This window comes from Streptomyces sp. NPDC048434, from assembly GCF_043200375.1.
GTDB lineage: Bacteria > Actinomycetota > Actinomycetes > Streptomycetales > Streptomycetaceae > Streptomyces.
The window spans coordinates 113,260-170,930 of record NZ_JBICXQ010000022.1; the positions used below are offsets into that span (position 1 = coordinate 113,260).

Genomic DNA, 57,671 nt, shown 5'->3' on the forward strand with positions numbered 1-57,671 from the left:
GCTGCCCTGCGTGGTCGGCTGCGGCGAGGGCACGGTCGCCCGGCTGCGGGGACAGGTGGTCACCCTCGACGGCGGCACCGGCCGCATCTACGCCGGTGATGCCCTCGGGTCCGGACAGGACGAGAGCGAGGGCGATGGCTCCGGGCGGCCCGCTCCGGCCGAGCTCCTCGCCCGCTGGCGGGCCGAGGTCGCTCAGGGCAAGCACAACTGACACAAGGCAAGCGAGACAAGGGGGCACGGTGAATACTGCGCACGAGCTGGGCACGTCCGTACTGCACTGTTTGCGGATCAAGGGCAGGGCTCGGACGGCCGGGGTCGCGACCGCGCTGGGGGCCGAGGAGGCCGCCGTACAGCGCGCATTGGAGCAGGCGGCAACCGACGGACTGGCGACGCAGCGTTCGGGCAGACTGGCCGGCTGGCTGCTCACGCCGGAGGGCCGCAAGCAGTGGAGCGAGCACAGCGCGGCCGAGCAGGCCGAGATCGACATGGCGGGACCGACGGAACTGTATGACGCTCAATTCCTCGCGCTGAACAGCGCATTCAAGAAACTCTGCGCACGCTGGCAACTGGAACGGACATCGAGTACGAGTGCGGCGGTGGACGGGTCCATCACGACCGGGTTCGAGGAGATCCACCGTACGGCGGACGCTCTCCTCGGCCGGTTCGCCGCGTTGCTTCCCCGCTTCGCGCTCTATCAACCTCGGCTCGAAGCGGCAATCGGACGCTTCAGGTCCGGTGAATCCGCGGCGCTGCTCCAGCCGTTCACCGACTCGTACCACGACGTCTGGCTGGAACTGCACGAGGATCTGCTCCTGCTGCTCGGCAAGGAGCGGGAGGAGGACGACTAGCTGGGGCGGGTCCAAGCCCCGGCTCACGCAGCGCGGTCCCAGCACACGCAGCGGCTCCCCGAGCAGGTCGGGGAGCCGCTGTCTGCGGTGTCCGGACGAGGGAGGTCACTTCTCCAGGAAGGCCTTGGCGCCGGCGAGTTCCTTGGCCACGTCCTTGCGCAGCCAGCGGTCGAAGGGCGGGTCCAGGAGCCAGGCGAGCGCCTTGGCGAAGGTGAACTCCACCCGACGGGTGACCCAGGTGCCCCCGTCCCGCTCGTCGAAGGTGAAGAACGCCCCGAAATGCGCCAGACGGTCGGTCCAGGACGGCACGCCGCCGATCTTGATGCTCTTCTGGTCCTCCGCGAGCACCACCCGCTGCGTTGTCTTCGGTCCGGGCAGGCCGAGCAGACGTGGCTGGAAGGTGAACACCACCTCGTTGCCGGTTCGCTCCGTCCGGTAGATCTTCCCCAACTTCGCGTCCACTTGCTTGTAGGCGTTCAGATCGAGGATGAACTCAATGATGTCCTTGGCGGGACGATCGAAGAACAGCCGCGCCTCTCCCCTTGCCATCCGCGTTCTCCTCAGCAGTCGTTCGCTCGCCCTGTCCCGCCGCTGCGGCCGGGCCGCCGGCTTTATCCGGCCGACGCTTTCCGATCGTGCCAGCCGGCCTGCTCACGTTGGATGGTTTTGGCCACACGCTTGGCCAGCAGCCCGATTTCCCGCAGATGTCCGGTCAACGGCGAGGTGAAGCCGATGACGTGCAGTCCGATACCGGCCAATCGCTTGTTCTCCGGGCCGTACTGCGGCGGTACGCCACGCTCGTTGAGCACCCCCGGCTCATCGATCAGCGAGTCGAGGCCGGTGCGGTAGCCGGTCGCGGTGATCACCGTGTCCGCGTCCCGGGTCCGCCCGTCGCTGGTCGTCACTCCGGTCTCCTGCAGTCCGATCACGGACGGCAGCACTTCGATGCGGCCGTCGCGTACGCCGGCCAGGAACGCCCCGTCGTCGACGGAGGGGCTGACCCCGGTGCGCAGCAGCCTGGTGAACATGCCCTCCTCCGGTCGGCCCAGCGGGGTCTTGCCGAGATCACCTGCGGAGAGGCGCTGGATGATGCCACCGCCGATGTCCTGCAACCGGACCGGCAGATGCTTGTTGCTCACCGACAGGCCCTGCAGCGGCAGGCCCCACAGTTCACGCGGCAGGAAGCTCGGCGAGGTGCGTACCGCGATGGCCAGCGTCCCTTTCGTCCGCCGCAGCAGATCGCTCGCGATGTCCACACCGGACACGCCCGCGCCGACGATGACCACCCGCTCGTCCTCGAACGGGTCCGGCCGCAGATAGTCGGCCGCGTGCAGCAGCCGGCCGCCGAATCCGGCCCGGCCGGGCCAGTCCGGAGTGAACGGCCGGTGGTAGAGGCCGGTGGTGAGCACGACGTGGTGCGCGGTGATCAGGCCGCTGCCGGTGGTCAGCTGCCACCGGTGGTCGCGGCCGCGCGCGATGCCGGTCACCCGTACGCCGGTGCGCACCACATGCCGCACCGGTTCGGCGTAGTCGGTGATGTAGCTGACCAGGTCGTCCCTGGCGACCCAGCGGCCGTAGCGCTTGGGGATGGCCTGGCCCGGCATCTGGGAGAGCCAGCGCACCGAATTGAGGCGCAGGTTTTCATAGCGGTTGCGCCAGGTGTGGGCGATCTCGGTGTTCTCGTCGAAGGCGAGGACACCGACGCCGCGGTCCATCAGGCATCTGGTCACCGCGAGCCCAGCGACGCCGGCACCGACCACTGCGGTGTGCACATGCTCGGTGGGCCGGTCCGGTGCGGCATCCGCCGGCGCTGTGCCGGCGGGCTGCACCGCTCGTTCGGTGGTCAAGTGCCCACCTCCCGGTAGATGTTGACCCGGTCGTCGAGGCCGATACGGGTTGCGTCCAGCCGGCCGGTCGCCGCGAGCAGGAAGTCACGCGGATCGCCGGTGACTGGGTCCCCGCCACCCCGGATCCGCAGTTCCTCAATCCCGTCCAGCCGCAGCGTCGCGGGGCCCCAGCCCCACAGGCCGAGTGTCTCCGCCACATGCACCACGCCGGCCCGGAGGCCGGAGCCCCGGTCCGGCTCGCGGCCGGCCGCGGAGCGGATGTCGTCGCCGTGTACGTACAGCTCGTACCAGAGCACGAGTACGGCCCGGCGCAGCGGTCCGGGAAAGCCGCCCGGAGCGCGGGCCAGCCAGGCCTCGTCGGTGAAGCTGTCGAGCACGCTGCCGCACAGCCGGCCGGCCTTGCGCAGTTCCTTGGCCACCTCGGCCGGGGTCCGGTGCCTGCGCTCGGCGGCCTGCCGTGCGGTCACCTCGGGCAGGCCCTGGCCCGCCATCCGACCGACCGCGACATCGGTGAACAGGCCTGCCACATGTCCGGCCACATCCCGTACCTCCCAGCCTTCGCACCGGCTCGGCGCGCACCATTCCGCCGGTTCGAGGGACTGGAGCAGTTCCACGAAGTCCTTGCAGTAGTGCGCGATGCCGTCCATCACGTCCTGCCGCGGCAATACCAGCGGCGGCTCGGCGCGGCGGTTCTTCACCGGGTACCTCGCAGGGCCGGTCGGGTTGCGGCGAGGGAGGCGATGCAACTGTGCATGACGTCCAGCGCGGAGTCGCTGGTCGCCGCCTCGAGTTCGGCCAGGTCGAAGAGCGCGGGCAGCACGTCGTCTTCGTCGGCCGCGACCAGGGAGAGGCCGGCGGCGGCGCTGGGTGCCCGGCCCGAGGGGTGGTTGCGGTGTTCGGGATCGGTGTCATAGGCGATGATCAGGGCCTGCTTGGCCGCGCCCCGCCGCAGGTCGGCGGCGGCGACCGCGAGCACCTGCTCAAGGGCGTCCGGGCCGCCGACCAGATGTGCGTTGGGGCCGCGGAACCCCTCCGAAATGGATACCTGGCACAGCGCGTTGTTGGAGAGCATGCGCAGCCAGTTGACCGGGTTGGCCTCTTCCAGGATGTTCTGGCTGATCAGGGCGTCCGAATCGGCCGATCCGTCGGAGCGGAAGGGCTGATCGGGCATGTCCCCGTCCCAGCCGCCCACCGTGTAGAGCGCCACGTCCTTCGGCTCGGCGGCCGGATCGCTCCGGTAGAGGGCGGCGGTGACCACGAACGGCGCCATCGACGCGGCGTCCAGAAACCGCAGCACCTTGCGCGACGTCAGTTTCTTGGCGTGTTCCCGCAGGTCGCCGGGGCCGTCCTGGCTGCGGTAGGTGGCGTTGACCCGATAGTTCATGCGGCCCTCCCCAACACGAGGGAGGCGCTGTGCCCGCCGAATCCGAAGCTGTTGCTCAGGACGTGCTGCAGGGGTGCCTTCCGCGCCCCGCCCGGAAGATAGTCCAGGTCACAGGCCGGGTCCGGCTCCCGCAGATTGGAGGTGGGCGGCATGATGCCGTCGCGCAGCGACAGGATGCTCAGCACCGCCTCGATCGCGCCGCAGGCACCCATGGTGTGGCCCAGCTGGCTCTTGTTGGACGTGATCGGCACCGACTCCGCGTGCTTGTCGAAGACCTCACGGATGGCCAGGGTTTCCGAGGTGTCGTTGTCCTTGGTGCTGGTGCCGTGCGCGTTGATGTGGTCGATGTCGGCTGCGGCCAGCCCGGCGTCGCGCAGTGCCTCGCGCATCGCGTATTCGGGTCCGAGACCGTCCGGCGGCGGTGCGAAGACGTGGTACGCGTTCTGCCGTAGGCCGAAGCCCTCCAGATACGCCAGGGGGCGGGTGCCCCGCTCCTGCGCGTGCCGTTCGGATTCCAGCACCAAGAAGGCGGCGCCCTCGGCCAGCACAAAGCCGTCCCGTCGGCTGTCGAACGGGCAGGACGCCTGGGCCGGATCGCAGTCCCGCGTCGACATCACGTACAGGCTGGAGAAGGAGAAGAAGTCGAACGGTGTGACCAACGCATCGCTGCCGCCGGCGAGGATAACGTCCGCGCGGCCCGACTCGATCATCCGCTTGGCCATGCCGATGGCCTGGGCACTGCCGGCGCAGGCACCGTAGGGAGCGCTGCTCCGCCGCGCGTTGGCCACCTCGGCGATCCGCGCGGCGATCCCCCGTACCCCGATGACCCTGCCGCTGCCCTGCTCGGTCGGCAGCCGGCGTTCGCCGTGGTTCGCCACGACGGCGAGGTCCACGGTCGGCTCGGGTGGCGGGGCGCCCTCGGCCGCGCCGTCATCGGCGAGGGGAAGTCCGGCCATGGTCAGCGCTTCACGGGCCGCGTGGGTGCCGTATTCGATGGACAGTGAGTGGGCCGGCAGTACCCCCTCGCGGCCGGGCACCATCCCGGCCACCCGGCTGGAGGAGGGGAAGGTGTGGAACCGGTCGACCGCGCTGACGCACGACCTGCCCGCGACCACGCCGGCCCAGGTTTCCTCGGCCGACCAGCCGCCCGGCGTCACCGCACCCAGCCCGGTGACGACTACCCGCTCAGACACCGGCACCGACCCGGTCCGCGATGAACTCCACCACGTTCCCGACCGACAGCCGGCGGGACACCTCGGCCAGATCCTGATCCGACAGCTGCCCGTCGCTGCCCACACCATCGGGCAGGAAGCGGGCCAGCTCCGTCAGCAATTGCTTGACCTCGCCATCATTCACCGCAATACCAAACTCGCCCTTGAGCGCGAGAATCAGCTCGAGCAGATCGAGCGAATCGGCATCCAGGTCATCAACGAGACGAGAATCCAATTCGATCTCGTCCACGCCAATCTCCAAGTTCTTTGCCATCTGCACCCGCAGACGCTCAAAGATCTCACCACGATCGACAGACACCACAGCTCACTCCTTGCCAGAAACTGTCCGAAGAGCCGGAAAATCGCTATTACAGCGTTGAGTTGCGGTCATTGAACACAGCGGATCTCGAGCAATCAACTCCAGAGCCGCACTTGCCATCCACCGCAGCCAAAACCGCACATGAGATCTCGACCCGTATCGCGACCCGAATCTCGTCCCGACAAGAACAACCACATCCGCACTTGTCACTTCAACATTCGCCGGACAGCGATCTACCGTTGCCGCCGTGCGAATAGGATTGAACATCGACGGCGGACGGCACTTCACTGAGCTGATCGAAAAAGTCGAGCATGCGAGCCGGGCCGGATATGTCAGTGCCTGGCTGCCGCAGAGCCCCGGCTCTGGTCCGCGAAAACGGAGCAGTCGGCGAACTCGGCACGAACTGTTCGGATATGACAGCCTGACCGCGCTCGCGGTCGCCGCCCAGTCCGTCCCCGACATCGAGTTGGGCACCTGCGTCGTGCCCACCTTCCCCCGCCACCCCATGGTGCTCGCGGAACAGGCGCTGACGGTGCAGGCCGCGCATACCGGCCAGGTCACCCTCGGTATCGGCGTGTCCCACCGGCACGTCGTCGAGGACCAATGGGGCTACCCGTACGACCGGACCGCGCTGCGGATGCGGGAGTACGTGACCGTGCTCAACCAGCTGTGCGGGGAAGGCGCCGCGTCTTTCAGCGGTGAGACGGTCAGTGCCCATGGCGCGCTGTCGTTTCCGGTGGCACGACGGGTACCGGTGCTCGTCGCCGCGCTCGGGCCGCGCATGCTCGAGGTGGCCGGGGAGTGCTCGGACGGGGTGATCACCTGGATGACCGGACCGCGCACCCTGGAGGACCACATCGTGCCGCGGCTGACCAAGGCCGCGGAAGCGGCCGGCCGCTCGCAGCCCCGCGTCGTGGCCAGCCTGCCGGTCTGTGTCACCGCAGATCCCGACTCCGTCCGCGAGTTGGCCGCGCGGATGTTCCTGATCTACCGGTCGCTGCCCAACTACCGGGCGATGCTGGACCGGGAGAATGCCGAACACGGCGGGGACATCTCGCTGGTCGGCAGCGAAGAGGACGTCACCCGCGGCATCGAACGGCTTGCCCGGGCAGGGGTGAGTGACCTCAATGCGCTGGTCATCGGTTCCGAGCTGGAACAGGCCAGGACCCACGGCTTGCTGACCGCACTCACCGACCACGAAGGAGCAGGGTTGTGACCGACAGTTCAACCGCCGTGTTCTACGAGATCAAGTCCCATATCAGCGACAAGAGCGACGCGGAGATCCGCGCCTACGTCGACGGCCGGGAGGGTGGCGTCGAAGCCATTCTCGACCTGGTCTTCGCCCAGATGCCCGGTGCGTTCCTCCCGGAGAAGGCCGGCACCCAAGAGATCAGCTTCCAGTACGAGATCACCGGCGCGAACGGCCCGCGGTACTACTACGCGGACGTACGCGACGGCGGCTGCCACTGCGGCAGCGGCAAGCTGGAGAAGCCCAGGGTCACCATGACCATGGAAATCCCGATCTTTCTGCAGGTGCTGACCGGCACCATGGCGCCGGTGCGGGCGTTCCTCACCCGCAAAATCCGGGTTTCCGGGGACATGATGGCCGCCACCAAGTTCGAGAGCTGGTTCTCCCGTCCATGAGCGCACACCACCGCATCCCTCGGCTCCTCGGATACACCGTCATGGGCATCCGATACGGCGTCAGTATCGCGTTCGCGGCGGCCCCGGCGAAGACCATGACCCAGATGTTCGGATCGCCGGGGACGTCTCCGGCCGCCCGGCTCGCCGCCCGGCACTACGTGGTGCGCGACCTCGCGCTCGGCGCCGGCCTGCAGCGCGCACTGCACCAGCGTCGGCACGCGGCGAAGTGGATGCTCGCCGGAACCGTCGCGGACCTCATCGATCTCGGCGCGATCGTCGCCACCCATCCGGACCGGCGGATACGTAACCGGCTCGCGCTCGGCATGACGGCAGTCGTGGCCACCGACACGGTGATCGGCGTGCTGCTGCGCGACGATGCCCCGTCGCCCGCTGAGTGATCCAGTGGTCGATTCGCGATCGGCCCGGCCTAGGGCAGCGGCCTTCGGCCCGCTTGTCGGCGTCGCCGTCAGCGTGCTGGCAGCCGCCGCTCTGACGGCGCCACGGCCGGAGCTCGGCGCATCGCTGCCCGGTGCGCTGATCGACTACGGTCTGCCCCTCGCCCGTGCGCTGACCGACCTGGCCGCCGCGGCCATGCTCGGATTCGGGCTGCTCCCGGTGCTGTTGGTGAAGGACTCCCCCGCCATGGGCCGGGCGGCGCTGCGGGCGTCGGTCCCGGCGAACGTCCTGTTGGTGCTGACCGCGGTGCTCACCCTGGTCCTCGAGACGGCGAAGGGCGCGTCCGGTTCGCGGTTCGACTTCGGTCTGCTCGCCGAGGAGGTGCGCGCGCAGCGGACCGGAGTGGCGCTGTTGGCCCTCGCCGCCATCGGCCTGGTGTGCCTGGCCCTCAATCTGGGCTGTCACTCACGCCCCCAACGGGTGCCGCCCGAGCTTCGGTTGATCGCGGCCGGCGCCGCGCTGCTCCCGCTGCCGATGACCGGTCATGGGCAGCACTCCGCGTATCAAGGGCTGATCATGCTCACGCGGGGCGCGCATGTGATCGGCGCGGCGGCCTGGACCGGCGGGCTGTTCGCACTGGCGCTGCTGGTGGTCTCCCACCGGGTCGAACTCGCAGCCGCCCTGCCCCCGTTCTCGCGCCTGGCCACGGTCGCGCTGGTGCTGGTCGGCGGCACCGGAGTGGTGGACGCGGTGGTGCAGGTGTTGGCCACCCCCGGTGCGGGGCTCCCTGCCCTGTGGGGCACCGATTACGGCGCCCTCGCGCTGGCCAAGGTGGTATGCGTGCTGATGCTCGCTCTACTGGGCGGCCGGATCCGCTACCGGCTGATGCCGCGCATCGCGGCCGGGCGGCCCTCCGGGCTGATCGGCTGGGCGGGCTGCGAACTGGGTGTGATGGGCGCGGCCTACGGGCTGGCCGCCCTGCTGTCCCAGTCGGACGCGGTCCTATGAGGGCCGGCGGGGAGGCGTGGTGATCGAGGCGATCTTGCCCGGCAGCGTGTGCTCGGCCGAGTCGGTGGGAGAACTTCCCGCCGTACGAGGCCTCTCGGACTTTCCGGAGGAGGACGCCCTGCTGGGGCGCACGACCGGCCGCCGGCGTGCGGAGTTCGCGGCGGCCAGGGGCTGCGGGCGGCGGGCGCTGGCCGGGCTGGGCCTGCCGCCCGGCGCGATCCTGCGCGCGCCCGGCGGTTCACCGCGCTGGCCGGCCGGCGTGGTCGGCAGCATCACGCACTGCGACGGCTACCGGGCCGCGGCGGTCGGCCTCGGCACGCGGGTGCTCTCGGTGGGGATCGACGCCGAGCCGCACCGGCCGTTGACCGTCGGGCTGCTCGATGTGATCACCGTCGAGTGGGAGCGGGAACGGCTCGCGGAACTCCACCAGTCGGCCCCCTCCGTGTGCTGGGAACGTCTGCTGTTCAGTGCCAAGGAGAGCATCTACAAGGCGTGGTACCCGCTGACCGGACGATGGCTGGACTTCGGCGATGCACTGCTCGCCTTCCATCCGAGCACCGACGCCTTCACCGCGCGGCTGCGCGTGCCCGCCCCCGAGGCGGGCGGAGCCTCACTCGCCCGTATGACCGGCCGCTGGCGGGTCGCGAACGGGCTCGCCCTGACCGCAGTGACGGTCAGGGCGGGTCTCCCGGATCACGTCGGGTCGTCCTGATCACCAAGCCCCGTCCCAGTGACCTGAGTCGGAGAGTGCGTCGTTGGTTCGGTATGAGTCGCCCGGGTCCGTAGATTCCGCCGTTGTCACTGACCGATGGCCAACGGGCGGTGTGGGAGGGCTGGGTGCGTCGTCGCACGACGACCGATGGAAGGACATCTGCAACTGGATCGCCGCCTGGAACACCGACGCGAAACCATACGTCTGGACCAAGTCCGCCGACGAAATCCTCGAGCGCCTCGCCGGCCATCGGAACAGAATTCCCGATTCAGAACCCTAGGCACAGCCGCTGAACTCTTCCGTCCGCCCCAGGGAGATCGCGGTGTGCGCGACCATGGCCAGGGTCATGTGCCGGTACCAGCCGCGCCAACTGCGCACTTCGTAATGGTCGATGCCGACCTCGTTGCGCACCTGTCCCGTTGCCGAGGAGAGCCGTTTGAGGCTCGATACCGCCTCGATCAGCTTGCCGTTGGCGAGATCCCGCGTGCTGTAGGCGTAGTAGTGCCCCGAGGAACGCTCCGGGCCCCGGTCGGCCACGCTGTCCACCAGGTACGAGACATCGAAGCGGGACGACGCGCCGGCGGCGGCCGGTTTGATCCGGCGCAGATGTGCCCGGACCGGCTGGTCGGCGGCCCGTGGCTGCCCGTGCCGAGCGCGTGCGCTGTCCGGCCCGATATCGGCATAGGTCTCCTGGGACACCACCTGCACCCGGCCGTCGTTATAGCGGACGAACGCATTGAACTCACTGAGCGTTAACGGCATCAGGTGCTGCAAACCCTCCCGCCGCAGCGCCTGCTGGGCGGCTGCCTTGTCCGGACACTGCACCGGCATCAGCGTCCACTGCGGAGCGATGCCGGCCGAGAGCGCACGTTGGACCAGATCGACCCCGATCGTGGACTTCGAGCGGTAGGTCAGCTCCGTCGGCACGGATGCCCTGCGGCATCTATCCGGATCGTTGATCCAGCTTTCCGGCACATACAGGTCACGGTCGATCAGGACCAGCGAACCTTCCGCCGCTTCGTAGAACAGCAGGATGCCGATCTGGCAGTTCTCCTGGCGCATGCTCTCCACGCTGAACTGCCGCTCGACCCCGGCGGCGCGCACGCCCTTCTTGGGAAAGGCCATCTCGGTGACGTACAACGTGCCGCCAGTGCAGCCGAACCTGTTCTTGACGAAGCCGACCAGATCGGCTTTGACCTTGTCCTCGTCCCATTGGGCGCTGGTCAGCAGCCGCTGTGCGCCGTCCGCCCTGCGCTCCCCCGGATATGTGGCCACATGCCTGCGTGAGCTGCGGTCGCCCGGCAGGTCGACGAGGCTGCGGATGTACGTCCAGGCCCGCTGCCGCGGCTCGGCCCGGCTGAAGTTCGGCGAAATATGGCCAAAGAGCCGCTTACAGGATGAATCATAGGCAGACGCATCGAATATGGTCATGACAATGCACCTCTTCTACAACGAGTAGAAAGCTCGACAATGCAGCCAGGGAAATGCCATCCATTACTTCGCGGAGTTCCCTGGATTCGGTTCCGGCGGGCGGGCTATGGAAGGCCGGCCGAGGCACCGATCAGTGAAGCTGCCTCGGAAATCGCCCCTTCGAAAACGCGATATGCGTCGTTGTCGGCAATCGTCGGCAAGAGAGGGAGGACACGACTGGCCCCGGATCTGATGACCGGATGGCGACGCAGCAATGCGCTGCTGCTGCCGCCCGGACCGGCTTCCAGCAGGAGATAGCGACCGGACTGGAGCAAGCTGTCCACCGCCGGCCAGTACTGCACCGGCCTGGCCAGCTGAACCGCCCAGAAATCCGGGGTGACCGCCTGCTGGTCGGTCACGTCCCGGCCGGTGTACGTCGACCGGATGGTGATGGCCGGCGGGCGCAGTGCGATGCTCGCGAATACGTCGCTGAACTCGGCCGCGGCCTCTTCGCACAACGGACTGTGGAAGGCCTGCCGTGCCCTGGCCGGGTGGCAGGCGATGAGCTGGGCGCTCAACTGGCTCTGCGCGGCGGCCAGCGCGGCCCTGGATCCGGCGAGGACCGTCTGCCTCGGCGTATTGATGGCGGCTATCGCAACGCCGTCACCGGACGCGTTCCCGAGGTCGTTGCCGAGCACCTCTCGCACCCGGTCCACGCCCGTGGCCACCGCGAGCATCCCGCCCGGCACGGTCGCGGCCATTGCCTTCGTACGCGCCGCCATCACCCGGCCGGCGTCCTGGATGTCGAACACCCCTGCGGTAGCCGCGGCGGCCAATTCGCCGACGCTGTGGCCCACCAGGACCTCCGGACGGATGTCCCGGCCGACCACCGCGGCAGCCAGCGCACTGCCGACCGCGAACAGTAAGGGCTGGGCGCGCGAACAGTCGTCGAACATCGGTCCCGGATAGGCGGACAGCCAATCCGAGCGCACCGCGGGACCGTCCTCACCGAGAGCCGCGAAGAATTCATCCATGACCTGGGTGAAAACAGGTTCGGCACCGTACAGGCCCATTCCCATGCGCGCCTGCTGCGCCCCTTGCCCAGGGAATAATAGAGCTACTCTCGGCTTTTCTGATTGCACGCTCATGAGCATCAAACAATCCTCACTGATTTTTCTGCACGCAAGGCATCATGGCAAAATCGCATGCAAAATCAGGATCCTGTCGATACGGCATGGAGAGCGGCATCGAGAACTTCACACGATTCTGCCATTTCGCTTGTCCCCCGGTTCGTTGCATTCATTGTGCTGCGCCTTCGGGCCAACGATCATGCTGGCCAGCCCCTTCCAGAGCAGCAACTCGCTCAGTGCGGCGATCTGATCTATCGGTACATCCTTGTTGTTCTGCCACCAGCCGATCAGCGAATGACCGGCCCCCTTGATCGCCTCGGCGAGCGCGTAGTAGAAACGCTCGTCCGACACTGCCATCGGGTGGTCCAGCACGGGTAGTTGGTGCAGTGCGGCGACGAGGGCCTCCGTCGCGTACGACTGGATCTGCTGCTGAACAGCCACGGCCTCAGGCGCGGACGGGCGGTCGGCGAACAGCAGCTGCCAGGTCCGGTCCGACCGGCTGACCGCCAGAAAGAATGCCCTTGTCGTGGAGTTGAACACCTCTTCCGGAGTTACCGACTCCGGATTCGTCTGCCACTCGGCGATCAGCAGATTGGCCTGTAGTTCCACGGTCGACATATAGAGATCGACCTTGCTCTGGAAATGGTCGTACAGCACTGGCGTCGTGATGTTGGCGACGCGAGCGATCTCACGCATGGACGCCCGGTCGTATCCCTGCTCCGCGAACACCTCAGCCGCGGCATCCAAGATCACCTCCGCACGCTGCTCCGAGCGAAGGCGTCTGTTTGGGTTGCCCCCGTAACCTGACATCGGTCAGGTAAATTACCCGCCGCCAGGTTGGGCCACAAGGATCCGCCCCGACGCATGCCGACTTCCGCACTTGTGAACGCCCCGCGAAATCCGCTGATCCGGCCGTCACTTCTTTGCTGATGGCATGCGGAGGATTGCCGATGCCGGACTCGATGCCGTCCCGGACGCTCTCGCCAGCCGTGGCGTCTGCGCCTGCCACCACCACCGAACACGCCGAACTCGTCTCGTCCGCAAACGAATTGGCACCGTGGCCACGCCACCGCCGCCCCAGCCCCGGCTCGACGAACCGCTCCTCACTCCGGACGCCGGCACACAGACGCCTCGCGCCCATGACGACCGGCCCGTGCAGAGGCAAGCCGATCCAGCCGCAGTGACCCTGGAAGCCCCTGACCGGCAGGTGGGTTGACCGGCACCTGCCCTCAACCAGACACACAGATCGGTTCCACTGGGAGCGACAGTCCGCCGGCGGCAGCGCACACCTGGGTGTGCGGCCGGGCCGCGGGGCCCGCCGGCTGAGTGAACAGCAACTTCAGTGGGGCGGGCCCCAGACGGCGGCGCACGCCCCCGCGGGCCTTCCCCGAGGGGCGGAGCAGGAGCAACTGCCACAGGCCGGTGGTGAGTTGGCCCAGACCCGCAGGTACCCGAGCCCCATCTCATCTGCCGAGCCGGGCATGCCCGGCTTCAGGGCTGAGACAAAATCCGGTTCAGCTCATCGCCACGGCGAAGTCTCCGCCTTCACAGCGCACAACGACATGCTGAGTTCGGCGCCCGCGGACACGGGACGACTGCCCCACACCACCACGCAACCCAGGGTTGAAGCGAGCCTGCGTCCACGCCTGAGGCTCGAACTCCGCTCACCGCCGCACCGATACACGACGGCACCCTCACCCCGAACGCAGCGGACCACACAGGAATTTGTGTTCAGTCGCACTTTCAGGAACAATCGATATTGTGCTGTGCCCGGAGCCGGACTTGAACCGGCACGGCCCGTAGGCCAGCGAGGTTTAAGCTCGCCGTGTCTGCATTCCACCATCCGGGCCTGGGATCCCCCATGCCACCCCAAAGAGGCAGCACGAGCGTAGCCCGCAGCGCACCACGCAGATCGGCCGCTCTTCCCGAGGTTGTCTTATTTTATTGGCAACTGAGGACGCATCAGCGACGGGTACAGGCCTTGGGCACATGCCTGAAGGCCACCTTCGCCATGACGCGCCCCAGCGCAATTCCGTGCCCGAATTGACGGAAACTCGATGCCTCCTCCGGACCCCCGTCGCTGACACGGGGCCACCCGTCCGACTGCTGCGGACGCGGCAGTGCCCTCAGGGTTCGAGTCCTCCCCAGGGATGACCACGTGATCTACGGCTACCTCCCAGGTGTGGCTCAGGACGGGCACAGGGGTTGACGTCCGCACCCCTCGGGCTGTCCCACGATGGAGAGGTCCGCTTCCGTCCGCGGCAGGAGCCCTCGTGGCCGCCGCGGAATCCGATGGTCCTTCGTCCCGACAGGAGCCCCTTCCCGTGACCACCACCCACTCCGGTGTCGCCACCGCCGCCCGCACCACCCCGGCGGCCGCCCGCGCCACGGACCTCAGCAAGGTCTACGGACAGGGCGAGACCCAGGTGGTCGCCCTGGACGCGGTCTCCGTCGAATTCCGGCAGGCCCAGTTCACCGCGATCATGGGCCCCTCCGGGTCCGGCAAGTCGACGCTGATGCACTGCATGGCAGGGCTGGACGCGATCTCCGGCGGCTCGGCCAGGATCGGCGACATCGAACTGACCGGGCTGAAGGACAAGAAGCTCACCCAACTCCGGCGCGACAAGATCGGCTTCATCTTCCAGGCGTTCAACCTGCTGCCGACGCTGAACGCCCTGGAGAACATCACCCTGCCCATGGACATAGCGGGCCGTAAGCCGGACCGTGCCTGGCTGGACCGGGTCGTGGAGACCGTCGGCCTGGCCGGCCGTCTCAAGCACCGCCCCAGCCAGCTCTCCGGCGGCCAGCAGCAGCGGGTCGCGGTGGCCCGCGCGCTGGCCTCCCGGCCCGAGATCATCTTCGCCGACGAGCCCACCGGAAACCTCGACTCGCGCTCCGGCGCCGAGGTCCTCGGCTTTCTCCGCAACTCCGTGCGCGAACTGGGCCAGACCGTGGTGATGGTGACCCACGACCCGGTCGCCGCGTCCTACGCGGACCGCGTGGTCTTCCTCGCCGACGGCCGGATCGTCGACGACATGGCCGGCCCGACCTCCGACCTGGTGCTGGAACGGATGAAGGGCTTCGACGCCAAGGGCCGTACGAGCTGACCAGCAGTCGCCACCCTCACTTCGGACCTCTCCTCCAGGACTGACCCACCATGTTCCGTACCGCCTTGCGCAATGTGCTTGCGCACAAGGCCCGGCTGCTGATGACCGTCCTCGCCGTGATGCTCGGCGTGGCCTTCGTCTCCGGCACCCTGGTCTTCACCTCGACCCTCTCCGACGCGTTCCAGAACAGCTCCCAAAAGGGCTACGACAACGTCGACGTCGCGCTCCAGCCGCACTCCTCCGAGCGGGCGGCCGGCGCCCCCGGCCAGGAGCCGCGGCTCGACCGGAAGCTGCTCGACAAGGCCGCCCAGGTGCCCGGCGCCGCCTCCGTCACCGGCACCGTCTCCGGCTTCACCGCCATCGCCGACAAGAAGGGCGAGCTGATCGGCAACGGCTTCTCGACCCTCGGCGGCAACTACTTCCCCGGCAAGGACGGCAAGGACGCCCGCTACCCGATGCGGGACGGCTCGGCCCCCCGGAACCCGCACGAGTTCGCGCTGGACGCACACACCGCGGACCGAGCCGGCTACAAGGTCGGCGACACCGTCCGGATCTCCGTCGACGGACCGGTCCGCAAGCAGCGGCTGACCGGCATCTTCACCACCGACGACGGCACGGTCGCGGCCGGCGGCAGCCTCGCGCTGTTCGACACCCCGACCGCCCAGAAACTGTTCGCCGTCCCCGGCTCCTTCGACGAGATCGACGTCAAGGCGGCGCCGGTCACCTCCCAGAGCGCCCTGAAGGCCGCGCTCGACAAGGCGCTGCCGAAGGACACCGCCGAGACCACCACCGGCAAGAAGCTCGCCGACGACCAGGCCAAGGCGATCGCCCAGAGCATGGACGGCATGAAGACCGGCCTGCTCGCCTTCGCCGGGATCGCCCTCTTCGTCGGCATCTTCATCATCGCCAACACCTTCACCATGCTGGTCGCCCAGCGCACCAAGGAGCTGGCGCTGCTGCGCGCGGTCGGCGCCGCCCGCCGCCAGGTCACCCGCTCGGTGCTGATCGAGGCGTTCGTCGTGGGCGCGGTCGCCGCGGTCACGGGACTGGCCGCCGGTATCGGCATCGGTGCCGGACTGCGCGCCCTGATGGGCAACTTCGGTGCGACGGTCCCCGACGGGCCGCTGGTGATCTCGCCGGGAACGGTCCTGGCCTCGCTGGTCGTCGGCATCGTCGTGACCGTACTGGCCGCCTGGCTGCCGGGCCGCAGGGCCGCGAAGATCCCGCCGGTCGCCGCGATGAACAGCGTGCACGCCACCGCCACCACCAAGTCGCTGGTGGTCCGCAACACCATCGGCGCGCTGTTCGCGGGCGCCGGTGCGGCCGGTGTGCTGATCGCCACCGGCATGGACGACGGCAAGGCCGTGATGGGCGGCGGCGCGGTGCTGCTGCTGATCGGCGTGTTCATCCTGACGCCCTTGCTGTCCCGCCCGCTGATCGCGCTGGCCGCGCCCGTACTCCGCGCCTTCGGGATCTCCGGCACCCTCGCCCGGCAGAACGCCCTGCGCAATCCGCGCCGTACGGCCGCCACGGCCTCCGCGCTGATGGTCGGGCTAACGCTGATCACCGGCCTGACGGTGATCGCGGGCAGTGTGCAGAAGGGCATCGACAAGATGGCCACCGACTCGCTCAAGGCCGACTATGTGGTCTCCATGGCCGGCCGGACGCCGCTCTCGCCCGACGTTGCGAAGAAGATCAGCGGTCTGGACGAGGTCACCGCATCCACCCCGCTGCGCAACTCCCCCGCCCGTGTCGGCACCGGCACCGCGTACCTGACCGGCGTCAACGGCAAGGACTTCGGCCAGGTCACCCGGCTCGACTTCACCAAGGGCTCGCTCGGCACGCTGCAGGGCGGCAGGGCCGTCGTGGACGACGCCACCGCCAAGGAGAAGGGGTGGCGGCCCGGCTCCCGTCTCCCGGTGACCTTCGAGGACGGCAAGAAGGGCACCCTGACCGTCTCGGGTGTCTACCGGGGCAACCAGATGATCAAGGGCATCCTGCTCGACAACGCCGCCCTCGCCCCGCACCAGCGGCACATCACCGATATGCAGGTGATGGTCAAGACGAAGCACGGCGCCACCGACGCCAGCAAGGACACGCTGGTCAGGGCGCTCGGCAAGAATCCGGCGATCTCCGTCTCGGACAAGAAGGACGTCTCCGACGGCATCGCCAAGATATTCACCCTGATGCTGAACATGGTCTACGGCCTGCTGGCCATGGCCGTGATCGTCGCGGTGCTGGGCGTCATCAACACCCTGGCGATGTCGGTCTTCGAACGCGCACAGGAGATCGGCATGCTCCGCGCGATCGGTCTGGACCGGCGCGGTATCAAGCGCATGGTGCGGCTGGAGTCGCTGGTCATCTCGCTCTTCGGCGGGGTGCTCGGCATCGGCCTGGGCGTGTTCTTCGGCTGGGCGGCCGGTGAGCTGATCGGCAGTACGCTGCCGACCTACGAACTGGTGCTGCCGTGGGGCCGGATGGGCCTCTTCCTCGCCCTCGCCGCGGCCGTCGGCGTCCTGGCCGCCCTGTGGCCCGCCCGCCGCGCGGCCGGACTGAACATGCTGGCCGCCATCAAGGCGGAGTAACGCCCGCCACCGGCACCGCACGCCGGTCCTGTCGCCCGCCCACCCGCTGCCGTGAAGGAGCGGGTGGGCGGGCGGCGTTCAGCCGCGGTGCGCGCCGGTGCGCCAGTCGCGCGCCCGCAGCGGCACCCCCGAGGTCCCGGATTCCGGCGTACGGACGGCCAGCACCTGGTTGACTCCTATCCGGTTGCGCTCGAAGGACAGCGCGGACGCGGCCATGTACAGCCGCCACACCCGGGCCCGCCCCACGGAGGTGAGCCGCGCCGCCTCGTCCCAGTGCTCCTCCAGGTTGGCGACCCAGTGCCGCAGCGTCAGCGCGTAGTGCTCCCGGATCGCCTCCACGTCCCGGACCTCGAACCCGGCGTCCTCCAGCTGGCCGACGGTCCGGCCGAGCGGCGCCAGCTCACCGTCCGGGAACACATAGCGGTCGATGAAATCGTCGACGTGGTACGCGTCCTCGTCCACGACCGGCCGCCGGGCGATCTGATGGTTGAGCAGCCGCCCGCCCGGCTTCAGCAGGGAGTGCAGGGCGCCGGCGTACTCCGCGTACTGCGTCCGGCCGACATGCTCGGCCATCCCGACCGAGGAGATGGCGTCGAACGGCTCGTCGTGGATCTCGCGGTAGTCCTGCACCCGGATCTCGATCCGGTCGGCCAGCCCGGCCTCGGAGATGCGCTTACGGGCGAAGGTGGCCTGCTCCTCGGAGAGGGTGATGCCGACCGCCCGTACGCCGTACTCGCGGGCCGCGTGCAGCACCATCGAGCCCCAGCCACAGCCGACGTCGAGCAGCCGCGCGCCCTCCTGGAGGCCGAGCTTGCGGCAGATCAGGTCGAGCTTGTCGCGCTGGGCGTCCTCCAGGGTGGCGGCAGATTCGCCGGCGGCTTCGGGGGTTCCCCAGTAGGCGCAGGAGTAGACCATGGACGGGCCGAGCACCAGGGCGTAGAAGTCGTTGCCCACGTCGTAGTGGTGGCTGATGGCTTCCTTGTCGCGCCGCAGGGTGTGCAGCGGTCCACGGCGGCGTCTGACCTCTTCCGCGGGCGGGGTGGGCGGAACCGGCGCGCCGGCCAGGGTCAGCAGCTCCCGGGCGGCGGCGCGGAACTCCGGACGGACCAGGGCACGCAGCGCGGCGGCGCGCTTGGGGGCGTCGTTGCGCTCCCAGATCAGTCCGGCGAGCCGGTCGAGCGCTTCGTAGAGATCGCCTTCGATGTCGAGGTCACCGGCCACCCAGGCGCGGGCCAGGCCCAGCTCGCCCGGCTTGAACAGCAGCCGGCGCAGCGCCCTTCGATGGCGGATGACGAGTGTGGGTGCCCCCGGCGGGCCCGACTCGCTACGGTCCCAGGCGCGGATGCGCATCGGGAGCGGGGCTCCCAGCACCTCCTCGGCGAGCTTGGTGAGCCGTCCAGCGGCGTCGGCCATGTCGCACACCTCCGTGTTGACGAGTCGGGCAAAGAAGTTTCACCCACCACGTAAACGCCAATGGGGCGCCCAGATAGTCCCGTTCACACGCAAGAGAACCGCAAACCGCCTGGTTTTCGCCAGAGCGGACACGCCAAAGGGCGCCCGCCCCACGGATGGCGGACGCCCTTCGGGCTGGTCGGAGTACCCGACCGGGAATTCAGGAGGCCTTGGCCTTGGTCTTGTCCCCGGCCTCGGCGGCGGTCGGCGGGGCCGGCGCCGGCTTGGCGGCCTCGTAGAACTCCTCGCGGGGGTTCTCCATGGCGCCGAGCGAGACGACCTCGCGCTTGAGGAACATGGCAAGCGTCCAGTCGGCGAAGACCCGGATCTTGCGGTTGAACGTCGGCATCGCCATGCCGTGGTACGCGCGGTGCATGTACCAGGCGAGACGGCCCTTGAGCTTGATCTTGGTCTTGCCCAGGACGATCATCGCGACGCCCTTGTGCAGCCCCAGACCGGCGACCGCACCCTTGTTGGCGTGGCTGTAGTCCTTCTGCGGGAAGCCGCGCATCCCGGAGATGACGTTGTCGCCGAGGACGCGGGCCTGCCGGAGCGCGTGCTGCGCGTTCGGGGGGCACCAGGCGTTCTCGTTGCCGCCCTTGCGGCCGACCAGGTCGGGGACCTGGGCGTTGTCGCCGGCCGCCCAGATGTAGTCGGTGCCCTGCACCTGGAGGGTGGTCCCGGTGTCGACGTGGCCGCGCGGGCCGAGCGGCAGACCGAAGCGGGACAGCGCCGGGTTCGGCTTGACGCCGGCGGTCCACACGATGGTGTTGGAGTCGACCTCCAGGCCGTTGTTCAGCACCACGTGGCCGTCGACGCAGGAGTCCATGCCGGTCTTGAGGTAGACCTCGACGCCACGGCTCTCAAGGTGCTCCTTGCCGTAGGCACCGAGCTTCGGGCCGACCTCGGGGAGGATCTTGTCGGCGACGTCGACCAGCAGGAAGCGCATGTCCTCGCGCTTCACGTTGTTGTAGTACTTCGCCGCGTCGCGGGCCATGTCCTCGACCTCACCGATGGTCTCCGCACCCGCGAAGCCACCGCCGACGAAGACGAAGGTCAGCGCCTTGCGGCGGACCTCCTCGTCGGTCGTGGAGTCGGCCTTGTCCAGCTGCTCCAGGACGTGGTTGCGCAGGCCGATGGCCTCTTCCACACCCTTCATGCCGATGCCGTTCTCGGCCAGGCCGGGGATCGGGAAGGTACGGGAGACCGCACCCAGCGCGACGACCAGGTAGTCGAAGGGCAGCTCGTACGCCTCGCCGACCAGCGGGGCGATCGTGGCAACCTTGCGGTCCTGATCGATGGTGGTGACCCGGCCGGTGAGAACCTCCGCCTTGGGGAGCACACGTCGTAGCGGAACCACGACGTGGCGGGGGGAGATGCTGCCGGCTGCAGCTTCAGGGAGGAAGGGCTGGTACGTCATGTACGAGCGCGGGTCGACGACCGTGACGGTCGCCTCGCCGTACCGCATCTTCTTGAGGATGCGGCGTGCCGCGTACAGGCCTACGTACCCACCGCCTACAACGAGGATCCTGGGACGCTCCGTGGTGCTCATGCAATCGAGTATCCACCCCCACATGGGGGGTCGCTCGTGAGCCCCTTCACAAGCAACCGGGGGGTATCTGCTACACTCCGCCGGCTTCGTGACCGACGCCATAGTGTGGACCGGAACCAGCGTGTTACGCGAGGCGTTGGAGACCCCCGTTGATCAGGGATTGTCGTCCGTCGGACGGGCGAACCACTGCCTCCGCGAGCGCGCCGCCCACACGCCGGGGACCGCGCATTTTCCGGGTCGAGGGGACCTAGGACCTTCGAATGAGGGTCCGACGATCCGATTGTTCGCCCAACGGGAGGCTTTTTCATGTGAAGGATTTCACGAACTTTCTTCGTGGGCTCCTTCCCGGCCCCTCCTGAAGGCCCCCAAGAGGCGCTCAGACGGGCATCCCACCCGCTCAAAGGGCCATTCGGCAGAGGCCGTTGCCACCCCCTGCCGGCGCTCGGCCGCCCGGCATGCCGGGGCGGAAGTGCGGCGGCAGGTGTCCTCCCACGGCACGCACGCGCCCCCGGGTGGGATCTCTCCCCCACCGAGGGCGCCGAGGTGTGTCTACCGCAGGTCGGTTGCCCTTCGCCGCGGCCTCTTGTGTACGGCTGCCAGGGTCAGCCGGCGATGCTCCAGGCGATGCCGTCCAGGATGTCGTGCTCGCTGACGACGACCTCGTCGGCGCCCGACCGCTCCATGATCGACAGCAGCACCAGCGCGCCCGCGGCGATCACATCGACCCGGCCCGGGTGCATGACGGGGATGGCAGCGCGCTCGGCATGGGTGGAGGACAGCAGCCTGCCGGTGATCTCGCGGACCTTCGCCAGGGAGATCCGGGAGTGGTGAATGGCCTCGGAGTCGTACCGGTCCAGGCCGAGCGCGATCGCGGCGACCGTGGTCACGGAGCCGGCCAGGCCCACGAGGGTGGCGGCCTCGCTCAGCGGGACGGTCTCCTCGGCCCGGTCCAGCGCCGCGGCGATGTCGGTCTTCATGGCGCTGATCTGCCCCGGGGACGGCGGGTCACTGATACCGCCCTCGTGTGCCAGATGCCGCTCGGTCATCCGTACGCAGCCGACGTCGACCGAGCGCGCGGCGCGTACGGAGTCGCTGCCGAGGACGAACTCGGTCGAGCCGCCGCCGATGTCGACCACCAGGAAGGGCCGCTCCAGATCCGCGCGGCCGGTGAGCTCCTTGGTGGCGCCGTTGAAGGAGAACTCCGCCTCCTGGTCGCCGGTGATCACCTCGGGCTCCACGCCCAGGATGCCGACCACGCCGCGGACGAAGTCCTCGCGGTTCTCCGCGTCCCGGGAGGCGGAGGTCGCCACGAAGCGGACCTGCTCGGCGCCCAGTCCCTTGATCACCGCGGCGTACTCGCGGCAGGCCGAGAAGGTGCGCTCCAGCGCCTCGGGCGCCAGCCGCCCGGTGCGGTCCACCCCCTGGCCCAGCCGGACGATCTGCATCCGGCGGTCGAGGTCCTTCAGCTCGCCCGTCGCCGGGTCGGCGTCCGCGACCAGCAGCCGGATGGAGTTCGTACCGCAGTCGATGGCGGCGACCCGCTTCACGTGGCGTCTCCTTCGGGGGCGTCCTGGGCCCGGTAGGTGTCCGGGCCGTCGGAGGTGTCCTGACAGGGGGTCACACACGGCCCCTTCTTCCACCACTCCGGCAGCATCGCCAGGGCCTCGTCGCCGAGCGGATTGACGCCCGGCCCGGCCGCCAGCGAATGGCCGACGAGGACGTGCAGGCACTTGACCCGGTCCGGCATGCCGCCGGCGCTCGGGAAACCCTGCAGCACCTCGATGGCGTCCCGCCGCCGGAGGTAGTCCTCATGGGCCGCCCGGTAGGCGGCGGCCAGCTCCGGGTCGCTCGCCAGCCGCTCGGTCATCTCCTTCATCACGCCGTTGGCCTCCAGCGTGCCGATCGCGGAGGCCGCGCGCGGGCAGGTGAGGTAGTAGAGCGTGGGGAAGGGCGTGCCGTCCTCCAGGCGCGGCGCCGTCTCGACGACATCCGGCTGCCCGCAGGGGCAGCGGTGCGCGATGGCGCGCAGGCCGCGCGGCGGGCGGCCGAGCTGTTCCCGGAAGGCGGCGATGTCCGCGTCGGTGGGCTCGGTGGGCTCGGTCTGGGGCGGGGGGGTGTCCATGTGCGCTTTCGGTGAGGTGAGTGGTGAGGTGGCGGCGGGGCGGGCCGTCGCCGACAGTACGGGCTGCGGCTCGGCGGTGGTACGGGCAGGGCGCGGCTACCGCTTGTCGGCCGCGTCGACGGTGTCCCACAGATTCTCGTACCAGGGGCGCTGCGCCGCTTGCGGCCCCTTCGGTGCGGAGCCGGTGCCGGAGCCGTCCTGGACGATGTATCCGGTCTCGCCCGGCATGACGTAGTGCAGATGCCGGCGGGCCTGCTGGCGTACGTAGTCCGGGTCCTGCCAGCGGGCCTTCTGCTCGCGCAGCCGGTCCAGGGCGGCGCCGGCGTCCTGGGCCTTGCGGCGCTGGTCGGCGATGTCCGAACGCTGGGAGATGTACTGCCTTATCGGATACGCGAGGGCGACGACCAGAGAGCACATCACCAGCGCCAGCAGGGCGGCGCGGCCGGTGAGGCGGTTGCGGCGGGGCGGGCGGGCTCGGTAGACGCGGGCGGCGGCCTGCTCGCCGAGCGCCTTGAGTCGGGTCGCGGTCGAGAACCGGTCCGCGGGCACGTCGTCTCCCCTTCACTGGCTGACGCCTGACTGCTGAAGCAGGTACGTCCCCGGCAACGGTACGGGACCGTCGCCGGGGACGTACGGGGTGCTGGGCGGTTGTCTCGCCCGATTAGCCCCTGCTGCGCTGATCGGCCCGGCAGCGGGCCGTCCTGCGGTCAGCTGCCGTGACGGAACCGCGGGAAGGCGGAGCGGCCGGCGTAGACCGCGGCGTCGTCGAGGATCTCCTCGATGCGCAGCAGCTGGTTGTACTTGGCGACGCGCTCGGAGCGGGCCGGGGCACCGGTCTTGATCTGACCGCAGTTGGTGGCGACGGCGAGGTCGGCGATGGTGACGTCCTCGGTCTCACCGGAGCGGTGCGACATCATGCACTTGAAGCCGTTGCGCTGGGCCAGCTCGACGGCGTCCAGGGTCTCGGTCAGCGAGCCGATCTGGTTGACCTTCACCAGCAGCGCGTTGGCGGAGCCCTCCTCGATGCCGCGGGCGAGGCGCTCGGGGTTGGTGACGAACAGGTCGTCGCCGACGAGCTGGACCTTGGCGCCGAGCTTGTCGGTGATGACCTTCCAGCCGGCCCAGTCGTCCTCGTACAGCGGGTCCTCGATGGAGACCAGCGGGTAGGCCGCCACCAGCTCCTCGTAGTACTCGGTCATCTCGGCGGCCGAGCGGTCCTTGCCCTCGAACTGGTACTTGCCGTCCTTGTAGAACTCGGAGGCGGCGACGTCCAGCGCGAGCGCGATGTCCTGGCCGGGGGCGTAACCGGCCTGCTTGACGGCCTCGAGGATGAGGTCGAGGGCCTCGCGGTTGGAGCCCAGGTTCGGGGCGAAGCCGCCCTCGTCACCGAGGCCCGTGGACAGACCGCGCTCCTTCAGGACCTTCTTGAGGGTGTGGTAGACCTCGGCGCCCCAGCGCAGCCCCTCGGAGAAGGACTCCGCACCGATCGGGGCGATCATGAACTCCTGGATGTCCACATTGGAGTCGGCGTGCGAGCCGCCGTTCAGGATGTTCATCATCGGCACGGGCAGGACGTGCGCGTTCGGGCCACCGAGGTAGCGGAACAGCGGGAGGTCGCTGGCCTCGGAGGCGGCGTGCGCGACGGCGAGGGAGACGCCGAGGATGGCGTTGGCGCCGAGCGAGCCCTTGTTGTCGGTGGCGTCCAGGTCGAACATGGCCTGGTCGATCAGCCGCTGCTCGGTCGCGTCGTAGCCGACGAGCTCCGGGCCGATCTGCTCGATGACGGCCAGGACGGCCTTCTCCACACCCTTGCCGAGGTAGCGGTTCGGGTCGCCGTCGCGAAGCTCGATGGCCTCGAAGGCGCCGGTCGAGGCGCCGGACGGCACGGCGGCACGGCCCGTGCTGCCGTCGTCGAGGCCGACCTCGACCTCGACCGTGGGATTACCTCGCGAGTCGAGAATTTCGCGGGCTACGACGACGTCGATGGACGGCACGTTGTCTCCTTCGTGGGTGTCTGGAGTCTGCAGCACGAGCCTAACGGCCCCGGGCACGTCCGCTTGCCCTTGGCCCGCTCTGTGGGATGGAAAGACCCGGAAAGCTCCCCAAAAGCCCAGTTCACGGGATGTTTGGGCGCATTGTTCGCCGAACGGGAGAAACGCGGAACGGAACCGGTTACCGTGTGCGGCCGCTATGGGTGCGACCCGGGCGCGGCCGGGCAACGAGAAGCCCCGCCGCGGCGCGCTGGGGGGAAGGGCGCGCCGGGCGGGGCGGTCTCACCGAGGAAGGGGGCCCGCCGCTCGAGCCCGCCGGATTCCCGCTGAGGGGTGGACTCAGACGTTGAGCTTCTGGCCCGGGAAGATCAGGTTCGGGTTGCCGCCGATGACCGACTTGTTGGCCTTGTAGACGGACTTCCAGTCGGCACCGTGCGCCTTGGCGATCTTGGCGAGGGTGTCGCCCGCCTTGACGGTGTAGTTGCCGTGGCCCATGGACTTGCGCTCGGTGGAGCGCGAGGCGTGCTGCTCGGGAGCGGCCGGGGCCTTCTTGGCCTCGGTCTTGGCGGAGCCCTCGTCCTTCTGGGGCGCGGACTTGGTCTGCGCGGAGCCCGAGGTGTCGACGTCGGCGGCGGGGCCACCGGCGGTCAGGTTGCCGGCACCGGCGCAGGACCAGGCGCCCGGGCCCTGGATGGCGAGGAGCTTCTCGGCGGCGGCGATCTGCTGGGACTTGCTGGCCAGGTCGGCGCGCGCCGCGTACTGGGTGCCGCCGGCGGCGGCCCAGCTGGAGTTGGAGAACTGCAGGCCACCGTAGTAGCCGTTACCGGTGTTGATCGACCAGTTGCCGCCGGACTCGCACTGGGCGACCTTGTCCCAGGTGCCGACGGAGGCGGCGGAGGCGGAGGTGGCGCCCATCAGCGGGACGGCCACGGCAGCGCCGGCGATGCCGGCGAGGGTGGCGACGCGGACGGCCTTGGACGGACGACGGTGCTTGCCCTTGATGATCAGCATGGTTCGTTCGTTTCCTCACCGACGCCTACGAGGTGAGCTGTCGGGTTCGGGCTGTGAGAATCGCCCGGCCTCGTGCGCGTGGCGCACGTGGCTTCACCCCAAGCCGGTTGACCCGCTTTCACGGGTGGGGCCGGCACTTACCTTGGGTCCCCCGCTCCTGCCTTCGGCGCTTGCGCGTCAACTGCCTCCGATCACCGGCAGGATTCGGCGTGTGATCGAAGGGCCCGCTTTGGGCGAGCGGTCCTGACGTTAAGCAGTAATCCCCTTGGGGTTCAAACCCCACCATCTGAACCAAGTTGGCCGTTTTTGATCACGGGTGGGTCACATACCCGCAGGTGAACCCCGGTTTGCCGAGCGGGACGAACCGGGGTTCACCACGGTCAACGAGAGCCTTGTCTCACTTTCCCAAAAGCGGGCGAAGGGCGGCGAATTACCCCGCCGTGTGCCCGAGATCAAGCAGTTGGCCCGGCTTGATCAGGTCCGCGTCGGAGCCGACGACGCCCTCGTTGTGGTCGTAGAGCGCGGGCCAGCCGCCGGGCAGCCGGTGGGCCGAGGCGATGGCTGACAGCGTGTCACCCGGGCGCACGGTGTAGTCGCCGTCGCCCGCCGGGCCGGTGCGCGCCTCGTCGCCGCGTGAGGCATGCCGGCCGGAGGACCTGCCGCCGTCGTCGTCACCCTCGTCGCCCGAATCACCGCGGTGCTTGCCCTTCGCGGGCTTCTCCTGCGGCGTGCCGGTCGTGTCCGTGCGGCTGCCGTCGTCGGACGGGTCGGCGGACTGCGACGGGTCGTCGTCCCCCTTGCCCGGCGTCGCCGAGTCGGACGGCTCCGGGTCGGTGGACGCGTCGCCGGAGCCGGCGGAGTCCGGGGCATCGGGTGAGGGCGCCGGATCGGACTGCTCGTCGCCGGGCTCGTCGTGCGTGCCGGCGGAGTCCGAGCCGTCGTGCGTGCCGGACGCATCGGACGGGTCCCAGGGGTCCGAGGAGCCGTCGGCGTCCGACGGGGCGGGCGAGGGGGTGGCGGTGCTGCCCGGGTCGACCTCCGGCGCGCGCCCGTCCTTGGTCAGACCGGCGCTCACCGCGCAGCTCGACCAGTTCTCCGGGCCGCGGTGGTCGAGGATCGATTCGGCCACCGCGATCTGCTGGGAGCGGCTGGCGAGGTCGGGGCGCGAGGCGTAGGCCGCGCCGCCGTAGTCGTCCCACATCTCCTGGGTGAGCTGCAGCCCGCCGTAGTAGCCGTTGCCCGAAGCCGCGCTCCAGACGCCGCCGCTCTCACACTGGGCGACCTTGTCCCAGGTGGCGGTGTCGGCGGCGTGAGCACCGCTCGCGCCGAGCAGTGGCAGGGCAATACCGGCGCCGGTCACGCCCGCCGTGACAAAGATGGCCGGTGCTTGACGGGGGCGCCGGTGTCGGCCGTTCCCGGAACGCATGCGGATGCCTTTCGCGCGGCGGTTGAGTTGTACGACGAGCTCTTCGAGCTGCTCGACGGTTACCCGGCCGGCCGACGCGCACGAGGCACACCGTTACACCGGTCCCCCACATCACCGCTTCGGCCGATCGAGTGAAGCCCGTCGATCGTCGGTCGAAAGGTAGCCGGGGTCACGGGTAGTCACAAGTCGGTGTAGTGCAGATCACGTAAAGGTCACACGGCTGACTCTCTGTCACTTTTGACCTTGTTGCTGGTCAGGGCCGTTCGGGCGGGAACTCCACGGGCAGCGACCGCAGTCCGCGCATGATGAGCCCGCCGCGCCAGCGCAAATCGTCCGGTTCCGCGGCAAGTCGGATGTCCGGGAGCCGGGTCAGCAGTGTCGCCAGAGCGGTCTGTCCTTCGAGCCGGGCGAGCGGCGCACCCAGGCAGTAGTGGATGCCGTGCCCGTATCCCAGGTGCTGGTTGTCACGACGGGTCAGATCGAGGACATCCGGCTCGCCGAAGCGTGCCGGGTCGCGGTCGGCGGCGGCCAGCACCACCAGGACCGGGTCGCCCTTCGCGATCCGCTGCCCGCCCAGCGTCAGCTCCTGCGTCGCGAACCGCCAGGTCGCCAGCTCCACGGGGCCGTCGTAACGGAGCAGTTCCTCGAGGCCGGTGGTGAGCAGCTCGGTGTCGCCCGCCGCCATCGATTTCTGCAGCAGCTCGCGCTGGGCGGGGTGGCGCAGCAGCGCATAGATGCCGTTGCCGATGAGGTTGACGGTGGTCTCGAAACCGGCGAAGAGCAGGATGAAGGCCATCGCGGCGGCCTCGTTCTCGGTGAGGTGCTCGCCGTGGTCCGAGGCCCGGATCAGACCGGAGATCAGGTCCTCGTCCGCCTCCGCGGTGTCGCCCAGGGACTCGCGCTTGCGGTGGATCAGCTCGGCGAGATAGCCGCGCATCTTCTTCACGGACCGGGCGACACCGCCGCGCGGCCCCCCGCCGTGCCGGATCATCATGCCCGCCCAGTCACGGAAGTCGTCCTGGTCCTCGCGCGGCACCCCCAGCAGATCGCAGATCGCGTAGATGGGCAGCGGGAAGGCGAACTCATGGATCAGATCGGCCTCGCCGCGCTCCGCGAAGCCGTCGATGAGGTGGTCGGTCAGCTCCTGGACGCGCGGGGCGAAGGCGGCGACCCGGCGCGGGGTGAAGGCCTTCGAGACCAGCCGGCGCAGCCGGGTGTGGTCCGGGGGGTCGATGTTGAGCAGATGCGTCATCAGGTTCGCGCTGCGCTCACCGGGGATGCCGACCTTGCCCTTGCCGTGCGCGGCCTCGCTGTGGTGCACCGGGTTCTTGGACAGCCGGCCGTCGGCGAGCGCCTGCCGTGCCTCGGTGTAGCGGGTCACCAGCCAGGCCTCGACGCCGCTGGGCAGCTCCGTCCGGTGCACCGGCGCATGTTCCCGCAGCCAGGCGTACGCGGGGTAAGGGTCGGCGGCGAACTCCCAGGTGAACAGCGCGGGGGCGGGCGCGGCGGCGGGGCAGCCCGCGGGGGCGTCGGCGGAGGTGGCGTGGGGGTTGTCGTGCACCTTCCGACCGTAACCGGTGGGCGCACCCGGGCGCGCCCGCGCACCGGCGGGGCCCGGCGGGCGCCTGCGTTACGCCGGATCCACCCCCAGCCCCGTCAGGAACGCCACGGCCGCCGGCGACGGGCCGAGACCACTCCACACCACCCGCTCGGTGCGCTCGGGCGCCGGTCGCACCCGCACGATGTGCAGCCCGGCCAGCTCGGAGGCGATGGCCTCCGGCACCATTCCGACGCCCAGGCCCGTCCGCACCAGCTTCGCCAGGAACTCGACGGTGGTCACCTCGAACGCCACCTGCGAGGTCAGCCCCGCCGCGCGGAACGCCTCATCGCGCTGCCGGCGGGCCGCGGACCCCGCCGTGAAGTCGACAAACGTCTCCCGCGCCACCCGCGACAGTGTGGTCCACTCCCGCCCCGCCAGCGGATGCCCCGGCGGCACCACGGCGACCAGCTCACCGCGCGCCAGCTCCTTCTCCCGTACGCCGACGGTACGGGCGCCGGGCGCCAGCCCGACGAACGCGACATCCAGTACGCCCTGCCGCACCTGCTCGATGAGCTGGTCGCTCATCTCGGTCTGCAGACTGATCCGCACCTGGGGGCAGCGCGTCCGGAAGGCGCCCAGCTCACGGGCCAGGTCCACGGCCGCGACGGTGGAGATCGCGCCGACCGCGAGCCGGCCGCGCACCACGCCGGTCGCCGCCGCCACCTCGGCGCGGGCCCGCTCGGCCGCCTCCAGCGCCTGCCGGGCGACCGGAACGAAGGCCTCACCGGCGACGGTCAGCCGGACACTGCGGCTGGTCCGGTCGAAGAGCCGGGCACCGAGCTCCTTCTCCAGCCGGGCGATCTGATGGCTGAGCGCGGACTGCACCACATGACAGCGCTCGGCGGCCCGGGTGAACCCACCGGTCTCGGCGACCGCGACCACATAGCGCATCTGCTGGAGCTCCATGCCCACCGATCCTAGCCAGCATTGATCATAATTCGCGATGGATGCGATGACAATGATGTGTTGGACTCATCGATCGGACCGGCCCAGGCTGGGGGGGGACGCCCGCCGCCACGGTGGCCGTGGGCGGTGAAGGGGAGGCATGCATGGAGACCGAGCGCGGAGCGGAGCCGGCCACCGGGGGCCCGGCGGAACGGCGGCCGGGCCCGGGGCGCGGCACGCTGCTGCTGATGTCGGTCGCCGCCGGACTGTCCGTCGCCGGCAACTACTTCGCCCAGCCTCTGCTGGACGTCATCGGCCGCGATCTGCACCTCTCCCCGTCCACCGCCGCACTGGTCGTCACCGTCGCCCAGGTCGGCTACGGGCTCGGCCTGCTGCTGCTCGTCCCGCTCGGCGATCTGCTGGAGCGACGCCGGCTGGCCGTCACCCTGACCCTGGCGACCGCGGCCTTCCTCACCGTCACCGCGAGCGCGCCGAACGCCGCCCTGCTGCTGACCGGCACCGCGCTGACCGGCCTGACCTCGGTCGCCGCCCAGGTCGTGGTGCCGTACGCGGCGACCCTGGCGGCGCCCGCAGAACGCGGCCGGACCGTCGGCACCGTCATGACCGGACTGCTGCTGGGCATCCTGCTGGCCCGTACGGCCGCCGGGCTCCTGGCCGAACTCGGCGGCTGGCGCACCGTGTACTGGGTGAATGCGGGGCTGATGCTGCTGATGGCGCTGTTGCTGCGGCTCCGGCTGCCCGCGCTGCGCACCACCGCCGGGCTGCGCTATCCCGCGCTGCTGCGCTCCACGCTTGCGCTGTTCGCCCAGGAGCCGGTGCTGCGGTGGCGGGGCGCGCTGGGCGCGCTGACCTTCGCGGGCTTCAGCGTGCTGTGGACGGCGCTGGCGTTCTTGATGTCCGGGCCGGCCTACGGCTGGCAGGAGTCGGCCATCGGGCTGCTGGGGCTGGTGGGCGCGGCCGGTTCGCTGTCCGCCTCGGTGGCCGGGCGGCTGGCTGACCGGGGTCTGGCGCACCGGGTCACCGGCGCCGCGGCGTTCCTGCTGCTGGGGTCCTGGGGCCTGCTCGCGGCCGGCGGGGCGGGTGGCGGCTGGTCGCTGGCGGCGCTGCTGGCCGGGGTGATCGTGCTGGACCTGTGCGCGCAGGCGGTCCACATCAGCAATCAGAACCTGGTCTACGCGGTCCGCCCCGAGGCCCGCAACCGCCTCAACTCGGCGTATATGACCAGCTACTTCGTGGGCGGGGCGGCGGGGTCGGCGCTGACGTCGGTGGTGTGGGGCATCGGGGGCTGGGGCGGGGTGTGTGCGCTGGGTGCCGCGCTGGCGGTGGCGGTCGTGGGGCTCTGGCTCGCCGACCGGCTGCGGCGCCGTCCTGCGGCAGGCGTCCGCGGGCAGCAGGAGCCGGTGGCCGTCGCCGGGACGGCGAGCTCCGTCGCTCCTTGACGGTTCGGCGCCGCGTCCTGCGCCCCGCGTCCAAGCGCCCGAGGGCGCTCCGGCAGCAAGGCGCGTTCCCCGGCAGCCCCGGGATCACGCCGGAGCGGGTGACGCAGGCCGGAGCACCGTCACGCCGGCCTACGCGCCGCCGCAGTGTCGCCGCCGCGCTGCCGCCGTGCCGAAGGTGTCAGGAACCGGCACCGCCCTCGGCAGCCACCACCGCATCCCGGTAGGCCCGCGCCGCCGCCCGCAGCGCCGCCTCCGGGTCGATGCCGTCCGCCTCGGCCCGCATCGCCAGTGCCAGCAGCTCGTATCCGATGCCCTGTCCGGCCGGGGGCGCGACATCGAGCCCCGCCGTGCGGACGCGGGAGGAGAGCTTCGCCGCCAGCGCCAGTCCGGGCTGGGCCAGCGGTATGCCCTCGGTCACCGAATCGCGCTGCTTCTCCTCCGCCTTCGTCCGCAGCCAGTGCGCCTTGACGTCCTCCGGGGTCGTCGCGTCCTCCTCCCCGAAGACATGGGGATGGCGGTGGATCAGCTTCTCGACGATTCCGCCCGCGACATCGTCGAGGGAGAACGGCTCGTCGGGGTCGTCCTGGGCGATCCGGGCGTGGAAGACGACCTGGAGGAGGACATCGCCCAACTCCTCGCGGAGCGCCTCGCGGTCGCCCTCCTCGATGGCCTCGACCAGCTCGTACGCCTCCTCGATGCCGTACTTGGCGAGGTCGCGGTGCGTACGGATGCTGCTCCAGGGGCAGGCGGCGCGGATCTGGTCCATGACCTGGACGAGGTCGAGCAGCCGGGCGCCGGGCAGGTCGTAGGAGCCGGGCAGCAGCTCCAGGTCCGGCATGGTCTCGCGGCCGGAGCCGGCCAGCCTGGCCAGGCCGTCGGTCAGCGCGCTCTCGCCGTCCGCCGAGGTCAGGACGACGGCCGTACGGTTCCCCGGCACGCAGTGGTCGACCAGCTCGCGGGCGGCGGGGGCGGCCGTCTCCACCTCGATGCCGGCCTCCCGCAGATAGGGCAGCTGGGGGTGGTCCGGGTCGGCGCACAGCACTCGGTCCGCCCCGCGCAGGATCTGCCAGGCGGGCCAGGACAGGAGTCCGGGGGCGACCCGGTGGCTGGTGGTGAGCAGGACCAGGCGTCCGGTGCCGGTGCCCTCGGGGCGGGCTTCGGCGCCGGTGTCGGCGGCAGAGGCGTCAGCGTTCACGCCTCGAACGTAACGCACCGCACCGACAACGCCCGGCGCCGGTGGGTGAGGGCCCGGACGCCCCCTGCTCCCCGCCGGGGACGCCTCCTTACGGACCGCCCCGTACAGACCGCCCGCTCAGGCCTGCTGCCTCGCGGGCTCGCTGGTGATCCACGGGTCCTTGGTCTCGCCGAGGATGACCTGGTGGTCGTCCCACTTGCCGAACCGCGGATTGACGTCGATCCCCATGGACCGGGAGGTCTTGGCCAGCGCCTGGGCGAGCTTCTGCTGACCCTGCGGCTTGCCGCGGTCCGCACCGAGGTGCCGGGCGACGCCGTCGAGCAGCAGCTGGTTGCGGACCATGGCATCGATCTCGTCGGGGGCGACGCCCTGCTGGAGCCACATCGCCTTCAGCCGCTCGCCGCCGCCGGACTGCTTCTCGGCCTGGGCCCGCCAGCGCTGGACATCGCGGCGGCTGACCGTCACCCCGGCGTCCTTCGCGCCGCGGGCCAGCACCTCGTCGAAGATCATGCCGTTGAGGGTGGCCAGGCTCAGCCGGCCGGTGTTCATGATGAGCTGGCCGCCCTGCGGGGACTTGGCCTGGGCGGCGCGGACATCCTTCACCTTCGCCTGCAGCTGGGAGACGGTGATCCGCTTCCCGTCCACGATGGCCGCGGCCCCGGGGTGGGCGTCGCTGCCGCAGGCCGCGAGCAACGGGGCCCCCGCCAGCAGAGCGGCGGTGGCGGATACGGAGAGCGCTGTCCTACGGCGGAACACATGGCCTCCCGGCAGATCGTGCGACGGAGTCTCGACCTTGGTGGATCGATGCTATGGAGTCGGCGTGGCCCAGGCCACTGCTTCGGCCAACGATCTGGGGCGGGGTCGGTTTCTCCGCATGCGGACGGACTGCTCGGCGGCCCCGGCCAACCCGCGGTGATGCCCCGCTCACCGTGCGTCTCCTGCGGCGTTCCGTTCCGTCCGCGTCTGCGCGGATGTCGGCGCCCCGGAGTCCTTCACCGGCCACTCCCGGCTCCAAGGCCCCGCCCCTCTCAGGCCTGGACCTGCCCCAGCCAGTACAGGGTGCGGCGCAGTTCCTCCGGGAAGGGGTGGTGCGGGCCGTGCAGGCGTTCGGCGTCGTAGAGGAGCCGGGAGAGAGATTCCTGGGCGGCGCCGCGTTCGCCCTGGGCGAGGAGCAAGTGGCCTATGGAGCGGCGGATTTCGAGCGGGCGGGCGGGGTCGTCGGCGTAGTGCTCGAAGTACGGGAGCAGCGCGCGGTACTCGTCGAGGGCTTGTCCGACCTCGCCGAGCTGTTCCAGGCACTGGGCGGCCTCGTAGTGGAACTGGAGCGACTGGCGGGTCGCTCCCGCGCCGGACTCCTTCGCGAACTCCTCGGCCAGCAGCCGGAGTTCGGGCAGCGCGCGGCGGTACTGGCCGTCGTCCATGAGGGTGGCGGCGTACTGCTTGCGCAGGGTGCGGACGACCGGGGAGTTCGCTCCGTGCCGCTCGGCGGCGGCCGGCAGGATGCCGCCGAGGATGTCCACGGCGTGGGTGATCCGGCCCTGGTCGAGCAGGTTCTTGACCTCGTCGACGGCGGCCGCGACGTCCGGGCCGCCGGAGGCGGAGGTGCGCGGGTCGGCGGCGGAGGTCCAGGCACCGGGCCGGGAGGTGCGGGCCGCGGGGACGGCGGAGGCGCGGGGGTCGGCGGCCGGGCGGCCGGGCCCGGTGGCCGCGGGGACGGCACCCGGACGGAGTGCGGCCTCCGGAACGAGCGGCGTGGACAGCGCGGTGGGAGTCGGGGCCGGCGCCGGGGCCCCTTGGGAGCGCACCGGCCAGGGGGCCTGCGGCTGCCGGAAGGGGCGGGTGGGGTCCATCGGGGCGAGCGGGACGGGCGGGGACTGTGCGGCCTGCGGCCCCGTGGTGGCGGCGGGCAGCAGCGGGGCCAGCGCCTGGTAGACCTCCTGGGCGTCGGCGGGGCGGGCCTGCGGGTCCTTGTGCAGCAGGTGGAGGACCAGCGCTTCGAGGGCCTCGGGGACGTCGGGGCGCAGTCGGCGCACCGGGACCGGTTCCTCGTGCAGATGGCGGTGGAGCACGCCCAGGGCCGTCGAGCCGGCGAACGGGACCTCGCCGCTGAGGAGTTCGTGCAGCAGGATTCCGAGGGCGTAGAGGTCGGTGTGCGGGCCGACGGTGCCGCCCATCGCCTGCTCGGGCGCCATGTAGGCCGGGCTGCCGATGGGGGAGCCGGTGTGCGTGAGGCGGGTGGTGTCGGTGTCCAGCGCGGAGGCGATACCGAGGTCGAGGACGACCACGGAGCCGTCCGGCCGGATCATGACATTGCGGGGCTTGAGGTCGCGGTGCACGATCGGCACCGCGTGCACGGAGGCCAGCACGGCGCACAGCTGGGCGGCGACGCTGACGGCCCAGGGCCACGGGTAGGGATCGTGCTCGGCCAGGTGGTCGGAGAGGTCGGCGCCCTCGACGTACTGCATCACCAGATACAGGTCCTCGTCGTCGCTGCCGGCGTCGTGGACGGTGACCAGCCCGGGGTGGTCGACCTGCGCGGTGACCCGGCATTCGCGAACGAAGCGGCGGCGCATCTCCTCGCCGTCCGGGGTGCCCGCCACCCGGTCGGGGCGCAGCAGCTTGACGCCGACCCGGCGGTCCAGACGGCGGTCGTAGCCGATCCAGACCTGGCCCATACCGCCCTGGCCCAGCAGCGCGGAGAGTGCATAACGCTCACCGATGACCCGGCCGTTCACCGCCCCTCCTCCTTGCGGAGGTAGTCACTGAGCTCATCGAGCTCGGCCCGCACCCGGTCGATGCGCTGCGGCTGCGGCCGCTCCTGGGGCGGGGTGGGCCGGTACGGCGCCGGGGCGGGTTGGCCCGGCGCCGGCTGCGGGGGCAGCCGGGTCTCGGTCACGGCGTACGGGTTAGGTTCCGGCGAACCGTAGGGGGTGGGGTCCTGCGGCCCGGACGGGTGGGTCTCCTGGGCGTACAGCGGGAGCCGCGCGGGCGGCTGCGGCGGGCCGTAGGAGTGCGGTGCGGCACCCGGACCGGACGCCGGGGCGGACCCGTAGGCGGGCCCGAACCCCGGGCCGGGCACCGGAGCGGGCAGTGGTCCGTTCGGCTGCCCGGCCGCCCGTACCGCGCCGATGTCGACGAAGAGGTAGTACGCCACGGTGCCCGCCAACTGCAACAACAGCACCGCCACCGCGACATCCGTGCGCCAGTCGGTCTCGGGGTAGCCCTCCGACCACAGGCTCGTGCCGATGACCAGGGCCAGATCGCCGGCGAAGAGCCACCACCCCAGCGGCTTGCGCTGCACGATCGCGGCCCGCAGCAGCGCGGCCCAGGCCAGGAAGCCCAGGCTGAGAACGGTGCCGGCCACGAAGAGCACCCGCAGCAGGATGATCGTCCCCTGCGCCGGGGGGCGGTGCGGCGGGTGGGCGGGGACGGGGCCGTGCATTGCTGCTCCTGACGGATCGTTCGTGGCGGGCGGGGCGTGCCGTAGCGGCCGGTGGGGTGGCACCGCCCCCTCGCGCGGGCGGGCGCGGCTGCGCGGGCGTGCCTGCGAGCGTATATACGACGCCGACCGCGCGTGCGGGGTTGTACGGAATGACCGGCCCGATGTGCCGGCTCCCGTACGCCGCCGCCCCTTCCAGCCCGGTCGGTCCGGTGGACCCGGTCGGTCCCGTCAGCCCGATCGGTCCGCTCAGTCCGGGGCCACCGAGCCGTCCGTGAGCCCGTCGTACAGACCCCGCACCAGTTGTTCGCCGAGCCGGGACGCCAGCCGCAAGGCCTCTTCGAAGGCGGCCAGTTCACCGAACCGCTGCCCGTAGCGGCGCTGCTCGGCGAGCGGCAGCCGGGGCAGCTGGAGGCGGCGGACGTCGAGCCGGGTGGCGGTGGAGGCGTAGCTGCTGGCCTGCCGGTTGTTGGCGGTGCCGCGCAGGAAGCCGGCGAGGAACCAGGGATCGACGGCGGCCGGGTCGGGCCGCAGCAGGGTGAGGTTGCGGCCGAGGGCGGCACCGGCGGTGGCCTCGTCGACGACCCGGGCGATGGCACCGCCGCCGAGGACCGGGACGACGACATCGCCCGCGCGGACCAGGACCGGTTCCTCGGCGGGCCCGGAGGCGGGCGCTTCGGGGAGGGTGCCGGAGGGGGCGCCGCCGCCGATGACGTCATGGTCGGTGAGGACCGCGGGCCCTCCCCCGACCTCTCGCGTTCCGGCGCCGCCGGCGCGCAGTACCAGGGCGCCGGCCCGGGCGAGTTCGCCGACGGTGGTCAGCGGCCAGCGGGAGGCGGCGGCGAGGTCCGGGAGGGTGTCGCCGGCCGTGGGCCGCGGGGTGAGTTCGGTGGTGCGGGCGAGGGTGGCGGTCAGCCGGTCGCGCACCCGGACGAGTTCGGCGGGACCGCCGGCCGCTGCGGGCGGCGGGAGGTGCCGGGCCGGGGCGAGGTCGACATCGTCGTCGAGGAGGTCGATGGCGGCCAGTGACCGCCGTACACCGGGCACTTCCTCGATGCCGCCGTCGCGGTCGAAGGCCCGCCAGGCGTCGAGGGCGGTGGCGCGGACGGTCCCCCAGTCGGGCTTGTCGCGGCCCGTGGCCGCGCCGGTGACAGCACCGACGGCGAGGTCGGCGGTGTCGACGACGAGGAGGTGCGGGGTGGGCGGCGGACCGCCGCCGGGCTTGCGCAGCACCCACAGGTGCAGCGGGATGCCGTTGGGCGGGGCGGCGCCGGCCGGCAGCGCGATGACGGCGCGCAGCGCGCCGCGGCGCAGCAGGTCGGCGCGGATCCGGCGGCCGGAGCGGCGGGAGGCGGCGGCGGGCGGCATCAGGAGGACGGCGGTGCCGCCTTCGCGGAGCCGGGCCAGCGCGTGCTGGACCCAGGCCAGTTCGGACTCCGTACGGGCCGGGAAGCCGTACTCCCAGCGGGGGTCGTAGGCCAGTTCGTCGTGGCCCCAGTTGCGTTCGTTGAACGGCGGGTGGACCAGGACGGCGTCGGCGGCGAGCTCCGGGAAGGCGTCGGCGCGCAGGGTGTCGGCGGCGCGTACCCGGACCTGGGCGTCGGGGGCGCCCAGGGCGAGGCGGAGCGCGGTGAACGCGGCGAGGTCGGGGTCGGCCTCCTGGGCGTGCAGGGTGACGGCGGCGCCGGAAGGGTCCGTGGCGTCCTGCCCGGCCCGCTCCTGGGCGGCGGCCAGCAGGGCGCCGGCGCCGCAGGCCGGGTCGAGGACGGTGTGCAACGGGTCGGCCAGGGCGGCCAGTTCGGCCATCAGCGCAGCCGGCGCCGGCGGGGTCAGGGTGTACTGCCGGGGGTTGGCGTCCAGGTGGCGGCCGAGCAGGAACGCGTACGCCTCGGGGGCGCCGTCCTGGGCTGCGAGGTCGCCGGCGGCCCGTACCAGTGCGGCGGACGGAGCGAGGGCCTCACGGGTCAGCCCGCGTACGGGGTGCTCGGGGCCGAGCCGGGCGGCAAGGACGGAGTCGAGGATCGCGGGCAGTACGCCGGTCAGCTCGGCGTCGTCGGCGGCGGCGCGCAACTGCCGCCAGGCCGAGGGCCGTTCGCTGACCAGCAGCAGCACGGCGCCGGCCTGCCGCAGCGCGGCCGGGGCGCCCGCCGGGTGCCCTACCAGCTGCTGCCAGACCCGCTCGCGCAGCGGCACCTCGGCGAGTTTTCCCTGGTCGCGCAGCCATTGCTCGATGTCGCCGAGGGCGAAGGCGGGGCTGGTCTCGGTGCCGCCGACCGGCTTGGGGAAGTCCGCGTGCCGGCGCCGCCAGTTGCTGACCGCGGCGCGGCCGACGCCGGCGAGCCGGGCGATACCGGCGGCGGTCACCTCGGTCGGGCGGCTCCCCACCGCCGCCTCCGTCGCCCTGGTGTCCGTCGCATTGTCCGGCGATGCACTGTCCGGCACCTGGCTGACTCCCATCCGGTGACCCCCGACCTCCGTGAACCCCCGACCACTGTGTCGACAAGCATACCCACGCACGATCAATACCCCCCTTCACATCGTGAACTCTCCAAGTTCATCCACTCATGTTGACTCGGTTCACAGGCTCTGTTGTTATTGACCCATCGCTTCGGCGGAAATCGATCCGAGTGCCCGGAAGGGGCCCCTTCGCATGTCTCAGCAGATGCACTACCAGCCCGCCCCGCAGGGGCCCACCGGCGCTCACGCCCCCCAGGCGGCCCGCAACGGCCTCGGCGTCGCCGCCCTGATCCTCGGCATCATCGGCGCGCTCAGCGGCATCCCGATGATCCTGTTCTGGCTGGCCGGACCGCTCGGCATCCTCGCCCTGATCTTCGGCCTGGTGGGCCTCAGCCGCGCCAAGAAGGGCCAGGCCACGAACAAGGGCGTGGCGGTGACCGGCACGATCCTGGGCGCGGTCGCGCTCATCCTGTCGGTCGTCGGCGTCATCGTCACCGTGGTGGCGGTCAACAAGGCCGTCGACGAGGTGCACAAGCAGGTGGAAGAGAGCTCCGGCCAGCCGAAGAACGGCTCGGGCGAGAGCGCCAAGGAGCTCACCCCGGGCTCCACGGCGAAGTACAACAACGGCGTCGAGGTGACCGTCTCGAAGCCGAGCCCGTACACCGTCGACCCGAACACCGTCGTGAGCGGCCACACCGACGGCAACAAGGCGTACAAGCTCACCGTCACGATCAAGAACGCCGGCAGCAAGGTGTTCGACAAGCCGCTCGTCCAGACCAAGGCCCGGGTCAACGGCAAGAAGGCCGAGGAGGTCGACGACGACAAGCACGGCATCCTCCACCACGACTTCGGCGACTCGATCAACCCCGGCGCCACCGCCGACGTGGAGATGGTCTTCGACGCGCCGCCGACCGCCAAGGAGCTCGACGTCGAGGTCACGCCGGACCTCCTGCTCGACTCCGTGCACTGGAAGCTGGCCCTCTGAGCCTGCGGCTCCCCTCCTCGCTCCACAGCCCCCGGCCCCGCCCCCCCGCCCCCCCCGCCCCGGGGCGCGGCCCCCCCCCCCCCCCGCCCCGCCCCGCCCCCCCCCCCGCCCCCCCCCCCCACGGCCGTCCCGCCCCGGGGAACGGACGGCCCCGCAGCGACGTCTGAATCACTGCCGTACCACTGCCGTCCCGGCCACCCGCGACGCAGCGGCCACCGGACCGACCGGCTGGAAGTTTCGCGTATCTTTTCGGCAGTTGAGAGTGAGGACCCGCATGGAGACGGCCGCAGCGACGGCCGGTGCCGCCGGACGGAGTCCGGGGGAAGCCGGCGGCACCGTGCCACCGCCCCGGGCCGCCGACCCGGCCGGCCCCGGGACCGCCACCAACGGCGCACCGCCCAGCGGCCCCGGGCGCCTGCGGCGCGGCGCCCGCCGCTTGCGCGACCGGACGGCTCCACTGCGCGTCCCCCGCCTCGACCCCTACTGGACGGCGGGGTTCTTCTTCGTCGCCTTCGCGCTGCTGTCCGTCCTGCGCTTTTGCACGCTGTCCACGTCCTCCTGGGACCTGGGCATCTTCGAGCAGGCCATACGGGGCTACGCCCACTTCCGGGCCCCGATCGTCGACCTCAAGGGCCCCGGCACCAACATCCTCGGCGACCACTTCAGTCCCGTACTGATCGTGCTCGCCCCCTTCTACCGGCTGTTCCCCTCCCCCCTGACCCTGCTGATCGCGCAGGCCGCGCTCTTCGCGCTGTCCGCGATACCGGTCACCCGCGCCGCCGCCCGTTCGCTGGGCCGTGTCCCGGGCCTGGCCCTCGGCATCGCCTACGGCACGTCCTGGGGTGTGCAGAAGGCCGTCGACTTCGACTTCCACGAGATCGCCTTTGCGCTGCCGCTGATCGCCTTCGCCCTCGAAGCGGTCCTGCGCGGACGGTGGACGGCGGTGGTGTGCTGGGCCGCGCCCCTGGTGCTGGTCAAGGAGGACCTCGGGGTGACCGCGGCCGTCATCGGTGCGCTCGCCCTGATACGCACCCGGCGGGCCAGTCCGCTGGCCATCGGCCTGGTCGCCTTCGGCATCACCGCCACCGCCGTCACCCTCGGCGTGCTCATACCGGGTTTCAACGGCTCCGGCTCGTACGACTACTGGAGCAAGTTCGGCGCCGACGGCGGCGGCCTCACCATCCCGCTCGACACAGCCGTGCGCACCACCCTCTGGGTCCTGCTGCCCACCACCGGCCTGCTCGCGCTGCGTTCCCCTCTTCTGCTGGTCGCGCTGCCCACTCTGGGCTGGCGTTTTCTGTCCCACGAGCCCCACTACTGGGGCATCGACTGGCACTACAACGCCGTCCTGATGCCGGTGGTCTTCCTCGCCCTGATCGACGCCCTGCCCCGGGCCCGGGTCTCCGCCCGCCCTTGGCTGCGCTCGTACGCCCACCATCTGCCGGCCGCCGTGGTGGCCGTGGCCCTCGCGCTGACGACCACGCTTCCGCTGGCCCGCCTCACCGAGGCCGCCACGTACCGCATACCGCCGGACGTCACCGCCGCCGAGCAGTTGCTCGACCGCATACCCGACGGTGCGAGCGTCGAGTCCGACATCCGGCCGCTGAGCCGCCTCACCAGCCGCACCCGGGTCTACTGGACCGGCGACACCGACGGTCTGTCGCCCGACTACGTCGCCGTGCAGCTACGCGACAACCACACCCCGCGGCAGGCGCTGGCGGACGCCACCGCCCGCCACCCCAAGTCCACCTACGTCGTCCTCGGCGGCGCCGCGGACCTCGTCGTACTTCACCGGACCTCCGCCCACTGACCACCTGCGGTCCGTCCGGGCTCCCGGCCCGAAGTGCCGTACCGCCGAGGGTGCGTTCGACCGTGACCGTGGTCACTTCCCAGGTGTGATCTTTCGCAGCAGACTGGCCGTATGTGGACGCAGACAGCCGTGGCGGCCGGAGTGCTCGCCCTGTTGACCGTGGTACCCGGGCCGGACATGGCCGTGGTCACCAAGCGCGCGATCGCCTCCGGCAGGGCGGAGGCCCTGCGCACCGCTGCCGGAATCACCACCGGGCTCCTCGTGTGGGGCGTGTTCACCGTCGTCGGCCTTGCGGCGATCCTCGCGGCCTCGGCGCAGGCGTACTTCGTCGTCAAGATCCTGGGCGCCGCGTACCTGGTCCTCCTCGGTCTGCAGGCCCTCTGGCAGAGCCGCCGCTCCGCGCCGCGGACCGCCGCGTTGACGGCCACCGGCCCGGGGCGCGCCTACCTGACGGGCCTGACCACCAACGTCCTCAACCCGAAGATCGCCGTCTTCTACACCGGTCTGCTGCCGACCCTGACCCCGCACGGACTGCCCACGGCGGCCGGCATGGGCCTGCTGGTTCTGCTGCACGCGATGCTGACCCTGACCTGGCTCGGGGCTTATGCCTACCTCGTCTCCAGGGCGCGCTCGTTCTTCGAACGGCCGCGCGTCCGGCGTCTGCTGGACCGCGTGACGGGTGGGGTGCTCATCGGCTTCGGGGTGCGGGTGGCCGCGGAAGCCAACTGACCACCAACTCGCGGAAGGGACGGACATGGGCACGGTGCTCGGCACGATCGAGCGGATCTGGCGGTACCCCATCAAGTCCACCGGCGGTGAGCTGTTGGACGAGGCCGCCGTGGATGCCCGGGGCCTCGTCGGCGACCGGCTCTACGCGGTGCGGGACGCCGAGGGCAAGTTCGGCTCGGGCAAGAACACGCGCCGGTTCCGGCGCATGCCGGGACTGTTGCAACTGCAGTCCCGATACCCCGGGGGAGCGGCCACGGAGGCGCCCGAGCTGCTGACGCCGGACGGCGAGCCGGTAGCGGACCCGACCTCCTATATGCGGCACTACCTGGACCGGAACGACGTCGAAGTGGCCCGCGAGGGCGCGGTCTCGCACTTCGACCAGCTCCCCCTCAGCGTCTTGACCACCGCCACCGTCGACTGGGTCCGCGCGGCCGTTCCCGGCGTGCCGGTCGACGAGCGCCGGTTCCGGCCGAACCTGCTGGTGCGGACACCGCCGGGCACCCCTCCGTTCGTGGAGGACAAGTGGTTCGGCAGCACCGCCCGGATCGGCGGCGCCCTGTGCCTCCGGTTCGAGCGCTCCAGCGAGCGATGTGTGATGACCAACGAGGCCCAGCAGGACCTGCCGCACTCCGCGCTGATTCTGCGAGTCATTGCCCAGGCACACGACATGCGGCTGGACGCCCTGGCCACGGTCGCACAGCCGGGACGTGTACGACTCGGGGACACCGTCGAACTGGCCTGAAGCACCCTCCCCGGCACGCGCCGCTGGGCCCGCTGCGCGTGGTGCGCGTGGTGCGCGGCGGGCCCAGCCTCATGCCGGATGCCGGATGCCGGGAGTTCCCGGCAGACAGCGGATCCGTCGGACAGCGGATCCATCAAGCCGCGGATCCGTCAGGCCGCTGATGTGTCACGCAGCAGACGCCGCGTCATGGGATGACGAGTCGGCCGCAAGGCTCCACCGGCAGCTCGGTGACGGGCACAACTGATGGTGGTGGAGTACGGAGACCATGGCGGCCTGCAGCCGGGAGCTCTTGCCTATCTTGATCAGGATGCGCGAGATATGTGCCTTGACCGTCCGCTCGGAGATCTTCAGCCGCCGGGACAGTTGGCCGTTGGTCGGCCCGCCGCCCAGGAGCAGGAGCACCTGCTTCTCCCGCTCGGTCAACTGGCTGAGATCCACCGGGCCTTCGAGCGGGCCGTCGTCCGACCCCTGGTACGGACAGGGCATACCGTCCCGTGCACGCAAAGACGTCTTCATTGTTTTCCCCCTGGTCCGGGCCCGGCAAGGTGGAACACCGCCAGATCGGGCCCTGATTGCGCGTCAGTGGTCCGGCACGGTCCCCCGGTCCGGGTACCGGCCCCAACCCACTGCCGCTGCCGCTGCCGAACGCCTGAGTGCCGTCACACCCAGGCCCTCCTCGGTAGGAGCACCTCCTCCCTCCCGCATGGCGCCGGAAGCAGGATCTCGAACGGTGCATCGGCTCCCCGGCGCCCCGCGCCGGCCTGCCCGTACCCGTCCGCCTTCCCCAGCCCCCGTCGACACCACCGTCACATCCGCCGAAGCGACCCGCATGAGTACCCGTACCTACTTCGCAAACCCCATCACGACCTCAGCACACACCAGTTGACCTGCGATGACGAATGGTTTGGCGGGGCATTATTCGCCGACGGTGCAGGAAGGTGACGCATACTCAGAAACTGCCGGACATCAGCGGAAGAATCGACGGAAACCCGAGGAGCGCCGCCCCCGCTACCGCGCGGGGGGCGGCGCTCGGCTTCCGTGTGAACCGTCCGCTTCATACCGGCAATTCTCACCGCGACCACTGACAATCAGCGCCCCCGGGAAACCGCGGCGGCAGCTTGCCGACCGGGTCCGCCGGCGGAGCCCAACGGCCCGCCGGCCGGGGCCCAACGGCCGCGCCGAGCGCCTACGAGCCGAGGATCGTGGTCAAGAACTCCCCGACCCACGACAGCAGTTCGCGGCCGACCAGCGGCTTGCCGCCGATCTTGCCGGTGGTCGGGCGCGGTACCAGGATCTGTCGGGTGGCCGGCTTGAGGACCGTACGGGGGTACAGCCGCTTGAGCCGCAGCTCCTGCGACTCGCGCAACTCCACCGGGCCGAAGCGGATGTTGGCGCCCTGCAGGGTGATGTCCGAGACGCCGCAGGAGCGGGCCAGCATGCGCAGCCCGGCGACCAGCAGCAGATTCTCGACGGGCTCGGGCAGCTTGCCGTAGCGGTCGACCAGCTCCTCGCGGACGGCCGCGACGTCCTCCTCCGAGGAGGCGGAGGCGATGGCGCGGTACGCCTGGAGGCGCAGCCGCTCGCCGGGGGCGTAGTCGTGCGGGACGTGGGCGTCCACGGGGAGCTCGATCTTGACTTCGAGCGGGGGCTCCTCCTCCACGCCGCCTTCGAGAGAGGCGCGGTAGTCGGCGACCGCCTCGCCCACCATCCGTACATAGAGATCGAAGCCGACGCCGGCGATATGGCCGGACTGCTCGCCGCCGAGGAGGTTGCCCGCGCCGCGGATCTCCAGGTCCTTCATGGCGACGTACATGCCCGCGCCCATCTCGGTGTGCTGGGCGATGGTCGCCAGCCGCTCGTGGGCGGTCTCGGTCAGCGGCTTCTCGGGCGGGTAGAGGAAGTAGGAGTAGCCGCGCTCGCGGCCGCGGCCCACCCGCCCGCGCAGCTGGTGGAGCTGGGAGAGGCCGAAGTTGTCACCGCGCTCGACGATCAGGGTGTTGGCGTTGGAGATGTCGATGCCGGATTCGACGATGGTGGTGGAGACCAGGACGTCGAACTTCTTCTCCCAGAAGTCGACGACGACCTGCTCCAGTTGCGACTCGCCCATCTGGCCGTGGGCGGTCCGGATACGGGCCTCGGGCACGATCTCGCGGAGCCGGGCGGCGGCGCGGTCGATGGACTCGACGCGGTTGTGGATGTAGAAGACCTGGCCCTCGCGCAGGAGTTCACGGCGGATGGCGGCGCCGATCTGCTTCTGCTCGTACGGTCCGACGAAGGTGAGGACCGGGTGCCGCTCCTCGGGCGGGGTGGTGATCGTGGACATCTCGCGGATACCCGTCACCGCCATCTCCAGGGTGCGGGGGATGGGCGTGGCGGACATGGTGAGGACGTCGACGTTGGCGCGGAGCTTCTTCAGCTGCTCCTTGTGCTCGACGCCGAACCGCTGCTCCTCGTCGACGATGACCAGGCCCAGGTCCTTGAACTTGGTCTCGGAGGAGAACAGGCGGTGGGTGCCGATGACGAGGTCGACGGTGCCGTCGCGCAGCCCTTCGAGGACGGCCTTGGCCTCGCCGTCGGTCTGGAAACGGGACAGCGCCCGGACGTTGACCGGGAACTGGCCGTAGCGCTCGTTGAAGGTGCCCAGGTGCTGCTGCACGAGGAGGGTGGTCGGGACGAGGACCGCCACCTGCTTGCCGTCCTGGACGGCCTTGAAGGCGGCGCGGACCGCGATCTCGGTCTTGCCGTAGCCGACGTCGCCGCAGATCAGGCGGTCCATGGGGACCGACTTCTCCATGTCCTCCTTGACCTCGGCGATGGTGGTGAGCTGGTCGGGCGTCTCCGCGTACGGGAAGGCGTCCTCCAGCTCGCGCTGCCAGGGGGTGTCCGGGCCGAAGGTGTGGCCGGGCGCCGCCATCCGGGCGGAGTACAGCTTGATGAGGTCGGCGGCGATCTCCTTGACGGCCTTCTTGGCGCGCGCCTTGGTCTTGGTCCAGTCGGCGCCGCCGAGCCGGTGCAGGGTGGGGGCCTCGCCGCCCACGTACTTGGTGACCTGCTCCAGCTGGTCGGTGGGGATGTAGAGGCGGTCGCCGGGCTGGCCGCGCTTGGCGGGCGCGTACTCGACGAGGAGGTATTCGCGGGTGGCGCCCTGGACCGTGCGCTGCACCATCTCGATGTAGCGGCCCACACCGTGCTGCTCGTGCACGATGAAGTCGCCGGCCTGCAGGGTCAGCGGGTCGATGGTCTTGCGGCGGCGGGCCGGCATCCGGGCCGCGTCCTTGCCGGCCGCCTTCTGGCCGGAGAGGTCGGTCTCGGTGAGGACGGCGAGCCGGAGCGCCGGGTCGATGAAGCCGTTGTCGAGGGAGCTGCAGGAGACATGGACGACGGACGGGGAGATCTCGGCGAGGTCGGCGTCCAGGCGGGCGGGGATGCCTTCCCCGCCGAGGACCTCGACGGTGCGGGCCGCCGGGCCGTGTCCCTCGGTGAGGAACAGGGTGCGCCAGCCGTCGGCCAGCCACTGCTTGGTGTCGGCCAGCGCCCGCTGGGTGTCACCGCGGTAGGTGTCGGGGGCGTGCATGCCCAGCTTGAGGGTGTCGCCGTCCGTCACCAGCTCCTCATCGGCCGCGAAGGGGCTGACCGACCACCACATCATCCCCAGCTCGCGCGCCCGGTCCCGGACGTCCGCGAGGCCCCACAGGGAGGCCGCGCCCACGTCGATCGGCGCCACTCCCCCGCCGGCGGTCGCCGCCCAGGACGCCTGCAGGAACTCCTGGCTCGTCGCCACCAGGTCGGCGGCCCGGGTACGCACCCGCTCCGGGTCGCACACCATCGTCATGCTCCCGGCGGGCAGCACGTCCAGCAGCAGCTCCATGTCGTCCACCAGGACCGGAGCCAGCGACTCCATGCCCTCGACGGCGATCCCCTCGGCGATCTTGCCGAGCAGCTCGCCCAGCTCGGGATGCTGCTCGGCGAGCGCCGCGGCCCGCTCCCGGACGTCGTCGGTCAGCAGCAGCTCACGGCACGGCGGCGCCCACAGGCCGTGCTCGGCGACCTCCAGGGACCGCTGGTCGGCGACCTTGAAGTAGCGGATCTCCTCGATGTCGTCGCCCCAGAACTCCACCCGCAGCGGATGTTCCTCGGTCGGCGGGAAGACGTCCAGGATCCCGCCGCGGACCGCGAACTCGCCGCGCTTCTCGACCAGCTCGACGCGTGCGTAGGCGGCCGCCGCCAGAGCGTCGACGATCTCTTCGAGATCGGCGGTCCGGCCGGTGCGCAGACTGACAGGCTCCAGGTCGCCCAGGCCCTTGACCTGCGGCTGGAGCACGGAGCGGATGGGGGCGACGACGATGGAGACGGGGCCTGCCGTCGGGTCGTCCTTGCGCGGGTGGGCGAGCCGGCGCAGCACCGCGAGGCGCCGGCCGACGGTGTCCGAGCGCGGCGAGAGCCGCTCGTGCGGCAGCGTCTCCCAGGACGGGAACTCCACGACGGAGTTGTCCTCGCCGGCCGGCATGAGGCTGCGCAGGGCGGCGGCGAGGTCCTCCGCCTCCCGGCCGGTGGCGGTCACCGCGAGCACCGGGCGGCCGGACTCCCGGGCCAGCGCGGCGACCGCGAGCGGGCGGGCGGCGGGCGGTCCCACCAGATCCACATGCGGCCGGTTCCCGTCGGCCGCGGCCTGCAGCGCTTCGGCGAGCGCCGGGTCCCGTACGACGGCGTCGAGCAGACCAGTCAGGCTCATCAGAAGGTTCCGTCCCAGCGAGGCGAACAACACAGCAGCCCGACACGTCTCACGGGCCGGGGTTGCCAAGCGTACGCCCGCCCGTCACCCGGGCGGGCCGCAAGCCCGGGACGGCCCCGGCGCGCCGAACAGCGCGCGCCGGGGTCGCGCTCCCGGCTGCGGCGCGCGCCGTCAGCCGTGAGCGGCGGAGGTCAGCCGGCGACCCTGACCGCGGCGTAGTACTTGTTCGCGGTCTTGAGACATGCGGCCTTCATTTTCTTCCGCATCGCCGGGGTGAGCGGGTCGGCCCAGGGCTTGTACTGGCAGGCCTGGCGCATGTCCTGCAGGAATACCTCATCGATACGCTTCTTGTGATCCCTGCGCCATACGGTCTTCCCCACAATGGTTTTGTAGTTGCGGTAACCGAAGTCGTGGCGGTAGCAGGAGTAGGTGAAGTCGTAGCCGCCCGGCAGCTTCTCCGGCGAGCTGTTGCAGCCGTTGGTGGTCCAGTTGAACCGGAAGTAGTTCGAGCCCGAGCGGTACAGCCCGAGGTACTTGTACCAGTCCTGCTGGGACGCCTGGCCCTTGCTGGTCAGCGACTTGAGCTTCCGCAGCCGGTACGCCCCGCCGACCGCGGGACCGGTCACGTCCGCCGCGGAGGCCTGCTGCGCCACGAGGGACGGTCCGGTCTTGACCGCCGCCTCCGCCGGCGCCGCGGCGAGCGCGGGTGCCGCCGTCCCCAGAGCGAAGACACCGGCCAGTACGACACCTCCGAAAGAGGTCCGTATCTTGTTCACTTGTTTCCCTTCCCCGATTTCATGCTGCATGGGAAGCCGAGTCCGAAATCGGCTTCGGGAGGGAAAATAGCGCGGCCCTGCGGTGCTTCAGCGGGAATTAAAGGAAATGCCCGTGCATACCCTCAAAGGAACCTCAGATTCCGCAAGGACGGACATGGTGAATTAATAGCCAACTCGATCACTATGTCCGGATGCACCTGGTGCGCAAAGCGGGTTCAATGCACATGAATCCCCGCCGTGCGTGCACCACTGTGACCTGGGACACCCCTCGCGTCACGGACGCCAACTCGACGCGTCCCCGAGCCCGTTGAGTCGCGTCGGCCCGGAAGTGCGGTTTCGCACTCCGCCCCCGCATGGAAGGGTGCAGCGTACAAGGACCTGCGGAGGGGGAACGGTGAGCCACAGCGCGCGACCTGCCGGCCACAGCGCACGCGATGCCGTGCGGACGGCGGGCCCGACGGTGCCGGACCCGCGGCGCCGCCCCGTCGTCGCCGCCCTCATGCTCGGAATGGCGCTGGCCGCGCTCGACTCGACGATCATCGCCACCGCCATCCCCCAGATCGTCGGCGACCTCGGCGGCTTCGCGGTCTTCTCGTGGCTCTTCTCCGGCTATCTGCTGGCCGTCACCGTCACCCTGCCCGTCTACGGCAAGCTCTCCGACACCTTCGGCCGCAAGCCCATCCTGATCACCGGCATCGGGCTCTTCCTCGCCGGCTCACTGGCCTGCGCGGGCGCCTGGAACATGGCCTCCCTGATCGCCTTCCGCGTGGTCCAGGGCCTGGGCGGCGGCGCCCTCCAGGGCACCGTCCAGACCATCGCCGCCGACCTCTACCCGATGAAGGAACGCCCCAAGATCCAGGCCAGGCTCTCCAGCGTCTGGGCCACCTCGTCGGTCGCCGGACCCGCGCTGGGCGGGCTGCTCGCCGCCTACGCCGACTGGCGGTGGATCTTCGTGGTCAATCTGCCGGTGGGGGCGGTGGCCCTCTGGCTGATCGTGCGGTACTTCTCCGAGCAGGAACGGGCCGGGGAGGGCCCCCGGGCCCACCGCCCCCGGGTCGACTGGCCGGGCGCGCTGGCGATCTTCGCCTGTGGCGGGCTGCTGCTGACCGCCCTGGTGCAGGGCGGTGTGGCCTGGGCCTGGCTCTCCGCGCCGTCGCTGCTGCTGTTCGCCGGCAGCGCGCTGTGCGCCACGCTCACCGTCGTCATCGAACGCCGTGCTGCGGAACCGATCATCCCGGGCTGGGTTTGGCGCCGCCGCACCATCTCCGCCGTCAACCTCGCCCTCGGCGCCCTGGGCCTGCTGATGGTCGCGCCGACCGTGTTCCTGCCCACCTACGCACAGGCGGTACTGGGCCTGGGCCCGACGGCCGCCGGCTTCGTGCTCTCCGTCATGACCCTGAGCTGGCCGGTCTCGGCCGCCTTGAGCAGCCACGTCTACAACCGCCTCGGCATCCGCAGCTGCGCCGTGCTCGGCATCGGCGCGGCCGGTCTGATCCTGCTCGCCTTCCCCCTGCTGCCCTACCCCGGCGCGGCCTGGCAGCCCGCCCTGATCATGCTGGCGCTCGGCGCGGCCCTCGGCCTCTTCCAACTCCCGCTGATCATCGGCGTCCAGTCCTCCGTCGGCTACGCCGAGCGCGGCACCGCCACCGCCTCCATACTCTTCTGCCGCCAGGTCGGGCAGTCCCTCGGCGCGGCGCTCTTCGGCGCCCTCGCCAACGCCACCCTCAACGACCGCCTCGCCCACGCCCCTTCGGACATCCGCCGCGGCCTGCCCGGCGACCTCGACGCGGTCTCGCACACCCTCCAGCACCCCGGCGCCCTCACCGCCCACGCCACCGACTACCTCCGCCGCGCCGTCGACACCACGGTCGACCACGTCTACCTCGGCGCCGCAGCGGCCGCCGCGCTCGCGCTGGCCGCGCTGTTGCTGCTGGCACCGCGGCACTTCCCGGTGCACACGGACGCCGGCGGTACGGGTGAGGGCGAACCGGGCAGGCCGTAGGGCCGGTCCCGGCGTGGGCGGTCGGTGAGGTCAGGCGCCCGAACCGCCGCCCCGGCGGGGCAGTTGCGCCTCCAGGGTGTCCTGCCCCTCGGGGCCGGAACCGGCGGCGCCGAAGCCGAGGGCAGCGTCCCGTCCGCCGCCCAGCGCCCGCCCGGCGTCCTCGTCGTGCCCCTCCGCCGCCGGCGCCTTCCCGGTGAGCACCGCCAGGCTGTTGCGGACATGGGTCATATGGACGCGTACCTCCTCGCGCTCCGCGTCGTGTTCGCGCAGGATCCGCTCCGTGGACCGCTCGATGCGTTCCACCTCCGCCCGTGCCTGGGACAGCAGTCCGGCGGCGCGGTCCTCGCCGTCCTGCTGACGGTGCCGGGCGGCCTCCTCCGCCTCCGCGTACAGCTGCCGGGCGTCGACGCGTACGGCCTTGCCGCGGGCGTCCATCTCCGCGACGCACCGGTCCGTCTCCGCCTCCAGCGCCACGAGTTCCCGCCCGGCCGCGTCCCACTCCTCCGCCTGCCGCTTCTCCTGGTCGCGCAGCAGCTGCACGGTGCGCCGGTGCACCTCCGCCAGCCCCTCGGCCGCCTCGCTCCGCAGCCGCTCGGCGTCCTCGGCCGCCACGGCCGCCAGCTCCGTGACCTCACCGCGCGCCGCCCGCTCCGTACGCCGGGCCCGGGTGTCCGCCTCGGCCCGCAGGGCGTAAGCCGCCCGCTCGGCCGCGTCCCGGACCTCGTCCGCATGGGCGGCGGCCGCGCCACGCGTCTGCCCGGCCGCCTGCTCCGCCTCGCCCCGCAGCCGCGCCGCCTCGGACTCCGCGGTCGTCAGGATCAGCCGGGCCTCTCTGCCCAGCGACTCATACGTCTGCGGCGGCTGCTGCGCCAGATAGGCACGCAGCTCCCCGAGTTCGGCCTCCATCTCCTTGGACAGAACGGTGAGCCGGGCGGCGCGCTCCCAGCAGGAGTCGCGGTCGACCGAGAGCCCCGTGAGGCGGCGGTCCACATCCTCCGGCCGGTAGCCACGCCCTCGTACGGCCTCGAACCCGTGAGGCGAAACCGATGCACTCATCCCTCAAGCCCCTCTCCGCCGCGCACAGCAGTCGCGCGACCCGCAGCGTTCCGCTTCATTTCGCATGTTTCCGTGCGGCACTGTGCAGTTACGCGCACTTCCCGGAGATCGTGCCGAAGTCGCACCCTCGCGACACTCCACCCAATCCCCCCACCAGGATGCGTTATTTATTGCCAGAAGTCGGAATCCGATCATCGGCGCGCAGCGCCTGGAACAACCGCCTCGCCCCGGTTTCGTCCCACTGCAGCACCGACCCGACACCGCTCACCATCACCCCGGGCCGGATCACCGGAACCGTCGTCGCCGTGCCGTCGCCCCCGGCGATCTGCTTCATCGACCAGCCCATATCCAGCACCCGCGCCATGTCCGCGCCCTCGTCCACGGTCATCGCCGCCAGCGAGGTGTCCAGCACATGCTTCAGCCGGGAGGGATCGAGGTAGACGTCCGGGGAAGCCATCTCGTCGGCAACCGCACCGAGCAATTGCCGTTGGCGCTTCACCCGTCCGAGGTCACCGTCGGGGTCGGTATACCGGGCCCGTACGTACGCCAGCGCCTGTGTGCCGTTCATCCGCCGGCAGCCCGCCGGGAAGTCCGCCCCCGACTTCTCGTCCCGCAGCGGCTTGTCCAGACACAGCCGCACACCGTCCAGCGCATCCACAACCTGCACGAACCCCAGGAAGTTCACCTCGGCATAGCGGTCGATCCGCAGCCCGGTCGCCTGCTCCACCGTTCGGGTGAGCAGGTGGGGGCCGCCGTCCGCATAGGCCTCGTTGATCTTCCGGCTGCCGTAGCCCGGTATCGGGACATAGCTGTCGCGCGGCAGGCTGACCAGCGAGGGGCCGTGATCGCCGTAGTGCAGCACCATGATCGTGTCGGTGTTGCGCACCTGGTTGTTGCCGACATGCAGATCCTTGCGCTGCTGCGGGGTCAGCGCGGTACGGCTGTCCGAGCCGACCAGCAGCCAGTTCGTGCCCTTGCCCGCGGCCGGCCGCCCCGGGTAATCGCCCAGCGCATCCATGTGCCGCAGCTGCCGCCCCGCCGAGACATACAGCCACGCCCCGACCGCGACCACCGCGATGACCAGCACCAGCAGCGTCACCAGGAGCCAGACCAGCCATGCCCACCGGCGCCGGGGCGGGCCCGGACCGCGCAGCGATCTGGCCGTGCGCCGCCGGTGCCACCAGCGTGGCCGCCCCGCCCGGTACAGCGACGGCGACGGCGACGACTGCGACAACGGGGGTATCGGACGGCCCATATACGCATGGTCAGGGCACCCGACCCGTCCCGCAGGTCGAGCGCCCTGACCATGTCGCTACCGCGGCGCCTGCCGCCGGGGCCGGTTGCGCCCCGCCGCCGCTCCTACAGCAGCCCGTCCCACATCTGCTCCAGCAGCACCGACCACCAGGTCTCCGGCGAACCCAGCGCGGGCGGATCCAGCGCGACCAGCTGCGCCTGGAAGTCGACGGTCCAACGGCCCGCCTGCTCGGGCGTCAGCCCGTACCGCAGCCGCCACATCCGCCCCAGCATCGCCAGACAGCGCGCAAACTCCGGCAGACCGGAGTTCACGAACTGCGGCGTCGCCGGCGCACCGCCCGGACCGGCCTCCATCGGCACCGCCACGATGTGCGCGGTCCCGTACTGGACACACAGCTGACGGCCGAAGTCATTGCCCATCACCAGATACGAACCGGCATCCGAGGCCGGCTGCACCATGCGCTCCGCCGCCAGCTCCGCCAGCGTCGGCACCGGACGGCCCGGCTGCGCCTGCGCCCAGAAGAACGGCCCGAAGTCGACCGGCAGCCCGGACCACACCAGCGTCTGCGCCACCACATCGGGCACCCCGTGCCGGGAGACCGCCCGCTGATCGAAACGGAAGATCCCCTGCGGCCCGAACGCCTGCTCCAGCTCCTGCCCGATCGCCTGCGGCGGCGCCGGGGGCACCGGCTGCACCTGCGACGGGTGCGGCAACGGCACCCGCACCGGAGCCGGCCGCGCCGGACCGTCCGCGACCTGGTGCAACTCGCCCTGATGCTCGACGAGATGCCGTACGCCCTGCTGGCGCGAGCCATGGTCCCTGCCGTACGCGGCGGTATGGCTGATCCGCACCTGCGGCCAGTTGTCCCGGATCATCCGGGCGCAGTAGCCACCCGGCAGATCACAGCACTCCAGCTCCGTGTGCAGCTCCAGCACCTGCTGCGGGGGGATGTTCATCCCGCGCAGCTCGTGCAGCAGCTGCCACTCCGGATGCGGTGTACCGGGCGCCGAACGACGCACGATCTTCTGCTCGGAGCCGTCCGGCGCGCGATAGCTCAGTACGGCCATATAGCCCGGTCCGACGGTCGGCTGACCGCTGGGCGCCTGCGGATAGCCGTACGCGCCGCCGGGGGCCTGGCCACCGGGGCCCTGCGCGGCGGGCGGACCCGGCACCGGTCCGGGCGGGGGCGGGACGCCGGGCCCGGCCGACGGCGGCATCCCCGCAGCGCCCGGCGTACCGGGGCCACCGGGACCGCCCGGCCCGCCGCCGGGCAGCGCCGCACCATCGGCGAGCATCGTCGCCGCGGCGTGCACCCCACCGCCACCGGTCCCGCCCGCGGCGGGCGGGACGGGCGGCGGGGCGGAGGGCGGCGGCGGACCGTTCTGGCCGCCGGAACCCCGGCCGCCCGCGGACGCGGAGGGCCTGCCGGGCGGGCCGGGCGGCTTGGGAGCTCCGGGCGGGCCGGGAGGACCGGGAGGGCCGGGCGGCGGCGGTACACCGGGGCCGCCGGCACCGCCGCCCGGCCCGCCCGCACCCGCGAGACCGGCCTGCAGGGACGCGCCGTCGGCGAGCATCGTCGCCGCGGCATGCACCCCACCGGAGCCGGCGGAACCCGTGCCACCGGAAGCGGAACCGGAACCCGAAGCGCCGGCCCCGTCGGAGCCACCCGCCGCACCCGTCCCGCCCGGCCCGTCCACCGCGCTGAGATCCAGATCCGCCGCATCCAGCTGCGAGACCAGCTGCGTCGGTACATAGCCACCCGCCGGGGCACCGGGCGCACCGGGACCGGACGCCGCGGGCCCGCCGGGCGGGCGCACCTCGGCCTCGGCCGCGGCGGCCTGCGCCGGGTCCTGCGGTGCTCCGCCACGTCCGGCGCCGGGGGGACCGGGCACGCCGGGAGGCGGCGGCGGACCCGCGGCGGCGTTACCGGGCAGCGACGAACCGTCGGCCAGCATCGTCGCCGCGGCATGCACCCCACCGCCCGCGGGCGGTGCGGGCGGCACCCCGGGACCGGGCACGCCGGGCCCGGCCGCGGCGGGCGTACCGGCACCGGACGCACCGGTACTAGGAGGCGGCGGTACGTCGACGACCGGCGGCCCGGACGGCGGCGGCAGATCCGGCAGCCCGCCCACGGCAGGCGGCGCAGCAGGCATCGGCGGCGGCACGGCAACGCCACCGGGCCCGCCTGCCGGGCGCGCCTGACCGGCCTCGGACCCGGCCTCGGGCCCGGCCTCGTCCGGCAGCCCCAGCGCGGGCGCCACCTGAGTACGCGGCAACTGACTGCCGCCGTGCAGAAGTTCGGTCTTGGCCTCCGGCCGGGCGCGCGGCGTCGAGGGAGTGTCGTCCTCCTCGTCGAAACCGGCCAGCGGCGGCGCGAAGACCGTCGCGGGCAGCCCCACCGACCGGTCCTCGCCCCCCGTGCCGGCGGTCGTGTCCGTCCCGGCCCACGGCGTCGACGCCCCGGAAGCATCGGCACCCGGCCCCGGGGCCGCCTCCGCACCGGACGGGGTGGCCCCACCGTCGGCGCCGTTGACGCTCACCCCGGCCCAGGCGTCCGAGGCCGACGGCGCGGCAGCGGGTGCCGGCGCCGGGGAAGCCGCCGGGGCCTCACCCGCGGATCCCGTGGATCCCGCAGCCCCCGCGGCCCCCCGCCGGTCCGAAATGCCGATCGCATCCGCCGCCTCCTGCAGCCACTCCGGCGGCGTCAGCAGAAACGACGTGGCCTCCAGATCGATCCGCTGCGGCTGCGCCTCGGCCGCGCCGTACCCGCCGTCCACGGGGGCGCCGTACTCCTCCTCATAACGCCGGATCACCTCACCCACCGGCAGCCCCGGCCACAGCGTCGTCTCCCCGCTGTCCCGGGCGATCACCAGCCGGGCCCGGCCACCGTCCGTCGACGGACCGCCCTCCCGGTCCTCGGCCCAGGCCACAAAGCCCAGATCGAACTCCCGCACCCGCACCTCACGATGCAACGGCGCCGGCACCTCACCGTTCACCCACTGCTCCGCGCGCTCCTGCGCCTGCGCGAACGTCACCACCGTGCTCAGCCCCCCACCGCAACCGCGTACGCAAAACCGCCGTCGACCATCAAGTTCGCCACGGTGTCCAGCTCCGGCGGATTGCCCGCCAGCCGCTGCAGAAAGTCATCGAAATCCGCGCCGCACGGCAACAGCAGCCGCTCCACCCGCTCCTGCACCGTCCACCCGTCCTGATCCCGCGCATCGTCGTACGGACAGAACCACACCGAACCGGGCGACTCGCCGCGCACCTTCACCGCGACCACACCACCCTGGACGAACGCCACACCCAGATAATCCTTGGAGAAGTGGTCCCGCAGACACTTGTTCACATAGACCAGATCGTTGACCGCCGCGTCATCGCGCACCGTGAAGAACGGCTGGTCGACCAGCAGCCCCAGCTGCGGGTCCAGCGCCGCACCCACCGGAGCACAGCCGCCCGCGGCCTTCAGGAACGACCGGTAGGCACCCGGCAGCCGGTAGCCCAGCGCCTCCTCGGCCTGCGCCACCTGCTCCTCACCCACCGACAGCTCACGGTGCGGCAGCCCGAAATGCACCGGCCGGGTCTCCTGCAGCGGCCGGGTACCACGCTTGTCGTGCGCCACCGCGGTCGTCGCCAGCCCGCCGTGATGGCGCAACAGCGCCTTCACCTCGACCGGGATCAGCTCCATCCGCCGCGTACCGGCCACGTGATGCCAGGTCCAGCCGTGCGGCGTCGCCACCGCCGGCGCATCTATCCACAGTTCGTGCCCCTGCGCGTGCAGGGCCGCATTCGCCGACACATAGTCCGTCAGCCGCAGCTCGTCGACACCGAAACCCTCCGGCGGCTCGGCGATCTCCGCCGCGGCGCGCGCATACGGCGAGAACTCCGGGAAACCGCGCTCGTCCACCCGCACGCCGGCGGGGTACCGCGTGGCACGGACCGGGTCCGGAAAATGCACGACCTGTCCGGCATAGGCGGTATTCGGTGGGGCGGCGTCTCCCGCCGCCCGGGGGCCGGGGAGTGCCCCCAGCCCTTGCCGACTTGTCGTCATCGCGGTTGCCCCCTGGCTGAAGCTGGCTTTGGGGCACAGCCTATGCCGTACCGCAACACCCTCCCCCGCCCGCCTGCCCCCACACGTCAGCCCCGCGACACACCGGCGTCACCCACCGCCACACCACCCCCGAGCCCCCCGCGCACCACCCCGCCCACCAGCCGCGTTCCGCCCAGGCCGACGCCCCGTCAGCTCGCCGTGACATCCCCGACAGGCCGCCCGACTACCGCAACACCCGGCACATTTGGCAGGCTGACCCTCCCCCACCTACGGCGGGGGGACCCCCAGCACCACGGGGATTCGGGGAGGGAAAGCACCACCATGAGCACCACTGCACACCACCACAACTCAGCCGCCGGCGACCCCCGCATCGGCTGGAGCGGCACCGCCGACGATCATCGCGCGCCCGCCCTCCACCACCGCCGCGACGGCATCCTCCCCACCATCGGTGCCGCCCTGTCCGTACGCGGACAAACCCTCACGTGCACCGCGAGCAAGGCGGAACAGCCCCCCGCCCTGCATCCCCTGGTCCAGGACTTCCTCGACACCCTCCCCACCCCACAGCGCGAACGTTTCACCGGACGCTGCCCCGAAGCCGTCCTGCTCTCCCGCCACCTCACCGCCGTCGAGAGCAACCGCGGCAAACGCGCCTCCCGCAAAGCCCTCACCAATGGCGAAGCCCGCCGCTCCCTGAAACACTCCAAGATCACCGCACGCCATATCCGCGAGGCCGGCGACCCCGAGCACGGCAGCTACGCCCCGCCCTGTCGCTCCTGCGACGCACTCCTCGCCCACTTCGGCGTCATGCCCATCAGCGGCACCACGCCCACAGGAAGCTGACCGCCACCATGCCGCCCACCGCCCCCGGCCCCCGCAGCCCCGCCCACGACCGCGCCGACTCGACCCGCTTCCCCGCCGCCGTCGACGTCGCCCTCCAGGAAGCCGGCTGGCAACCCGGCCGCTGGGACATAAAGCAGGCGGAACACTGGGCCGACACCCTCGGCGCCCACGCCTCCCCCGCCGGCCACCGCCACACCGTCTTCCCCGCCGCCGTCGAGGCCTGGGCCGAATTCGGCGACCTGCACATCACCGGCCCCGGCCCCGGGCGTCATATCGCCCCCACCCCCTTCGCCATCAACCCCCTGCACGGGCTCCACCTCGCCCGCACCCTCGGCGACCTCGGCCGCGCGCTGGAAACCGACGTGGCCCCCCTCGGCCGCGAAGAACTCACCGCCGACGGCGCCACCTACAGCCAGGCCACCCTCGCCATCGACACCGAAGGCCGGGTCTACAGCCTCGACCACACCGGCGACTGGTACCTGGGGCCCGACCTCGACACCGC

48 protein-coding genes, 1 tRNA gene and 1 riboswitch (2 of these 50 only partly in view) are annotated in these 57,671 nt (G+C 71.2%); of the genes, 17 read left to right on the plus strand and 32 right to left on the minus strand.

The features are described from left to right. Positions 1-211, plus strand: the end of a protein-coding gene (locus tag ACGFWI_RS25235; RefSeq protein WP_393908288.1) for a pyruvate, phosphate dikinase. The gene continues 2,039 nt to the left of window position 1, outside the view; only the last 211 of its 2,250 coding nucleotides appear in the window; its start codon lies off the left edge, out of view; it ends in the stop codon at positions 209-211. A 28-nt stretch (positions 212-239) separates the two neighbouring features. Continuing rightward, the gene (locus ACGFWI_RS25240) at positions 240-848 is read left to right on the plus strand and encodes a hypothetical protein (RefSeq protein ID WP_393908289.1); all 609 of its coding nucleotides are present in this window, start codon (positions 240-242) and stop codon (positions 846-848) included. A gap of 105 nt (positions 849-953) precedes the next feature. On the opposite strand, the gene ACGFWI_RS25245 is transcribed toward ACGFWI_RS25240, so the two are convergent. The 6 genes from ACGFWI_RS25245 to ACGFWI_RS25270 form a co-directional block, all read right to left on the minus strand. Further along, on the minus strand, positions 954-1,397 hold the full coding sequence (locus ACGFWI_RS25245) for an SRPBCC family protein (protein WP_393908290.1): 444 nt from the start codon (positions 1,395-1,397) through the stop codon (positions 954-956). 62 nt (positions 1,398-1,459) lie between these two features. Further along, a complete protein-coding gene (locus ACGFWI_RS25250) occupies positions 1,460-2,695 on the minus strand; it encodes a flavin-containing monooxygenase (protein WP_393908291.1) in 1,236 nt (411 codons plus the stop codon). Then, a complete protein-coding gene (locus ACGFWI_RS25255) occupies positions 2,692-3,393 on the minus strand; it encodes a maleylpyruvate isomerase family mycothiol-dependent enzyme (RefSeq protein ID WP_393908292.1) in 702 nt (233 codons plus the stop codon). The genes ACGFWI_RS25250 and ACGFWI_RS25255 overlap by 4 nt, the downstream gene beginning before the upstream one ends. Beyond that, positions 3,390-4,079, minus strand: a complete 690-nt coding sequence (locus ACGFWI_RS25260; RefSeq protein WP_393908293.1) for a hypothetical protein — start codon at positions 4,077-4,079, stop codon at positions 3,390-3,392. Before ACGFWI_RS25260 ends, ACGFWI_RS25255 begins: the two co-directional genes overlap by 4 nt. After that, the gene (locus ACGFWI_RS25265; RefSeq protein WP_393908294.1) at positions 4,076-5,272 is read right to left on the minus strand and encodes a beta-ketoacyl-[acyl-carrier-protein] synthase family protein; all 1,197 of its coding nucleotides are present in this window, start codon (positions 5,270-5,272) and stop codon (positions 4,076-4,078) included. The genes ACGFWI_RS25260 and ACGFWI_RS25265 overlap by 4 nt, the downstream gene beginning before the upstream one ends. After that, positions 5,265-5,612 carry a phosphopantetheine-binding protein gene (locus ACGFWI_RS25270; RefSeq protein WP_393908295.1) on the minus strand — a complete coding sequence of 116 codons (348 nt, stop codon included), beginning with the start codon at positions 5,610-5,612 and terminating at the stop codon, positions 5,265-5,267. The genes ACGFWI_RS25265 and ACGFWI_RS25270 overlap by 8 nt, the downstream gene beginning before the upstream one ends. A gap of 244 nt (positions 5,613-5,856) precedes the next feature. Between ACGFWI_RS25270 and ACGFWI_RS25275 the strand changes: the two genes are divergently transcribed. From ACGFWI_RS25275 to ACGFWI_RS25295, 5 genes are read left to right on the plus strand one after another with little or no spacing between them, the layout of a single operon-like run. Beyond that, positions 5,857-6,825, plus strand: a complete 969-nt coding sequence (locus ACGFWI_RS25275; protein ID WP_393908296.1) for an LLM class F420-dependent oxidoreductase — start codon at positions 5,857-5,859, stop codon at positions 6,823-6,825. Then, positions 6,822-7,253: an SCP2 sterol-binding domain-containing protein gene (locus tag ACGFWI_RS25280; protein WP_393908297.1), complete on the plus strand. Its 432-nt coding sequence runs from the start codon at positions 6,822-6,824 to the stop codon at positions 7,251-7,253. The genes ACGFWI_RS25275 and ACGFWI_RS25280 overlap by 4 nt, the downstream gene beginning before the upstream one ends. Then, complete coding sequence (locus ACGFWI_RS25285) at positions 7,250-7,651, plus strand: hypothetical protein (protein ID WP_393908298.1); 402 nt, start codon at positions 7,250-7,252, stop codon at positions 7,649-7,651. The genes ACGFWI_RS25280 and ACGFWI_RS25285 overlap by 4 nt, the downstream gene beginning before the upstream one ends. Before the next feature lie 4 nt (positions 7,652-7,655). Next, on the plus strand, positions 7,656-8,657 hold the full coding sequence (locus tag ACGFWI_RS25290; RefSeq protein WP_393908299.1) for a copper resistance D family protein: 1,002 nt from the start codon (positions 7,656-7,658) through the stop codon (positions 8,655-8,657). Between the two features lie 19 nt (positions 8,658-8,676). After that, positions 8,677-9,369: a 4'-phosphopantetheinyl transferase gene (locus ACGFWI_RS25295; protein WP_393908300.1), complete on the plus strand. Its 693-nt coding sequence runs from the start codon at positions 8,677-8,679 to the stop codon at positions 9,367-9,369. Between the two features lie 276 nt (positions 9,370-9,645). On the opposite strand, the gene ACGFWI_RS25300 is transcribed toward ACGFWI_RS25295, so the two are convergent. The 4 genes from ACGFWI_RS25300 to ACGFWI_RS25315 form a co-directional block, all read right to left on the minus strand. After that, positions 9,646-10,800, minus strand: a complete 1,155-nt coding sequence (locus tag ACGFWI_RS25300; protein ID WP_393908301.1) for an IS701 family transposase — start codon at positions 10,798-10,800, stop codon at positions 9,646-9,648. A gap of 104 nt (positions 10,801-10,904) precedes the next feature. Continuing rightward, positions 10,905-11,933, minus strand: coding sequence for an acyltransferase domain-containing protein (locus tag ACGFWI_RS25305; protein WP_393908302.1), 1,029 nt, complete (start codon positions 11,931-11,933; stop codon positions 10,905-10,907). Positions 11,934-12,035: 102 nt separating this feature from the next. Continuing rightward, positions 12,036-12,662: a TetR/AcrR family transcriptional regulator gene (locus tag ACGFWI_RS25310; protein ID WP_393908303.1), complete on the minus strand. Its 627-nt coding sequence runs from the start codon at positions 12,660-12,662 to the stop codon at positions 12,036-12,038. Between the two features lie 1,014 nt (positions 12,663-13,676). Then, positions 13,677-13,758: transfer RNA gene (locus tag ACGFWI_RS25315), tRNA-Leu, on the minus strand. 475 nt (positions 13,759-14,233) lie between these two features. Between ACGFWI_RS25315 and ACGFWI_RS25320 the strand changes: the two genes are divergently transcribed. Further along, positions 14,234-15,016 carry an ABC transporter ATP-binding protein gene (locus tag ACGFWI_RS25320; protein ID WP_393908304.1) on the plus strand — a complete coding sequence of 261 codons (783 nt, stop codon included), beginning with the start codon at positions 14,234-14,236 and terminating at the stop codon, positions 15,014-15,016. Positions 15,017-15,066: 50 nt separating this feature from the next. Continuing rightward, entirely contained in the window at positions 15,067-17,601 is a 2,535-nt protein-coding gene (locus ACGFWI_RS25325; RefSeq protein ID WP_393908305.1) for an ABC transporter permease, read from the plus strand. A gap of 78 nt (positions 17,602-17,679) precedes the next feature. On the opposite strand, the gene ACGFWI_RS25330 is transcribed toward ACGFWI_RS25325, so the two are convergent. The 10 genes from ACGFWI_RS25330 to ACGFWI_RS25375 form a co-directional block, all read right to left on the minus strand. Continuing rightward, positions 17,680-19,014, minus strand: coding sequence for a class I SAM-dependent methyltransferase (locus ACGFWI_RS25330; RefSeq protein WP_393908306.1), 1,335 nt, complete (start codon positions 19,012-19,014; stop codon positions 17,680-17,682). Positions 19,015-19,213: 199 nt separating this feature from the next. Further along, a complete protein-coding gene (locus ACGFWI_RS25335; RefSeq protein ID WP_393908307.1) occupies positions 19,214-20,605 on the minus strand; it encodes an NAD(P)/FAD-dependent oxidoreductase in 1,392 nt (463 codons plus the stop codon). 602 nt (positions 20,606-21,207) lie between these two features. Next, positions 21,208-22,152 carry an exopolyphosphatase gene (locus ACGFWI_RS25340; protein ID WP_393908308.1) on the minus strand — a complete coding sequence of 315 codons (945 nt, stop codon included), beginning with the start codon at positions 22,150-22,152 and terminating at the stop codon, positions 21,208-21,210. After that, a complete protein-coding gene (locus tag ACGFWI_RS25345) occupies positions 22,149-22,727 on the minus strand; it encodes a DUF501 domain-containing protein (protein ID WP_393908309.1) in 579 nt (192 codons plus the stop codon). Before ACGFWI_RS25345 ends, ACGFWI_RS25340 begins: the two co-directional genes overlap by 4 nt. Positions 22,728-22,823: 96 nt before the next feature. Beyond that, positions 22,824-23,276 carry a septum formation initiator family protein gene (locus ACGFWI_RS25350; protein WP_393908310.1) on the minus strand — a complete coding sequence of 151 codons (453 nt, stop codon included), beginning with the start codon at positions 23,274-23,276 and terminating at the stop codon, positions 22,824-22,826. A 158-nt stretch (positions 23,277-23,434) separates the two neighbouring features. Then, positions 23,435-24,721, minus strand: a complete 1,287-nt coding sequence (gene eno / locus ACGFWI_RS25355) for a phosphopyruvate hydratase (RefSeq protein WP_393908311.1) — start codon at positions 24,719-24,721, stop codon at positions 23,435-23,437. A gap of 336 nt (positions 24,722-25,057) precedes the next feature. Continuing rightward, positions 25,058-25,729 carry a transglycosylase family protein gene (locus tag ACGFWI_RS25360; protein WP_393908312.1) on the minus strand — a complete coding sequence of 224 codons (672 nt, stop codon included), beginning with the start codon at positions 25,727-25,729 and terminating at the stop codon, positions 25,058-25,060. A 7-nt stretch (positions 25,730-25,736) separates the two neighbouring features. Next, positions 25,737-25,949: riboswitch (cyclic di-AMP (ydaO/yuaA leader) on the minus strand. Positions 25,950-26,159: 210 nt separating this feature from the next. Next, the gene (locus tag ACGFWI_RS25365) at positions 26,160-27,155 is read right to left on the minus strand and encodes a transglycosylase family protein (RefSeq protein WP_393908313.1); all 996 of its coding nucleotides are present in this window, start codon (positions 27,153-27,155) and stop codon (positions 26,160-26,162) included. 253 nt (positions 27,156-27,408) lie between these two features. Next, positions 27,409-28,716, minus strand: a complete 1,308-nt coding sequence (locus ACGFWI_RS25370) for a cytochrome P450 (protein ID WP_393908314.1) — start codon at positions 28,714-28,716, stop codon at positions 27,409-27,411. Between the two features lie 69 nt (positions 28,717-28,785). Continuing rightward, positions 28,786-29,661 (minus strand): LysR family transcriptional regulator, encoded by an 876-nt coding sequence (locus ACGFWI_RS25375; protein ID WP_393908315.1) that lies wholly within the window; start codon positions 29,659-29,661, stop codon positions 28,786-28,788. Between the two features lie 143 nt (positions 29,662-29,804). On the opposite strand from ACGFWI_RS25375, the gene ACGFWI_RS25380 reads away from it, so the two are divergent. After that, positions 29,805-31,100 carry an MFS transporter gene (locus tag ACGFWI_RS25380; RefSeq protein WP_393908316.1) on the plus strand — a complete coding sequence of 432 codons (1,296 nt, stop codon included), beginning with the start codon at positions 29,805-29,807 and terminating at the stop codon, positions 31,098-31,100. Between the two features lie 178 nt (positions 31,101-31,278). Here the strand turns inward: ACGFWI_RS25380 and ACGFWI_RS25385 are convergent, their stop codons facing one another. The 5 genes from ACGFWI_RS25385 to ACGFWI_RS25405 form a co-directional block, all read right to left on the minus strand. Continuing rightward, positions 31,279-32,295: a nucleoside triphosphate pyrophosphohydrolase gene (locus tag ACGFWI_RS25385; protein ID WP_393908317.1), complete on the minus strand. Its 1,017-nt coding sequence runs from the start codon at positions 32,293-32,295 to the stop codon at positions 31,279-31,281. Between the two features lie 117 nt (positions 32,296-32,412). Further along, on the minus strand, positions 32,413-33,051 hold the full coding sequence (locus ACGFWI_RS25390; protein WP_393908318.1) for a SurA N-terminal domain-containing protein: 639 nt from the start codon (positions 33,049-33,051) through the stop codon (positions 32,413-32,415). A gap of 272 nt (positions 33,052-33,323) precedes the next feature. Then, complete coding sequence (locus tag ACGFWI_RS25395; RefSeq protein WP_393908319.1) at positions 33,324-35,030, minus strand: protein kinase; 1,707 nt, start codon at positions 35,028-35,030, stop codon at positions 33,324-33,326. After that, positions 35,027-35,737: a hypothetical protein gene (locus tag ACGFWI_RS25400; RefSeq protein WP_393908320.1), complete on the minus strand. Its 711-nt coding sequence runs from the start codon at positions 35,735-35,737 to the stop codon at positions 35,027-35,029. Before ACGFWI_RS25400 ends, ACGFWI_RS25395 begins: the two co-directional genes overlap by 4 nt. Positions 35,738-35,983: 246 nt before the next feature. Beyond that, positions 35,984-38,119 (minus strand): N-6 DNA methylase, encoded by a 2,136-nt coding sequence (locus ACGFWI_RS25405; protein ID WP_393908338.1) that lies wholly within the window; start codon positions 38,117-38,119, stop codon positions 35,984-35,986. A 265-nt stretch (positions 38,120-38,384) separates the two neighbouring features. Between ACGFWI_RS25405 and ACGFWI_RS25410 the strand changes: the two genes are divergently transcribed. From ACGFWI_RS25410 to ACGFWI_RS25425, 4 genes are all read left to right on the plus strand, one after another. Next, complete coding sequence (locus ACGFWI_RS25410) at positions 38,385-39,176, plus strand: DUF4190 domain-containing protein (protein WP_393908321.1); 792 nt, start codon at positions 38,385-38,387, stop codon at positions 39,174-39,176. Positions 39,177-39,450: 274 nt separating this feature from the next. Continuing rightward, on the plus strand, positions 39,451-40,986 hold the full coding sequence (locus ACGFWI_RS25415; RefSeq protein ID WP_393908322.1) for a DUF2079 domain-containing protein: 1,536 nt from the start codon (positions 39,451-39,453) through the stop codon (positions 40,984-40,986). 111 nt (positions 40,987-41,097) lie between these two features. Next, positions 41,098-41,715 (plus strand): LysE family translocator, encoded by a 618-nt coding sequence (locus tag ACGFWI_RS25420; protein WP_393908323.1) that lies wholly within the window; start codon positions 41,098-41,100, stop codon positions 41,713-41,715. A gap of 25 nt (positions 41,716-41,740) precedes the next feature. Beyond that, a complete protein-coding gene (locus ACGFWI_RS25425) occupies positions 41,741-42,457 on the plus strand; it encodes an MOSC domain-containing protein (protein WP_393908324.1) in 717 nt (238 codons plus the stop codon). Positions 42,458-42,622: 165 nt separating this feature from the next. Here ACGFWI_RS25425 and ACGFWI_RS25430 read toward each other — a convergent pair whose 3' ends face one another. The 3 genes from ACGFWI_RS25430 to ACGFWI_RS25440 all read right to left on the minus strand — a co-directional run bounded on the left by ACGFWI_RS25430 (position 42,623) and on the right by ACGFWI_RS25440 (position 47,965). Next, the gene (locus ACGFWI_RS25430; protein ID WP_393908325.1) at positions 42,623-42,973 is read right to left on the minus strand and encodes a helix-turn-helix transcriptional regulator; all 351 of its coding nucleotides are present in this window, start codon (positions 42,971-42,973) and stop codon (positions 42,623-42,625) included. 670 nt (positions 42,974-43,643) lie between these two features. After that, a complete protein-coding gene (mfd, locus tag ACGFWI_RS25435) occupies positions 43,644-47,189 on the minus strand; it encodes a transcription-repair coupling factor (RefSeq protein WP_393908326.1) in 3,546 nt (1,181 codons plus the stop codon). Between the two features lie 191 nt (positions 47,190-47,380). After that, positions 47,381-47,965: a phospholipase A2 gene (locus ACGFWI_RS25440; protein ID WP_393908327.1), complete on the minus strand. Its 585-nt coding sequence runs from the start codon at positions 47,963-47,965 to the stop codon at positions 47,381-47,383. Between the two features lie 499 nt (positions 47,966-48,464). Between ACGFWI_RS25440 and ACGFWI_RS25445 the strand changes: the two genes are divergently transcribed. Then, positions 48,465-49,967 carry an MFS transporter gene (locus tag ACGFWI_RS25445; RefSeq protein ID WP_393908339.1) on the plus strand — a complete coding sequence of 501 codons (1,503 nt, stop codon included), beginning with the start codon at positions 48,465-48,467 and terminating at the stop codon, positions 49,965-49,967. A 30-nt stretch (positions 49,968-49,997) separates the two neighbouring features. On the opposite strand, the gene ACGFWI_RS25450 is transcribed toward ACGFWI_RS25445, so the two are convergent. The 4 genes from ACGFWI_RS25450 to ACGFWI_RS25465 all read right to left on the minus strand — a co-directional run bounded on the left by ACGFWI_RS25450 (position 49,998) and on the right by ACGFWI_RS25465 (position 56,329). Further along, the gene (locus ACGFWI_RS25450) at positions 49,998-51,023 is read right to left on the minus strand and encodes a cellulose-binding protein (RefSeq protein WP_393908328.1); all 1,026 of its coding nucleotides are present in this window, start codon (positions 51,021-51,023) and stop codon (positions 49,998-50,000) included. A gap of 163 nt (positions 51,024-51,186) precedes the next feature. Beyond that, positions 51,187-52,122 carry an LCP family protein gene (locus tag ACGFWI_RS25455; RefSeq protein ID WP_393908340.1) on the minus strand — a complete coding sequence of 312 codons (936 nt, stop codon included), beginning with the start codon at positions 52,120-52,122 and terminating at the stop codon, positions 51,187-51,189. 260 nt (positions 52,123-52,382) lie between these two features. Beyond that, positions 52,383-55,316 carry an SUKH-4 family immunity protein gene (locus tag ACGFWI_RS25460; RefSeq protein WP_393908329.1) on the minus strand — a complete coding sequence of 978 codons (2,934 nt, stop codon included), beginning with the start codon at positions 55,314-55,316 and terminating at the stop codon, positions 52,383-52,385. A 5-nt stretch (positions 55,317-55,321) separates the two neighbouring features. Further along, positions 55,322-56,329: an SMI1/KNR4 family protein gene (locus tag ACGFWI_RS25465; protein WP_393908330.1), complete on the minus strand. Its 1,008-nt coding sequence runs from the start codon at positions 56,327-56,329 to the stop codon at positions 55,322-55,324. A gap of 321 nt (positions 56,330-56,650) precedes the next feature. On the opposite strand from ACGFWI_RS25465, the gene ACGFWI_RS25470 reads away from it, so the two are divergent. Then, a complete protein-coding gene (locus ACGFWI_RS25470; protein WP_393908331.1) occupies positions 56,651-57,169 on the plus strand; it encodes a YwqJ-related putative deaminase in 519 nt (172 codons plus the stop codon). Positions 57,170-57,177: 8 nt separating this feature from the next. Then, positions 57,178-57,671 carry the 5' portion of an SUKH-3 domain-containing protein gene (locus tag ACGFWI_RS25475; RefSeq protein WP_393908332.1) on the plus strand. 67 nt of this gene lie beyond the right edge of the window, so only the first 494 of its 561 coding nucleotides appear in the window; the start codon lies at positions 57,178-57,180; the stop codon falls past the right edge of the window.

Coding starts and splice junctions, on each gene's coding strand:
- ACGFWI_RS25375 (WP_393908315.1), bottom strand. CDS start 29,661: ATGGAGCTCCAGCAGATGCGCTATGTGGTCGCGGTCGCCGAGACCGGT.
- ACGFWI_RS25420 (WP_393908323.1), top strand. CDS start 41,098: ATGTGGACGCAGACAGCCGTGGCGGCCGGAGTGCTCGCCCTGTTGACC.
- ACGFWI_RS25260 (WP_393908293.1), bottom strand. CDS start 4,079: ATGAACTATCGGGTCAACGCCACCTACCGCAGCCAGGACGGCCCCGGC.
- ACGFWI_RS25330 (WP_393908306.1), bottom strand. CDS start 19,014: ATGGCCGACGCCGCTGGACGGCTCACCAAGCTCGCCGAGGAGGTGCTG.
- ACGFWI_RS25410 (WP_393908321.1), top strand. CDS start 38,385: ATGTCTCAGCAGATGCACTACCAGCCCGCCCCGCAGGGGCCCACCGGC.
- ACGFWI_RS25285 (WP_393908298.1), top strand. CDS start 7,250: ATGAGCGCACACCACCGCATCCCTCGGCTCCTCGGATACACCGTCATG.
- ACGFWI_RS25380 (WP_393908316.1), top strand. CDS start 29,805: ATGGAGACCGAGCGCGGAGCGGAGCCGGCCACCGGGGGCCCGGCGGAA.
- ACGFWI_RS25360 (WP_393908312.1), bottom strand. CDS start 25,729: ATGCTGATCATCAAGGGCAAGCACCGTCGTCCGTCCAAGGCCGTCCGC.
- ACGFWI_RS25300 (WP_393908301.1), bottom strand. CDS start 10,800: ATGACCATATTCGATGCGTCTGCCTATGATTCATCCTGTAAGCGGCTC.
- ACGFWI_RS25450 (WP_393908328.1), bottom strand. CDS start 51,023: ATGAGTGCATCGGTTTCGCCTCACGGGTTCGAGGCCGTACGAGGGCGT.
- ACGFWI_RS25445 (WP_393908339.1), top strand. CDS start 48,465: ATGCTCGGAATGGCGCTGGCCGCGCTCGACTCGACGATCATCGCCACC.
- ACGFWI_RS25400 (WP_393908320.1), bottom strand. CDS start 35,737: ATGCACGGCCCCGTCCCCGCCCACCCGCCGCACCGCCCCCCGGCGCAG.
- ACGFWI_RS25470 (WP_393908331.1), top strand. CDS start 56,651: ATGAGCACCACTGCACACCACCACAACTCAGCCGCCGGCGACCCCCGC.
- ACGFWI_RS25415 (WP_393908322.1), top strand. CDS start 39,451: ATGGAGACGGCCGCAGCGACGGCCGGTGCCGCCGGACGGAGTCCGGGG.
- ACGFWI_RS25335 (WP_393908307.1), bottom strand. CDS start 20,605: ATGAGCACCACGGAGCGTCCCAGGATCCTCGTTGTAGGCGGTGGGTAC.
- ACGFWI_RS25345 (WP_393908309.1), bottom strand. CDS start 22,727: ATGGACACCCCCCCGCCCCAGACCGAGCCCACCGAGCCCACCGACGCG.
- ACGFWI_RS25325 (WP_393908305.1), top strand. CDS start 15,067: ATGTTCCGTACCGCCTTGCGCAATGTGCTTGCGCACAAGGCCCGGCTG.
- ACGFWI_RS25430 (WP_393908325.1), bottom strand. CDS start 42,973: ATGAAGACGTCTTTGCGTGCACGGGACGGTATGCCCTGTCCGTACCAG.
- ACGFWI_RS25425 (WP_393908324.1), top strand. CDS start 41,741: ATGGGCACGGTGCTCGGCACGATCGAGCGGATCTGGCGGTACCCCATC.
- ACGFWI_RS25465 (WP_393908330.1), bottom strand. CDS start 56,329: ATGACGACAAGTCGGCAAGGGCTGGGGGCACTCCCCGGCCCCCGGGCG.
- ACGFWI_RS25365 (WP_393908313.1), bottom strand. CDS start 27,155: ATGCGTTCCGGGAACGGCCGACACCGGCGCCCCCGTCAAGCACCGGCC.
- ACGFWI_RS25305 (WP_393908302.1), bottom strand. CDS start 11,933: ATGCTCATGAGCGTGCAATCAGAAAAGCCGAGAGTAGCTCTATTATTC.
- ACGFWI_RS25245 (WP_393908290.1), bottom strand. CDS start 1,397: ATGGCAAGGGGAGAGGCGCGGCTGTTCTTCGATCGTCCCGCCAAGGAC.
- mfd (WP_393908326.1), bottom strand. CDS start 47,189: ATGAGCCTGACTGGTCTGCTCGACGCCGTCGTACGGGACCCGGCGCTC.